The following is a 56,851-nucleotide window of genomic DNA, read 5'->3' on the forward strand; positions in this document are numbered from 1 at the left end:
AAATATCGTAACGGGTTTTTTGATTTATTTTTAGAAAAAGTTACGGTAATCTTCCTTTTCCGGAGAGTGATATATATTGACAATGCTCATATATTAAAATTAATATGGCTTGGCTTTTTATCTATTTTAGGTTAAAAAGTGAGTTTAGCGGCAAAACAATATTTGTCCAGTTAAACGTTACTGTAACTTACTTAGGTAAGCGCCTGGGCTTGCCTTCATACAACTCGAATTATTATGGCTATAAATAGATTGATTCACGCGATCAATTTAAACCTGCGTCGGTGAAAATATTACCTGTGTGAAGAAAAGACGTTGAAAGCGGTGAAGGGGGCTGGCGGGAGTGTTCCCGCCAGCGGTTTGATGGCTGTGATTACTGCTTCGGTTCGGCAACCACTTTGCTACCGATACCGCGGTTGTTGTATTCCCACATGCGGTTGAAGTTGGTGTCGTTCAGGTTGCGCTGGATTTCACCTTTGTCATCTTCTGCACCGGTATTACCGGCAAAAGGACGCTTCGAGATAACGCTGTCAGCCCATGGTTTTGCCATGTTAAAGCCTTCGTTGATCACGCTGTCGCGGATAACGACCTGACCGTTAGTGTTTGAATCGACATCCAGCGAGCGGCCCAACTGCGCCACGCCATCACCACTCGCCGTGAAGCGGCTATTTGTGGCGAGGAAGCCGTAGTAGATGTTTGACAGCGTCGCTGGTGCAAACACATAGGCTTCCTGCTGAGTACGGGAGTTCACAACGCGGAAATCGGTGTTATCGAACACCACGGCGCCGCGACCGGAAACAATATCCACATCGCCTTCAATGTAGCTGTTGGTTACCAAAGTACGCGGTTGACGATCGTTTTCCAGACGGTTTTGTACGCCGCTGTTAGTCACGAAAAACGTATTCTGGCGACCGAGGATGTTGACCTTATTGATCTGCACTTTATCGCCATCGGTACGTAGCGCAACGGCCGGGTGATTACCCGCATCAACGCTGTCACCCAGATTGTTTTCGATGGTCAGGTTCTGCAATTGCAGACCGTTATTTTGCGACCAGACGACGGCAGAACACATCACGCCAATATTTGTGCCGCGCTTGTTCTGGCAATTATCAAACATATACCACGCCGGTTTACCCGGCATGTATTTACCGCCCGGGTTCACCGTACGACGCCAGTCTGCGGTGCTCATGTCACCATCAATAGCCTGGCCAATTTTCACATCCAGCGGTTTTTCGCCCATGCCGTACAGCGTCAGACTTCCCGTTGCTGCCGGGATATATACCGTGCCCTGATACTCGCCCGGCATAATCGCGATGTACTGACGTTTGTTAGTACGCTTGATGATTGCTGCATCAACCGCAGCCTGAATGCTGGTATGGGTGACGCCCTGAGTCCCAGCCGGGCCAACCACGAAGTCAGGCTGTGCAGGCAGAGAAATAGCAGAAGGGCTCCACGGCGCGGTGTTTGGCGTCAGCGCGGAAAAATAGTGCGCAGCAACGAAGTTTTTCGCTTCATTGGCCGACAAGATCGGGCGCGAAGAGGTACCTGGCGCGGTCTGATCGGAAGGAATTTGATCGGGCGGCGTAGAGCTACAGGCGGTCAGCGTCACGCCAAAAGCCATTGCCAGCGCCAGACGGGAAACTGATGATATGTTCACAGGTTGCTCCGGGCTTTGAAAGTTATCCATTGAAGCCTGCTTTTTTATACTAAGTTGAGCGAAACGGGAAGGTTAAAAGGTAAAAAGTTGTTTTTATCGCCGCAATGCCCGGCGCGGAGAGTCCTTATATCACAAATACATAACAATTACGGTCCTTCAGGTTGACAACATCCGTATAATCAAAAATAAATGTCTATACAACCTATGACAAGTGGTGAGTCGAATGCAGCAATTCTTCCCTGATGATGTTATCTGGCGCAATGTTCGTCTGGCGACCATGGATCCCGAACGTAACACCCCGTATGGGCTGGTGGAGGGTCATGCGCTGATCGTCCGCGAGGGGAAGATTCGCGATATCGTCCCGGAGTCATCGCTCTATCTCACACATGACAATACCTTTGATATGCAGGGCAGGCTAATTACACCTGGCCTGATTGACTGTCATACGCATCTGGTCTTTGGTGGAAACCGCGCAGGTGAATGGGAGCAGCGGCTAAACGGTGTCTCCTACCAGCAGATAAGCGCCCAGGGCGGGGGTATCAATGCCACGGTATCAGCGACCCGCAGCGCCAGTGATGAACAACTCTTACATCTAGCGCATCAGCGTATGGAACAGCTGATCAAAGAAGGCGTTACGTTGCTGGAAATAAAATCCGGTTACGGCCTGGATTTGCAGACAGAAGAGAAAATATTGCGCGTGGCAGCGGCGCTGGCGGCGGAGAATATCATTGAAATAAGCCCCACGCTGTTGGCTGCCCATGCGACTCCATCAGAATATCGGGATGATCCTGACGGCTATATTACGCTGGTGTGCGAGACCATTTTGCCGCAGCTGTGGGAACAAGGGCTGTTCGAGACCGTCGATCTGTTTTGTGAAAGCGTGGGTTTTTCGTTGGCGCAGAGCGAGCGGGTGTTTCAGGCCGCGCAGGCGTTGGGCATCCCGATTAAAGGCCATGTTGAACAGCTGTCATTGCTGGGTGGCGCACAGCTGGTAAGCCGCTACCACGGGTTATCCGCCGATCATATTGAATATCTCGATGAAGCGGGAGTAGCGGCGATGAGCCAAAGCGGTACGGTCGGCGTACTGCTGCCCGGCGCATTCTATTTCCTTAAAGAGCAACAGCGTCCGCCGGTGGCATTGCTGCGTCAGTATCAGGTACCGATGGCGGTGGCGACAGATTTTAACCCAGGTACCAGCCCGTTTATCAGCCTGCACTGGGCGATGAATATGGCCTGCGTTCAGTTTGGCTTAACGCCGGAAGAAGCATGGGCGGGCGTCACCCGACATGCGGCCCGGGCGCTGGGACGTCATGCCACTCATGGTCAATTGAAGGCCGGGTTTGTGGCCGATTTTGTGGTGTGGGATGCAACTCTCCCGGTCGAGATCCTGTATGAACCGGGGCGTAATCCGCTCTACCAACGCGTATTCAAAGGACAAATAGTATGACTCACTGGCAACCTGTTTCACCTGCGCTGTGGCAGGGACGTGATGACCGCGCCGAATCGCCGAATGCGCTGCGCCTGTTTCAGACGATCACGCTGAGCCCGACATTTAGCCCAGAAATGTATCGCGAGCAGATAGCGCTGCTTGGGTTTGCCTGCGACGAAGGCGTGAAACGTAATCAGGGCCGGACGGGAGCCGCCGGAGCGCCCGATGTGCTGCGCAAGGCGCTGGCGAATTTAGCCAGCCACGATGGGCATCATCGGCTGGTAGATCTGGGAAATATTGTGGCCCAGGCCCCCGACCTTGAGGGCGCGCAGCAGGCGCTACGCAATGCGGTGCAGCGCTGTCAGCAGGAGAATATGCGTACCTTTGTTCTGGGGGGAGGACACGAAACTGCATTTGCGCACGGCGCAGGCGTGCTGGATGCGTTCCCGCAGGCGAAAGTGGGGATCTTCAACTTCGATGCCCACCTCGATTTGCGCCATGCCGATCAGGCTACTTCCGGTACACCGTTTCGCCAACTGGCGCAGCTTTGCGATGAACAGCAGCGGGAATTTCACTATGCCTGTATCGGCGTCAGTCGGGCGGCAAACACCCTGGCACTATGGGATGAGGCGCAACGGCTCGGTGTGACCGTGGTGGAGGATCTGTTCTGTGCAACGGCGCAGGCGCAGTTAGCGCAGTTTGTCGCCAACCTGGATGTTATCTATCTGACTATCGATCTCGACGTGCTGCCGGTGTGGGAAATGCCCGGCGTGTCGGCACCCGCTGCGCTGGGCGTACCGTTGGCGACGCTGCTGAGTCTGATTGAACCCTTGTGTCGTAGCGGTAAACTGCAGGCGGTGGATATGGTTGAATTTAATCCACGCTTTGACGATGATGGCAGAGCGGCGCGCGTTGCGGCGCGATTAGGTTGGCAAATCGCGCACTGGTGGCACTGATATACCTGATGGCGTTGCGCTTATCAGGTTCGGGTAATGCCTGTAAACTGTACCCACTCACATTCTCAGCTTAAGGAAGGCTTACGCATGCTCCCATCCCGTTCTGCTCCGGCACCTTTTTACGAAAAGGTCAAACAGGAGATCAGCGAAAAGATTGCCAGCGGTATCTGGCAACCTCACGATCGCATTCCCTCTGAGGCGGAGCTGGTGGCGCAGTATGGTTTCAGCCGCATGACCATCAACCGGGCGCTGCGTGAGTTAACGGATGAAGGGTTACTGGTTCGTTTGCAGGGCGTAGGGACGTTTGTCGCCGAGCCGAAGGGCCAGTCTGCGCTGTTTGAAATTCGCAGCATCGCGGATGAAATCAACGCCCGTCAGCATCAGCACCGCTGCGAGGTGATCACGCTGGAACGAACCCAGGCAAGCGCGCAGCAGGCTTTGGTGTTAAACGTCAAAGAAGGCACCTCCATTTTTCACTCTGTCATGGTGCACTACGAGAACGAACTGCCGGTGCAGATTGAAGATCGCTGCGTGAATGCCGAAATTGTGCCAGCGTATCTGGCGCAGGATTACAGCCAGACTACGCCGCACGCTTATCTGTCGCTGATAGCCCCTTTAACGGAAGGCGAGCATATTGTTGAAGCGGTCCGCGCCAGTGCCGAAGAGTGCGCGCTGCTGAATATCAAAGAACACGATCCCTGCCTGCTGATCCGCCGTAAAACCTGGTCTGCGTCATCTATTGTCTCTCATGCCCGTTTGCTCTTCCCGGGTTCCCGCTATCGCCTGCAAGGGCGGTTTATGTCCTGAAAAGCGTGATTGCTGCCGCAGTATAATAAAATTGTATCTTTTTTGTTAAAAGCACGCTTGCGACAACTTGTATAGACAAGTATATGTTACTTATCTGTCCGATCGTTCGCGAGGAGTGCTCTACCATGTCTCATAGCAAGTACCGTCAGCAGGATATTCGTGCCCCACGCGGCACCACGTTAACGGCCAAAAGCTGGCTGACCGAAGCGCCGCTGCGCATGTTAATGAACAACCTGGATCCCGATGTGGCGGAAAATCCGCATGAGCTGGTGGTATACGGCGGGATTGGTCGCGCCGCGCGGGACTGGGAATGTTATGACGCCATCGTCAACGCGCTGACCGAACTGGAGACCGATGAGACCCTGCTGGTCCAGTCCGGTAAACCGGTTGGCGTTTTCAAAACCCATGACAATGCGCCGCGCGTACTGATTGCCAACTCTAACCTGGTGCCACATTGGGCTACCTGGGAACACTTCAACGAGCTGGACGCCAAAGGGCTGGCGATGTATGGCCAGATGACCGCCGGGAGCTGGATCTACATTGGCAGCCAGGGCATCGTGCAGGGGACTTATGAAACCTTCGTTGAGGCCGGGCGTCAGCATTATCAGGGTAACCTGAGCGGACGCTGGGTGCTGACCGCCGGGCTGGGCGGCATGGGTGGGGCGCAACCGTTAGCCGCAACGCTGGCAGGTGCTTGCTCGCTGAATATTGAGTGCCAGCAAAGCCGGATCGATTTCCGTCTGCGTACCCGCTACGTGGATGAGCAGGCGACATCGCTTGAAGACGCGCTGGCGCGTATCGAAAAGTACACCCGTGAGGGGAAAGCGGTCTCCATTGCGCTATGCGCTAACGCCGCCGACGTTGTGCCGGAACTGGTGAAGCGCGGTGTGCGCCCGGATATGGTCACTGACCAGACCAGCGCCCACGATCCGCTGCATGGTTATCTGCCGTCCGGCTGGAGCTGGGAAGCGTATCAGGCGAAAGCGGTGTCCGATCCGCAGGGCACGGTACAGGCGGCGAAACGCTCAATGGCAACGCACGTCGAGGCAATGCTGGCGTTCAGCAAAATGGGCGTGCCGACGTTTGATTACGGCAACAACATTCGCCAGATGGCCAAAGAGATGGGCGTGGAAAACGCCTTTGATTTCCCTGGTTTCGTCCCTGCTTATATTCGCCCTCTGTTCTGCCGCGGCATTGGCCCGTTCCGTTGGGTGGCGCTTTCCGGCGATCCGCAGGATATTTATAAAACGGATGCCAAAGTGAAAGAGATCGTGGCTGACGATAAACATCTGCACCACTGGCTGGATATGGCGCGTGAGCGGATTAACTTCCAGGGATTACCGGCGCGTATCTGCTGGGTCGGTCTGGAATGGCGTCAAAAACTGGGGCTGGCGTTTAATGAAATGGTGCGCAGCGGCGAAGTGTCTGCGCCGATTGTTATTGGCCGTGATCATCTGGATTCCGGCTCCGTCGCCAGCCCGAACCGCGAAACCGAAGCCATGCGCGACGGTTCTGATGCAGTATCCGACTGGCCGCTGCTGAACGCGCTGCTTAACACCGCCAGCGGTGCAACCTGGGTGTCACTGCATCACGGTGGCGGGGTAGGAATGGGCTTCTCCCAGCATGCCGGGATGGTGATTGTTTGCGATGGCACTGATGAAGCCGCAGCGCGTATCGCCCGGGTATTACATAACGATCCGGCTACCGGGGTGATGCGCCACGCCGACGCCGGGTATGACATTGCGGTGGATTGCGCCGTCGAAGAAGGGCTGAATTTGCCGATGGTCGCGGCGACGCAGGAGAAACGCTGATATGAACACCATGACATTAACGCCGGGTCATCTGAGCTTTGCGCAACTGCGCGACATCTGGCAGCAGCCGGTCAAACTGAGCCTGGATGCCGGGGCGATTGATGCGATCAACGCAAGCGTCGCCTGCGTCAATAATATTGTCGCTGAAGGCCGTACGGCGTATGGCATTAATACCGGCTTTGGCCTGCTGGCTCAGACCCGTATCGCCACGGAAGATTTGCAGAATTTACAGCGTTCGCTGGTGCTTTCCCATGCGGCAGGCGTTGGTGAGGCGCTCGATGACGCGATGGTACGCCTGATTATGGTGCTGAAAATCAACAGCCTGGCGCGGGGTTTTTCGGGTATTCGTCTCAGCGTGATTGAAGCGCTGATTGCGCTGGTGAATGCCGGGGTGTATCCGCTGATCCCGGCGAAAGGGTCAGTGGGCGCATCGGGTGACCTGGCACCGCTGGCGCATATGTCTCTGACGCTGCTGGGCGAAGGTAAAGCGCGCTGGCAGGGGGAATGGCTTCCGGCGACCGAAGCGCTGAAAAAGGCCGGGCTGGAGCCGATTACGCTGGAGGCGAAAGAAGGGCTGGCGCTGCTCAACGGTACTCAGGCTTCCACAGCCTTTGCGCTGCGCGGGTTAATTGAAGCCCAGGAGCTGTTCGCGTCTGCGACGGTGTGTGGGGCGCTGACCACCGAAGCCGTTTTGGGCTCTCGTCGTCCGTTTGATGCCCGTATTCATGCCGCACGAGGACAGCGTGGGCAGATTGATGCCGCAACGTTGTACCGCCACGTGTTGACCGACACCAGCGCGCTTTCTCAGTCGCATCATAACTGTGAAAAAGTGCAGGATCCGTATTCTTTGCGCTGTCAGCCGCAGGTGATGGGGGCGTGCCTGACGCAAATGCGTCAGGTAATGGAGGTCTTGCTGGTAGAAGCCAACGCGGTTTCCGACAACCCGCTGGTGTTTGCCGAAGAGGGCGATGTCATTTCCGGCGGCAACTTCCATGCTGAACCGGTGGCGATGGCGGCAGATAATCTGGCGCTGGCGATTGCGGAAATCGGGGCGTTATCAGAGCGACGCATTGCGCTGATGATGGACAAACATATGTCGCAGTTGCCGCCGTTCCTGGTGAAAAACGGCGGGGTGAACTCCGGCTTTATGATTGCTCAGGTAACCGCGGCCGCGCTGGCGAGCGAGAACAAAGCGCTGGCGCATCCGCACAGCGTGGACAGCCTGCCGACCTCCGCCAACCAGGAAGATCATGTGTCTATGGCACCGGCAGCGGGGCGCAGGTTGTGGGAGATGGCGGCGAATACGCGCGGCGTGATTGCCGTGGAGTGGCTGGCGGCGTGTCAGGGGATTGACCTGCGTGAAGGGTTAACCTCAAGCCCGCTGCTGGAGCAGGCGCGCCAGGCTCTGCGCGAGCAGGTTGCCCACTATACGCAGGATCGCTTTTTTGCTCCGGATATTGAGTGCGCAACCGAACTGTTAGCCCAGGGGACGTTGTTGAAATTGATGCCTGAATTTCTGTAGATAAGCCTTGTTTAGTAGGCCGGATGCGGCGAAGCCGACATCCGGCACAACACAGCTTAACTGAACATCGCCGTAATCGAGGCGCTGGCGAGCGAGTGGAAGTGAACGTTAAAGCCAACCATCGCGCCGCTGGCGTCCTCATCGACATCAATACGCTCCACATCCAATGCGTGAACCGTAAAGATATAGCGATGGGTTTCCCCCTTCGGCGGCGCAGCACCGCCATAACCTGCTTTCCCAAAATCCGTACGGGTCTGAATCACCCCATCCGGCAGCGCAACCAGCCCGGAGCCGAAGCCTTGCGTGAGTACGCGGGTATCTGCTGGCAGATTTACCACCACCCAGTGCCACCAGCCGGAGCCGGTTGGTGCATCAGGATCGTAGCAGGTCACGACAAAGCTTTTGGTCCCTGCGGGCACGTCATCCCACGCCAGATGCGGGGAAATATTATCCCCGTCATATCCCATGCCGTTAAAGACGTGGCGATGCGCAAGCTTTTCGCCATCGCGCAGATCGTTACTGATTAGTTTCATGCTGACTCCTCTCGTTAGCCAAAAAGTGTAGCCAGGAACCGTAGAGCTTACCGCTGATTAATCGCTAAAAAATGTTGCACTGCGCACAGCCTCGTTTACGGCCTGGGTCAGACGACGCAACTGATCGGGCTGAATAATGTACGGCGGCATCAGATAGATCAGTTTGCCAAACGGTCGTACCCACACGCCCTGTTCAACAAAGAACTTCTGTAACGCCGCCATATTCACCGGATGCGTGGTTTCGATCACACCGATGGCGCCGAGTACGCGCACGTCGGCTACCCAACTGGAGTCTGCCGCCGGGGCGAGTTCTGTTCGCAGTTGCGCTTCAATAGCCGCTACCTGTGAGCGCCACTCGCCGGTTTCGAGTAACGACAGGCTGGCGGAGGCGACGGCGCAGGCCAGCGGATTACCCATAAAGGTTGGACCGTGCATGAAGCATCCGGCTTCACCGTTGCTGATGGTTTCCGCGACCTGACGCGTGGTCAGGGTGGCGGAAAGTGTCATGGTTCCGCCGGTTAACGCTTTGCCGAGGCACAAAATGTCCGGAGTTATGTTGGCGTGTTCACAGGCAAAAAGCTTGCCTGTACGACCAAATCCGGTGGCGATTTCATCGGCAATCAGCAGGATCCCTTCACGGTCGCACATCTTACGGATGCGTTTTAACCATTCGGGATGATACATGCGCATGCCGCCAGCGCCCTGCACAATCGGCTCAAGGATCACCGCCGCAATCTCGTGGCGATGCGCGGCCATCAGGCGGGCAAAAGGCACCATATCCAGTTCGTCCCACTCGCCGTCCATGCGGCTTTGCGGGGCGGGCGCAAACAGGTTCTCCGGCAGATAACCCTTCCACAGACTGTGCATCGAGTTGTCGGGATCGCAGACCGACATCGCGCCGAAGGTATCGCCGTGATAACCGTTTCGAAATGTCAGGAAACGCTGACGGGATTCGCCTTTGGCTTGCCAGTATTGCAGCGCCATTTTCATTGCTACTTCTACGGCGACCGAACCTGAATCCGCGAGAAAAACGCACTCCAGCGCCTCTGGCGTCATCGCCACCAACTGGCGGCACAGCGCAATGGCCGGGGCATGGGTAATGCCGCCAAACATCACATGTGACATGGCATCAATCTGCGTTTTCATCGCGGCGTTCAGCTGTGGGTGATTGTAACCGTGGATCGCCGCCCACCAGGATGACATGCCGTCTATCAGCCTCTCACCGCTGGCTAAAATCAGTTCGCAACCTTCGGCACGCGCCACCGGATAAACCGGTAACGGGGAGGTCATGGAGGTGTAAGGGTGCCAGATATGGCGTTGGTCAAACGCAAGATCGTCCGTTGTCATAATCGACTTGTAAACCAAATTAAAAAGATTTAGGTTTACGAGTCTACACCAAACTCATAACGAAACGTATACCAATATGGCTCATTCTTCTCGCTGGACAATGTCGCAAGTCACCGAATTATTTGAAAAACCGCTGTTGGATCTGCTGTTTGAAGCGCAGCAGGTTCACCGTCAGCACTTTGATCCGCGGCAGGTTCAGGTCAGTACGCTGCTGTCGATTAAGACCGGTGCCTGCCCGGAAGACTGCAAATACTGCCCGCAAAGCTCCCGCTATAAAACCGGTCTGGAAACGGAACGTTTGATGGAGGTTGAACAGGTACTGGACTCTGCGCGTAAAGCGAAACAGGCCGGTTCAACGCGGTTTTGCATGGGCGCGGCGTGGAAGAATCCACACGAACGCGACATGCCTTACCTGGAACAGATGGTTCAGGGCGTAAAAGAACTGGGGCTGGAAGCGTGTATGACGCTGGGTACGCTGAACGAAAATCAGGCCCAGCGGCTGGCTAATGCGGGTCTGGACTACTACAACCATAACCTCGACACCTCGCCGGAATTCTACGGCAATATCATCACAACCCGTTCGTACCAGGAGCGCCTGGATACGCTGGATAAAGTGCGTGAGGCGGGCATTAAAGTTTGCTCCGGTGGGATTGTGGGACTGGGGGAAACGGTGACCGACCGCGCGGGTCTGTTGCTGCAATTAGCGAATCTGCCAACGCCGCCAGAAAGCGTGCCGATCAACATGCTGGTGAAAGTGAAAGGCACGCCGCTTGCCGATAACGACGATGTGGATGCCTTTGATTTTATTCGTACTATCGCCGTGGCGCGGATCATGATGCCGACTTCATATGTCCGTCTTTCAGCTGGACGCGAGCAGATGAACGAACAAACCCAGGCGATGTGCTTTATGGCCGGGGCTAACTCGATTTTCTACGGCTGCAAACTGCTGACCACGCCGAACCCGAACGAAGATAAGGATTTGCTGTTGTTTCGCAAGCTGGGTCTCAATCCGCAGCAAACGGCGGTGCTGGCGGGTGATAACGAACAGCAGCAACGCCTGGAGCAGGCGCTGCGTACCCCGGATACCGACGAATACTACAACGCGGCAACCGTATGACCTGGCAGCAAAAAATAGACGATGCGTTAACGGCGCGTCGTCGTGCTGATGCGCTGCGTCGGCGCTATGCGGTGACGCAGGGCGCCGGTCGCTGGCTGCAGGCCGACGGTCGCCAGTACCTGAACTTTTCCAGCAACGACTACCTTGGCTTAAGCCACCATCCGCATATTATCTGCGCGTGGCAGCAAGGCGCTGAGCGTTTTGGCGTCGGCAGCGGCGGCTCGGGTCATGTCAGCGGTTATTCCGTTGCTCATCAGGCGCTGGAAGATGAGCTGGCGCAATGGCTCGGCTATTCACGGGCGCTGTTGTTTATCTCCGGTTTTGCCGCTAATCAGGCGGTCATTGCCGCGCTGATGGGCAAAGAGGACCGGATTGTTGCTGACCGGCTCAGCCATGCCTCACTGCTGGAAGCTGCCAGCCTTAGCCCTGCCGTGCTACGTCGCTTTACCCATAACGATCCGCAACATCTGGAACGTCTGCTGACCACCCCCTGTCCGGGGCAACAACTCGTGGTCACTGAAGGGGTGTTCAGCATGGATGGCGATAGCGCACCGCTGGCGGAAATTCACGCGGTGGCAGAGCGGCATGGCGCGTGGTTGCTGGTGGATGATGCGCACGGGATTGGCGTCAGCGGTGAGGAAGGGCGCGGTTCGTGCTCCCGACAGCAGGTGAAACCCGAGCTGTTAGTGGTGACGTTTGGCAAAGGGTTTGGCGTCAGCGGTGCGGCAATCTTGTGCTCAGACAGCGTGGCCGATTATCTGCTGCAGTTTGCCCGTCATCTGATCTACAGCACCAGTATGCCTCCGGCGCAGGCCCAGGCCTTGCGCGCCGCGCTGGAGGTGATCCGCAGCCGCGAAGGCGATGAGCGCAGAGAAAAATTGGCGATGCTGATCCAGCGTTTTCGCGCTGGGGTGAATACGCCGGACTTAACGCTGGCGCAGTCAGACAGCGCCATTCAGCCACTGATCGTGGGCGACAATCATAAAGCCTTGCAGCTGGCGGCGGCATTACGTCAACAGGGATGCTGGGTGACGGCTATTCGCCCACCGACGGTGCCGGTTGGTACGGCCAGGCTGCGGCTTACGCTGACCCAGGCGCATGAAGTCCAGGATATCGATCGCTTACTGGAGGTGCTGCATGGCGCAGGTCAATAAGCAGGCGATTGCTGCCGCGTTTGGCCGCGCGGCTACTCACTATGAGCAACACGCGGAACTCCAGCGTCAGAGCGCCGATGCGTTACTGGCGCGACTCGATGGTCGGGCATTCTCTCAGGTTTTAGATGCGGGCTGCGGGCCTGGGCGTATGAGCCGTTACTGGCGGGAGCAGGGGAGCGAGGTCTGCGCGCTGGATCTGTCGGCGCAAATGCTGACTGAAGCGCAGCGTCACGATGTCGCCCACCGCTATCTGTTGGCGGATATTGAAGCCATTCCGCAGGCTGCTGCTACTTTCGACCTGGCCTGGAGCAATCTGGCCGTACAGTGGTGCAGTGACCTGCGCGGCGCGTTACGTGAGCTTTACCGGGTGGTGCGTCCTGGCGGGACGGTGGCGTTTAGTACCCTGGCGCAGGGGTCAATGCCGGAACTTCGTCAGGCGTGGCGAGCGGTTGATGAGCGAGAGCACGCCAATCGTTTTTTGCCCGTGGAGCAACTGGAAAACGCCCTGCATGGGTGGGACGTTGAATACCAGTCTCATGCTGTCACGCTGTGGTTTGACGATGCGCTGAGCGCCATGCGCTCGCTGAAGGGCATTGGCGCGACGCATTTGCATGATGGCCGCGAGCCGCGCGTTCTCACCCGCTCGCAGCTGCGCCAGCTACAGCTAGCCTGGCCCTGCCAGCAGGGGAAATATCCGCTGACCTATCATCTATTTTTGGGAGTGATTCAACGTGACTAACACTTTTTTTGTCACCGGGACGGATACCGAAGTGGGGAAAACTATCGCCAGCTGCGCGTTGCTGCAGGCGGCGGGGCAGAGGGGATTGCGAACCGTCGGCTATAAGCCAGTGGCGTCGGGCAGTGAAATGACGGTTGAAGGTCTGCGTAATAGCGATGCCCTGGCATTACAGCGCAACAGCGTTGTGATGGTGGACTATGCGGCTATCAACCCCTATACCTTCGCGGAACCTACCTCACCGCATATCATCAGCGCGGACGAAGGTCGCCCTATTCAGGCCTCTGTAATGTCTGCGGGTTTACGCGCGCTGGAACAACAGGCTGACTGGGTGCTGGTGGAAGGTGCTGGAGGATGGTTTACGCCGCTTTCGCCAACGCTGAGTTTTGCTGATTGGGTGAAAACAGAGCAACTGCCGGTTATTCTGGTGGTTGGCGTTAAGCTCGGCTGCATCAACCACGCTGTGCTGACCGCCCAGGCGGTGCAGCAGGCCGGACTGACGCTTGCCGGATGGGTCGCCAATGATGTGACGCCACCTGGCAAGCGTCATGCTGAATATATGGCAACGCTCAGGCGTGTGCTTGCGGCTCCGCTGCTGGGGGAAATTCCCTGGCTGGTAGAAGAGCCGGAGCGGGCATCGACAGGACGTTATATCGATCTTAGCGTTTTGTCTGTGGCGTCACCCAGTCGTTGATTAGCGGGTTGCTGAGCTGTGTGATTTGCCCCTGAGCCACGTTGCGCCCACGGTGTAACAGGCAGTAGCAGTCAGCGACCCGACGAATAAACGGCAGGCTCTGCTCCGCGAGCATTATGGCGATGCCGAGCTCCTGGCTTAACCTTACAACCAGGTTCCCCAGTTTGTGGATATATGCCTGGCCACTTCCCCGCGTGGGCTCATCGAGGATCAGCAGGCGCGGGCGTGTGACCAGCGCGCTGGCGAGCGCAAGCTGGTGCTGATCATCTTCCGATAATGCCGCCCCTTTGGCCTGACGCAGTACGAACAACTGTGGAAACAGGCGGTAAATATCACTGCTGTTCATCGTTTCGCTTTCCTCAACCGCCTGGCGCGCAATATGCAGATTTTCCTCTACCGTCAATTGCGAAAAAATCCGTCTCTCTTGTGAAACGTAGTTAATGCCCAGCGCGATGCGATTTGCCGCCGGAATGGGACTCAGGTCGCGCGGCGGCGCGCCAGCCTGATGCCAGAACATGGTGCCGCTTTCGATCGGTAAATTGCCGATAATGCAATTGGTCAGCGTAGTCTTTCCCATCCCTGGAAGCCCCAGCACACCGGTACATTTACCGGGCAGCAGGTCGAGATCCACATCCCATAGGGAGTGTTGATTACCGTAATAATGATTCACTGCGCGAAGACTCAACATAGATTCCTCCAGCATGATGCTATCCGCCCCACGTACAGGTCGTCGGAAGAAAATTGCAATTCTCTTGCCAGAAGAGGGATTAGGGTCAAAAAACAGCAGGAGAGTGTACCGCGCAGGCGGTAACGTCTGGCTGGCCGGAGGGCTGGCGTTGTTTTGTGCACATTGCCAGTGCCTGGCGGTGTCGTAATGGTGCAGGCAAGAAAATGATGAAAATGCGAGCAAGATCCCGGCCATTCCGGGCCGCTTCGTTAGCTGATAAATATCAAAAAATAGCGATAAATTTTTTTTATCCCTTCGGAAAAGGGAGTGAGGACGTTTTTGCCAGGCTACAGTCCATACGGGCTGGAGGCAGTTATCCACTATTCCTGTGGATAACCTTGTGTATTAGAGTTAGAAAACACAATGTAAGCGAGAGAAGACGCGGCCTGCGACTAAATTGATGCGAAAGACGGCTCGGGATAATAGTCATTAAATTACAGAATGTTAGATAAAATCAATGGCTGTCGCAGAAGTGTCATGCGTTGCCACAAAACTTTCATCGGGCAGCTTGACAAATGTTAAAAAAGTCATTGCTTTGGGGATAACACGTTTTTGCTGGTGTTTTATCTTGTCTGAGGCCAAATTTTAGCCTGCGGTCACGGTCATTCTGATGGCGTATCAGAAATATTCTGGTGCGTTACTGTTTTTTCATCCAGTATATTTTACTGGCAAAATATACCACTGCGAGTAAAATTACACACCTGCCCGCCCATTGCTTCAGGTAGCTGCTCATGAGTAAACCGTTCAAACTAAATTCCGCTTTTAAACCCTCTGGCGATCAGCCTGAGGCTATTCGCCGTCTGGAAGAAGGGCTGGAGGATGGTCTGGCGCATCAGACGCTGCTGGGGGTGACGGGCTCGGGGAAGACATTCACCATCGCTAACGTAATTGCGGACTTGCAGCGGCCTACCATGGTGCTGGCTCCCAATAAGACGCTGGCCGCGCAGTTGTACGGTGAGATGAAAGAGTTCTTCCCGGATAACGCGGTGGAGTATTTCGTCTCCTACTACGACTATTATCAACCGGAAGCCTACGTACCAAGTTCTGACACCTTCATCGAGAAGGATGCCTCGGTTAACGAACATATTGAGCAAATGCGTCTGTCAGCGACCAAAGCGCTGCTGGAACGTCGGGATGTCGTTGTCGTCGCGTCAGTTTCCGCTATCTATGGTTTGGGCGATCCGGATCTGTATCTGAAAATGATGCTGCACCTGACGGTGGGGATGATTATCGACCAGCGTGCGATCCTGCGCCGCCTGGCGGAACTGCAATATACCCGCAACGATCAGGCATTTCAGCGCGGAACCTTCCGCGTGCGTGGTGAAGTGATCGACATTTTCCCGGCTGAATCCGACGATATCGCGCTGCGCGTGGAACTGTTTGATGAAGAGGTCGAACGTTTATCGCTGTTTGACCCGCTTACCGGGCAGGTTGAATCCACGATTTCGCGCTACACCATCTATCCTAAAACGCACTACGTGACGCCGCGCGAACGTATTGTGCAGGCGATGGAAGAAATCAAAGTTGAGCTGGCAGAGCGGCGTAAGGTCCTGCTGGCAAATAACAAACTGCTGGAAGAACAGCGGCTAAGTCAGCGTACGCAGTTCGATCTGGAAATGATGAACGAGCTGGGTTACTGCTCGGGGATTGAAAACTACTCCCGCTATCTGTCCGGGCGTGGCCCCGGCGAGCCGCCGCCGACTCTGTTTGATTACCTGCCTGCCGACGGCCTGCTGGTGGTGGATGAATCCCACGTCACTATCCCGCAAATTGGCGGTATGTATCGTGGTGACCGGGCGCGTAAAGAGACTCTGGTCGAATACGGATTCCGTCTGCCGTCGGCTCTGGATAACCGTCCGCTTAAATTTGAAGAGTTTGAAGCGCTGGCCCCGCAGACCATCTACGTCTCAGCGACGCCGGGCAACTATGAACTGGAGAAATCCGGTGATGACGTCGTCGATCAGGTAGTACGACCGACCGGCCTGCTGGATCCGATCATTGAGGTACGCCCGGTGGCGACGCAGGTTGACGATCTGCTGTCTGAGATCCGCATCCGTGCGGCGATTAACGAACGTGTGCTGGTCACTACGCTCACGAAACGGATGGCAGAGGATCTCACCGAATACCTCGAAGAGCACGGTGAGCGGGTGCGCTATCTGCACTCAGACATCGATACCGTGGAACGTATGGAAATCATTCGTGACCTGCGTCTGGGCGAGTTTGACGTGTTGGTGGGTATCAACTTGTTACGTGAGGGTCTGGACATGCCTGAGGTCTCACTGGTGGCGATTCTGGACGCAGACAAAGAAGGGTTCCTGCGTTCTGAACGTTCGCTTATTCAGACCATCGGCCGTGCGGCGCGTAATATCAACGGGAAGGCTATTCTCTACGGCGACAAAATTACCGCCTCAATGGCTAAGGCGATAGGTGAAACTGAACGCCGTCGTGAGAAACAGCAGCTCTACAACGAAGAACACGGTATTACGCCGCAGGGGCTGAACAAGAAAGTGGTCGATATTCTGGCGCTGGGTCAGAATATTGCGAAGACTAAGGCGAAAGGCAAAGGGAAGTCACGCGCAGGCGCGAAGTCTGAAATTGTCGAACTGGATATGACGCCAAAAGCGCTGCAGCAGAAGATTCATGAGCTGGAAGGGCAGATGATGCAGCATGCGCAGAATCTTGAATTTGAAGAGGCTGCGACAATCCGCGACCAGTTGCATCAGCTGCGCGAGTTGTTTATCGCGGCATCGTAAGATTGTTTCCACTTTCCAATTCGCCATCGCGTAAATGCCATGGCGATTGGAAAAATACAGAATGTATTATCATTTATAATTATATTATTCGTTTTTCTATTGCCATTTATTATTCTTAAAATTAATGCACTCACTCTAATTGATTCTTTGCTGAATTGATTTTTGTTTTTCAGCTTTGTGAATCTCATCGTTTTATTCTTTACATTTCTGACGATTCTTTCAGCATTTTGGCAGCAAGCAAAAGGCTGTCATTGTTCCTTTTTTTTATAATTGTCCTGTTATAGAAATTTCCCTGACGAAAATATAAAGGAAAATTATGAAAGAGATAATATGCAATTACGCTGAGAATGATTATGCCGTTCAGGACGCCATGATATGTTCTGGAGTTGGTGAACAACACCAGAAAAATTTTGGTGCAGTCAGCCCTCCGCTAGTAAAAACCAGTCTGTTTGTGCAGCAGAGCTATCAGCAATACTGTGATGATATGCAGCACGAAGCTGAACGTTACATCTATTCCCGGGGGCTTAACCCAACAACGGAACTGTTAGAGCATAAACTGGCAGCGTTGGAGCGTGGCGCGGCCTGCAAAGTTTTTGGATCGGGCATGGGCGCGATAAGCGCAACATTGTTTGGCCTGCTGAAAAGTGGTGACCATATTATTCTGGTGAATAATGTTTATGGTCCAACAGTTGTGCTGGTGAAGCAAATGCAACAACGCTTTGGTATTGACTATGACATTGTTCTCAGTGGCGATGTCGAGGATATTCGGCAGAAAATAAAGCCGAATACTCGCATGATATACACGGAATCCCCAGGAACAATGACCATGCGAGTTGTGGATCTGCAGATGATAGCAGAGTTGGCGAAAGAGAATAATATTATTACTGCCATTGATAATACATGGGCTACGCCACTCTTCCAAAAGCCATTGACTCTTGGTTTCGATTTAGTGCTCCACTCTTGTACTAAATATATCGGCGGTCACAGTGATTTAACGGCGGGTGCTGTGGTAGGCGCAAAAGTCTATCTTGATATTATTCGTGATTTTTCACATCAGCTTCTTGGCGCAGTGCTGGCCCCGGATAGTGCATGGCTAGTGATTCGCGGTTTACGAACGTTGCCGCTGCGCATGAGACAACATCAGAATAATACCTATGCAATTCTTACTTTTCTCAATAGCAGAGCAGAGGTTGAGAATATCTGTCACCCTCTTATGGCTGATGCAAAACAACGTGAAATTGTTTCACAACAAATGTTTGGTACTTCTGGTCTCATTAGTTTTGAACTTAAAGATGGCAGTTTTGAAAAAGTTAAAGCCATTATTGATAGTTGTAGAATTTTCAAACCGGGATGCAGTTGGGGGGGATATGAAAGCCTGATTATTTCTCCAAATCGCGGTTATAACCAGGATGTAATATGCAAAGATGGGATGGCGCCTGGTTTAATTAGGATTTCAATTGGACAGGAATCTCCAGAGATGTTAATTGCGGACTTAGAGAATGCGTTTTATTCTATAAAAACATATTAATAGCGGGAAAATAACATGGTAAGCACAAATAAGCAACCGAGCTTTTATGCAGCATTGATGTTATTAGTGGCTATTTTCCTGGTTTTCTTTATAGGTATTGGGGTTTTAAATTACCCAGTTGAATTTATCTTAATTGTTATTACGATTATTACAGGTTTTTTTGCCAGATACTATGGCGCGGGCTGGAAGGAAATTCTCCAGACTTTTATAGAAAAAATAAAAGATGCCGTCCCTGCAATGTTAATTCTACTGTCGATCGGTATGTTGATTGGATGCTGGATGGTTAGTGGTACTATTCCGTTAATGGTCTATTATGGCCTGGAAATTATCAACCCAGCTTACTTATATCTTACAGCTTTTTTAGTGACGGTTTGCATCTCGACATTTACAGGCACTTCATGGGGTTCCGCAGGAACAATTGGTGTGGCGTTGGTTGCCGTTGCCGCGGCGATGAATGTGTCATTGCCGATTACTGCTGGAGCCGTTATCTCCGGTGCCTATTTTGGTGATAAATTATCTCCTTTATCAGATACCACAAACATGGCCGCGTTAGCTGCGGGGGCTGAGCTTTATCAAAGTATTAGAAATATGTTGTATACATCGGTTCCTGCTTTTTTGTTTGCCTGCCTGGGGTTTTATATCGCGGGGTTAGATTTAAATGTGGTAAATTCAATCCAACTAGATACTATCCCGGTCATGAAAAAAACGCTAAACTCATTATTCTGGCTTAACCCTTTATTAATATTACCGACATTGCTGGTCTTTATTGGTGTGATAAAAAAATGGGATACCATTATTGTTTTGATCGCATCTTCTTTTTTTGCTCTGGCAATATGCGCAATTTTTCAGCCGTTTACCATGATGGACCTCGTTCAAGCATCGATTAATGGCTTTAATACCAATATGATCAGCAATTTTTCAGATGTCGCGATGAATGAATCTACGACTAAAAATATTAATATATTGCTTAATCGTGGCGGTATGTATTCAATGGTTAGCCCAATTGTGGTTATGCTTTGTGCATTTATGTTCGCTTCGGCACTTGATGTTTCTGGTGGCCTTAATGTACTGCTTGGGCGACTGGTTCAGAAATTAAAAACGGTGACCAGTACTCTGTTGGCGACAATGTTCACAAGTTCTTTATTAGTTGCCTGCACTGGCAATGCAGTCATCAGTTTCTTTCTGGTGAAGAATATTTATGATCCTTGTTTTAAAAACAAAAAATTGCATATGGTTAATATGTCCCGATCAATGGAGTCTGGAGCCACGCTACTTGAAGGACTTTTCCCTTGGACAATATCTGGTATGTTCATGGCGAAGACGCTGGGGGTAGCGACGCTGGATTATGCACCCTGGGTTTTGTTCAATTTAAGTTGCCTGGTTATGGCCGTATTCTTTGCCATTCTTGCCCGGTGGTCTAATTTTGGCACAAGATACGAAGAGCCAATATCCGCCGAGCATGTACCTGTGCTGAGAGGTTAATGCAGTAAGCTACAAGTACAATCCTCATTGCGATGAGGATTGTATGCTAATCACGCGCTTGGTATCACCCCAGAGCCTGTACCGCTTTCTCCAGCGCGTAATGCAATAGCTGGCGGTCATGGCGGTAGGGAATGTCGCTGGCTTCCAGCACTTCCTGAATAACAACGCGGTCGGTAACGGTGGATACATCCACTTTCGGGCCCACAACCACCGCATCAATCACTTTCCTGCCAACGTACTGTTCAATGATTGCCAGCTTATCGTTAAGCGTCAGGCTGGCTGCTGGCAGGCTTAACTCACGACCCAGATTGCCGATGTAGACCATCGGGGCAGGTGTGCGACGTAATGCCTGCGCCAATTCGTCGAGTAGCAGGAGCGGCATCAGGCTGGTGTAAAAACTGCCGGGTCCGATCAAAATCAAATCCGCTTCGGCGATAGCTTCAACTGCCTCCCGCGTGGTGGGGACTTTTGGCGACAGCATCAGTTCCTGCGGCGGGATGGTGAGCTGATCGATATTCACTTCGCCATAGACTTCATGTCCCTGATCGTCGATAGCCATCAGATCCACCGGCAGCTCCGACATCGGAATTAAATGCGCGTCAACTTTCAGCAGACTACGAATTAAATTGATGGCTTCCAGAGGCCGCACACTGAGGTGATCGAGCGCCTTTAACATCAGATTTCCGAGGTTATGCCCGGAAAGCTCACCATTACCGCCAAAACGATACTCAAACATGGCGGATGCAACGCTGGGTTGAGTAATTAACTGGTTCAGACAGTTACGCATGTCTCCCCAGGCAATGCCTCCTTCAGAGCGACGAATACGACCTGTCGACCCGCCGTTATCGGTCGTGGTGACGATCCCTGTCAGGCGTGAACCTAAAGGGGAAAGAGAGGAGAGAACGCGTCCCAGTCCATGCCCTCCGCCGAGAGCGACAACGCGGTCCAGATCTGCCAGCGTGCGAGTGCGCATATATTTTCCTGATATCAATTGATCGGCGCTACAGTAACGTAAATAGTGTGTTTTCAGCAATTATCCAGGCGGAATCTGGCGTAATTTTTTTCTGCGATCTACTCCTTTCTGACGAGATTCACCTGCCGGCAAGATGATGTATATCAATGCAAAACTGTGGTTTTTGCTTATTCTGTAGCGAAATTGCACGATCATGTCGCTATGTATGTGTTTATACAACGAAAGTGTACATGGCAAAAGCGTCATTTACACGCTAGTATCGGCATAACCACAATGTACTCTGAATAATTTGAGTTGCAGGAAGGCAGTGAGCGAGAAAATCCCCCGTAAGCGGACATAAGTACGTGACTGGGGGGAACGAGCAAAGCCCACGCTTCTGCAATTTGAAGTATGACGAGAATAAACACTCTAGCCTCTGCACCTGGGTCAAATGATACGGTGCTTTGGCCGTGACAATACTTGAATAAGTTTGTCACCAGGGCGTAGGAAGAAATGACTACGTCTCCCGTATTTGGAAAGGTGTACATGGGCTCTCAACTTACCGATGCTTTCGCACGTAAGTTTTACTACTTACGTTTGTCGATTACCGATGTGTGTAACTTTCGTTGCACCTACTGCCTGCCGGATGGCTATAAGCCCGGCGGTGTCACCAATAACGGCTTTTTGACCGTTGATGAAATTCGCCGCGTTACGCGCGCGTTCGCCAGTCTGGGAACGGAAAAAGTGCGTCTGACAGGGGGCGAACCTTCATTGCGTCGCGACTTTACCGACATTATCGCCGCCGTGCGCGAAAACGATGCCATCCGTCAGATTGCGGTGACCACTAATGGTTATCGTCTGGCGCGTGATGCCGCTGCCTGGCGCGATGCCGGACTGACCGCACTTAACGTCAGCGTCGACAGCCTCGATGCCCGTCAGTTTCACGCCATTACCGGGCAGGACAAATTTCAGCAGGTGATGGCAGGCATTGACGCCGCCTTCGATGCGGGTTTTGAAAAAGTGAAAGTCAATACCGTGCTGATGCGCGACGTAAACCATCATCAACTGGACACCTTCCTGGCGTGGGTTCAGCCCCGTCCTATCCAACTACGCTTTATTGAACTGATGGAAACGGGTGAGGGCAGTTCTCTCTTCCGTAAACACCATATCTCAGGCCAGGTCCTGCGCGATGAGCTGCTGCGTCGCGGCTGGATCCACCAGATCCGACAGCGCAGCGACGGCCCGGCTCAGGTTTTCTGTCATCCTGACTATGCTGGTGAAATTGGTCTGATCATGCCTTATGAGAAAGACTTCTGCGCCACCTGCAACCGTCTGCGCGTTTCCTCTGTCGGCAAACTGCATCTGTGTTTATTTGGTGAAGGCGGTGTAAGCCTGCGTGATTTGCTGGAAGACGACGCTCAGCAGTCGGCGCTGGAAGAACGCATTTCAGCCGCGCTGCTGGAGAAAAAGCAGACTCATTTCCTGCATCAGAACAATACCGGTATTACGCAAAACTTATCTTACATTGGCGGCTGATCGCTAAAAGGAGTTTTTCATGAGTCAGGTAAGCGCTGAATTTATCCCGACACGCATTGCTATTCTTACTGTTTCCAACCGTCGCGGCGAAGAAGATGACTCCTCCGGCCATTATCTGCGTGACTCGGCGCAAGAGGCGGGGCATCAGATTGTCGACAAGGCGATCGTCAAAGAGAACCGCTACGCCATTCGCGCCCAGGTTTCTGCATGGATTGCCAGTGAGGATGTGCAGGTTGTGCTCATTACAGGCGGCACGGGCTTAACCGAAGGGGACCAGGCGCCAGAAGCGCTGCAACCGCTGTTTGACAGAGAAGTCGAAGGGTTTGGTGAAGTATTCCGTATGCTGTCGTTTGAAGAGATTGGCACCGCGACGCTGCAATCCCGGGCGATTGCCGGAGTGGCCAACAAAACGCTGATTTTCGCCATGCCGGGGTCGACTAAAGCGTGTCGTACCGCATGGGAAAATATCATTGCGCCGCAGCTCGATGCCCGTACGCGTCCGTGTAATTTCCACCCACATTTGAAGAAATAAGTATGTCGCAACTGACTCATATTAACGCCGCTGGCGAAGCGCATATGGTGGATGTCTCCGCCAAAGCGGAAACCGTACGCGAGGCGCGTGCAGAAGCATTCGTGACCATGCGTAGCGAAACGCTGGCGATGATTATCGACGGCAGCCACCATAAGGGCGACGTTTTCGCCACGGCGCGTATTGCCGGTATTCAGGCCGCCAAACGGACCTGGGATCTTATCCCACTGTGCCATCCGCTGATGTTGAGCAAGGTTGAAGTTAATCTGCACGCCGAGCCGGAACACAACCGCGTACGCATTGAAACGCTGTGTCGCCTGACCGGGAAAACCGGCGTCGAAATGGAAGCGTTAACGGCGGCCTCCGTGGCAGCGTTGACCATCTACGATATGTGCAAAGCGGTGCAAAAGGATATGGTGATTGGTCCGGTGCGTCTGCTGGCTAAAAGCGGCGGTAAATCGGGAGATTTTAAGGTGGATGCGCATGATTAAGGTTCTTTTCTTTGCTCAGGTACGGGAATTGGTGAACACGGATGCGATAGAGGTCGCCGCTGAGTTTGCAACGGTTGAAGCGCTGCGCCGGAGTCTTGCGGCAAAAAGCGATCGCTGGGCGTTGGCGCTGGAAGACGGCAAGCTGCTGGCCGCGGTAAATCAGACGCTGGTCAGTTTTGACCATCCCCTTAATGCGGGTGACGAAGTGGCTTTCTTCCCACCGGTAACCGGAGGCTAAGATGGCTGAAACGCGAATTGTTGTTGGTCATGCGCCGTTCAGCGTCGGGGATGAGTATCCCTGGCTGGCCGAACGCGATGAAGACGGCGCGGTGGTCACTTTCACCGGTAAAGTCCGCAATCACAATCTCGGCGATAGCGTGCAGGCATTAACGCTGGAACACTATCCGGGAATGACCGAAAAAGCGCTGGCGGAGATTGTCGACGAAGCGCGTGTGCGCTGGCCGCTGGGACGAGTAACGGTCATTCATCGCATTGGCGAACTGTGGCCGGGTGACGAAATCGTTTTTGTTGGCGTGACCAGTGCGCATCGCAGCAGCGCGTTTGATGCCGGGCAGTTCATTATGGATTATCTGAAAACCCGCGCACCGTTCTGGAAGCGCGAGGCCACGCCAGAAGGTGAGCGCTGGGTTGATGCCCGCGACAGCGATAAGCTAGCAGCAAAACGCTGGTAGAGTACAATTGGTGTAGGCTCATACTGATTCAGGAGATTGTCATGGACCGATTCCCACGATCCGATTCTATTGTACAGGCCCGTTCCGGCCTGCAAACGTATATGGCGCAGGTGTACGGCTGGATGACCTGCGGATTGTTGCTGACGGCGTTTATCGCCTGGTATGCAGCAAATACGCCCGCGGTGATGATGTTTGTCTTCTCCAGCAAAATCACCTTCTTTGGACTGATCATCGCCCAGCTAGCGCTGGTGTTCGTCCTGTCCGGCATGGTGCAAAGGCTCAGCGCGGGAATGGCGACCACGCTGTTTATGCTCTATTCGGCATTAACCGGGCTGACGCTATCAAGCATTTTTATCGTCTATACCTACTCGTCTATCGCCAGCACCTTCGTGGTCACCGGCGGGATGTTCGGGATCATGAGTTTGTACGGCTACACCACCAAACGCGATCTCAGCGGTTTCGGCAATATGCTGTTTATGGCGCTGATCGGTATTGTGCTGGCCTCGCTGGTTAACTTCTGGTTGAAGAGCGAAGCGCTGATGTGGGCGGTGACCTATATTGGGGTGATTGTGTTTGTCGGCCTGACCGCTTATGACACGCAGAAGCTGAAAAACATCGGTGAGCAGATCGACCTGCGTGACAGCTCCAATTTGCGTAAATACGCAATTCTTGGGGCCTTAACGCTGTATCTGGACTTCATCAACCTGTTCCTGATGCTGCTGCGTATCTTCGGCAATCGTCGTTAATTTTCTGTTGCCGGATGGCGTAAGCCGCCATCCGGTGAATCATTTCGCCATCGCCTTCTCGTTTTTTACCCGCAACTTTTTCGCCCGACTCTCCAGCAGCAAATAGCACATCAGCGCCAGCAACAGCGGAATAAAATAGTACAGCACGCGATACGCGAGCAGGGCGGCAATGATTGTTCCCTGAGAGGTGTTCTCTCCTGCCAGCAGCGCCATAAAGACCGCCTCCAGCACGCCAATCCCCGCCGGAATATGCACGATAACACCGGCAATACTGCTCACCAGCAGCACGCCCAGCACGAAGAAATAGTTGATATTCTGACCCAGCAACAGCCAGATAATCGCCCCCATTACCATCCAGTTAGTACCGGATATCGCCATTTGCGCGAGGGCAAATCTCCAGGAGGGCAGTACCAGTTTTTGGCCCTTGATGGTGATGTGGCGATGTTTAGCGAAAGCGCAAAACCACAGATAAACAACAATCATCAGCAGCAGCGCAATGCCTAAGAGGCGTAGCGTACCTTCATCGATATACCAGTGCGCGGGCAGTTCAACGACGCCGAAGGTGAAAATAAAACCGCCCAGCAGAATATAGCCCAGCCAGTTGGTGGTAATGCTCAGTGAAAAAATTCGCGTAATTGTGCTCCCCGGTAATCCGAGACGCGAGTAGAGACGATAACGCATCCCAATACCGCCCACCCATGTGCTTAACGTCAGGTTGAAGGCGTAACAGATAAACGACACCAGCATGACCTGGCGTTTTGCCAGCTTGTGCCCGCAGTAGTAGCGCCCGAGCAAGTCATAGCAGCCGTAAAGTAAATAACTGACGATCACCAGCCCTACGGCGCTGAGCAGGGCGATCCGATTGTAATCGCGAATTACCGTCCATACTTCCTGCCAGTTGACCTTACTGGCATAAACGACCAGCAATACGATGACTGCAATAAAAAATAGCCATGTGAGGATCTTTTTCGCTAAGCGCCAGCGTCGGTGGTTTTTTGGCATCAGGTTTCCCCTCCTGCATCCTCAGTTGGAATACGATCCTGGGTTTCCAGAGTTGGCTGTGCGGGTGGTTCTACCTCGGCCAGATGCGGGGTATGCGCCGGTAGCCAGCCGACCAGCGCCGGGAAGTGGCGTAAAAAGTGGAAGGCCAACACGCTTTTGGTCAGGTTCCACCAGGTGCGTTTTGGCAGCATTGATTCATCAACTCGCTTGCAGTCCTGCGCAATAATGGGGGTCAGGTTGTCACGCAGGGTCTGGTTAAACGTGCGGTCATGAATAATAAGATTCGCCTCCAGATTGAGCGACAGACTGAGCGGGTCGAGATTGCTGGAACCTACCGTCGCCCAATGATCGTCCATCAGCGCGACTTTACCATGCAGGGGCTTACGCCGGTATTCATAGACATGGACGCCGCCTTTAACCAGATAGTTATACAGCAGGCGGGCACCCACTTTCACAATCGGCATATCCGGTTCACCCTGGACGATGAGTTTTACCCGAACACCGCGTCGCGCAGCTTTTCGTAGGGCATGCAGCAGGCGATAACCCGGAAAGAAATAGGCATTGGCAATGATTACTTCCCGCCGGGCCTGGGTCAGCATTTTCAAATAGTGGCGTTCAATATCATCGCGATGCTCTTCGTTATCGCGCCAGACAAACAGCGCCTGCGCTTCGCCAGGCCGATGATTTTCAATTGCCCGGTGATGACGTCGCCACCAGCGTCGTACGGCGCTCTGTCCCGGTAAGTTATCCAGCACGAATTTCAGGATGTCGGCCACGACAGGACCTTCCACGCGAACGGCATAATCCTGCTTGGCCTCGGGACCGTAATCAGACATGTGTTCAGCGGAATAATTAATACCGCCGACAAAGGCAACACGATCATCAATGACCACAATTTTGCGATGCATACGGCGAAAGAGATTGGTGCGCATACCGAACAAACGCGGGCGCGGATCGTAGTAGCGGAAAATAACGCCAGCTACGGTCAACTCTTCGACAAAACTGTCGCTAAGATCCGGCGAACCGTAACCGTCCAGCAGCACCTCTGCTTTGATTCCGCGCTGGGCGGCGCCGAGCAAGGCGGCATGCAGCTGTTTTCCGACCGCATCTTCAAACCAAATAAAGGTCTCAAGGATAATTTTTTGCTGTGCCTGTTCAATGGCGTCAAAGACGGCGGGATAGTATTGATCGCCGTTTTCCAGCAGTTGAATTTGATTGCCTTCACGCCAGCCATTTTTCATAAATGAATCTCCGCACTCAGGGGGGCATGATCGGACAAATGTCGCCAGTGACGCAGCGCCAGCGTCGTTGGAGTACTGGCATTCGCGTTTTTCACGTAGATCCTGTCCAGACGCAGCAGGGGAAAATGCACCGGAAACGTCCGCGCCGGGCGACCGTGGGCGCGGGTAAAAATCTCGTCAAGGCCGGCCCTGGCTTTCAACGGGTGATTGGCCGTTTGCCGCCAGTCGTTAAAATCTCCGGCGATCACCACGGGCTCCGCGTCGGGCAGGGCATTGACCCAGTCAGCCAGCATAGCGAGCTGGGCCTGACGGTGTGCTTCACGCAAACCGAGATGCACGCACATGACATGAATTGGGTGCGAGAGCATTGGCGGCACGATGCGGCAGTAGAGGACCCCGCGCTTTTCACTCGCGCCGACGGACACATCGCGATTTTCATAATGTTCAATAGGATAACGCGACAGCACCGCGTTACCGTGATGCCCTTGCGGGTACACGGCGTTACGCCCGTAGGCGAAGTCGCTCCACATGGTGTCCGCCAGAAATTCGTAGTGGGTGGTATCCGGCCAGTTCTCAATCTGCAGCGAGTGAGCATCGTGCGCGCCCATAACTTCCTGTAGGCACACAATGTCTGCACCGACCGTTCTGACAGCCTCCCGTAGTTCAGGCAAAATAAAACGCCGGTTGAAGGCGGTGAACCCTTTGTGAGTATTAATGGTGAGCACATTGAATGAAAATTGAACTCCCGATCCGCTCATGAGCCTCCCGTTGGCGTCACTTCCTAAATAAAATAGTGTAGTCGTCGTCACAAAAAGATGCGGTGTTGCGGAATTTTCCGTAAAGTCCGGTACTCTGAATAATTAGTTGAAAATCCTTCAGGAGAAAAGCCATGAGGTGGCAACAACGTGTTCGTGTCGCAACGGGTCTAAGTTGCTGGCAGATTGTGTTGCATTTACTGGTAGTGGCGTTGCTGGTAATGGGCTGGATGAGCGGTACGCTGGTGCGCGTCGGCCTGGGATTATGCGTCGTTTACGGCGTAACGGTTTTATTAATGCTGGCCTTGCAACGTCACCATGAACAGCGCTGGCGCGACGTAGCTGATGTGCTGGAAGAGCTGACTACCACGTGGTATTTCGGTGCCGCGATGATCGTACTGTGGTTGCTGTCGCGCGTGCTGCAAAACAACGTCTTGCTGGCCCTGGCGGGGCTGGTGATCCTTGCCGGACCCGCCGTGGTTTCGCTGTTGGCAAAAGACAAAAAGCTACATCACCTTGCGTCTAAACATCGCATACGCCGCTGAGCCGGTCGTGGCCGCTATCACCAACAGCGGCCACAAACTTCCCCACACAATCTGCAGACTCGCATCCTTCAGGTAAATCTGTTTCGTGATGTCCGTAAAATGGCGGATTGGGTTTATCCACGTCAGATTCTGTAGCCAGACCGGCATATTTTCGACCGGCGAGACGTAGCCTGAAAGTAAAATCGCCGGCATCATAAACACAAACACGCCGATAAATGCCTGCTGCTGGGTGGCACACAGTGATGAAATCAGCAGACCAAAGCCGACCAGCGACAGCCCGTAAATCACCATCGTGAAATAGAACAGCGCCAGTGAACCGGCAAACGGGATGTGATAAGCCCAGATGCCGATCGCCAGCACAATGGTGGCCTGAAACGTTGCCACAATTAACGCGGGCACCGCTTTACCGATGAATATCTGCCAGGTGGTAAGCGGGGAGACAAGCAGCTGATCCAGCGTGCCTTGCTCGCGCTCGCGGGCAACCGAGAGCGAAGTGACGATCATGACGCCGATGGTGGTGATCATGGCGATCAGCGACGGAACCACAAACCATTTGTAATCCAGATTCGGGTTATACCAGTTACGCACCACCAGCTCGCTGTTGTTCGGTTTCGGCTTGCCGTCCATCAGCTCCTGCTGATACTCCTTAACGATTTGTTGCAGGTAATTCGCGGCAATTTGCGCACTGTTAGAGTTACGCCCGTCGAGAATAATCTGCATGGGAGCCTGCTGGAAGGTATCCAGATTACGCGAAAAGTTGGCCGGGAAGCGCACCAGCAACAGGGCTTTTTGCGTGTCGATGGTGGGCTGGATCTCCTGCGGGCTTTTCAGCAGCAGAACGTGCGTAAAGGCGCTGGCGCGAGCGAAGCGCTGGGTTAGCTCCACCGAATGTTTACCGTTGTCTTCGTTATAGATAGCGATAGTGGCGTTGGTGACTTCCAGCGTGGCCGCGAACGGGAACAGAATAACCTGAATCAGCACCGGTAAAATCAGAATGGCTCGCGTCTGCGGTTCACGTAACAGCGATTGCAGCTCTTTACGAATTAATGTCCATAAGCGATGAAACATGCCCGTCCCCTTAATCCAGCCGACGTTTGGTTTTAAGCCACGTCAGGCCAATAAACATCACCGCCGAAGCGATTAAAAACAGCACGTTGATAATCAGCACCACCGGAATATTTCCCGCCAGAAACAGGCTTTGTAGGGTGCTGACGAAATAACGAGCCGGAATAATATAGGTTACTGCCCGGATAATCGCCGGCATGCTGTCTATCTGGAAGATAAAACCCGACAGCATAATCGAGGGCAGGAAGGCGGCGTTTAGCGCGACCTGCGCGGCGTTAAACTGATTGCGGGTGATGGTGGAGATAAGCAACCCCATGCCGAGCGTGCTGAGCAGAAACAGACTGGTAATGAAAAACAGGATCAGCAACGAACCGCGATAGGGCACGCCGAGAATAAACACCGACACCAGCATACACAGCAGCATCGCCAGCATGCCCAGAAAGTAATAGGGGATCAGTTTGCACAGCAGCAGTTCGACGCGGGTGACTTCGGTAGACAACAGCGCTTCCATGGTTCCGCGCTCCCATTCGCGCGCCACCACTAATGAGGTGAGGATAGCGCCAATAACCGTCATGATGATGGTTACCGCCCCGGGAATAATAAAATGTTGGCTGATGGCCGCCGGGTTAAACCAGTAGCGTGTCTGCACGTCGATCAAAGGTTCAAATGATTCTCCGCGATCTTCCGCCCGCTGTTGTTGCCAAATCTGCCAGATGCCTTCGACATAACCCTGTACAAAGTTAGCGGTATTCGGTTCACTGCCGTCGGTGATCACCTGGATCGGCGCCACGTCGTTGGGTCGCGCCATCTGCTGGGCGAAATCCACCGGGATCACCACCAGCCCGCGAATGCGCCCGGCCTGCATTTTCTCAATCAATTCCTGACGGTTATCGCTGATGGTGGCGTCAATATACGGTGAACCGGTCATGGTATGGGTAAAATCCAGCGCCTCTTCGCTTTGCTGTTCGAGCAGAATCCCTACCCGTAGCTTGCTGGAGTCGAGGTTGATCCCGTAGCCGAAGATAAACAGCAGCAGCAGCGGGATCACCACTGCAATCAGCCAACTGCTGGGATCGCGGACGATCTGGCGCGTCTCTTTCACGCACAGCGCGCGTACGCGACGCCAGGAGAGAACGGAGTTACTCATGCGTATGCTCCTTATCCCAGTCATTGATTAGCGTGATAAAGGCCTGTTCCATGGTCGGGTCTGGCGTCTCACTGTCAGCAGCCTGAGCTTTCAGGTCGTCCGGCGTACCGCTGGCAATCAGTTTGCCGCGATACACCAGCCCGATGCGATCGCAGTATTCTGCCTCATCCATAAAGTGGGTGGTCACCATCACCGTGACGCCTTTTTCCACCATACTGTTGATATGTAACCAGAACTCCCGACGGGTGAGGGGATCGACCCCGGAAGTGGGTTCATCGAGGAACAGAATGTCGGGTTCATGCATCAGCGAACAGGCCAGCGCCAGACGCTGTTTAAAACCCAGCGGCAGTTCGTCGGTGGCGTGGGAGGCGATACTCTTCAGGCCGAATGCCTCGCTCATCCGCTCGATTTTCTCCTTCTGCGCCCGACCGCGCAGGCCGTAGACGCCGGAGAAAAAGCGCAGATTCTGTTCAACCGTCAGGTTGCCATACAGGGAGAATTTCTGCGCCATATAGCCCAGATGCTGGCGCGCTTTACCGGAGCTGACCTTCAGGTCCATGTCCAGCACCAGCGCTTTACCCGAGGTGGGGACCAGCAGGCCGCACATCATTTTAAAGGTAGTGGATTTGCCCGCGCCGTTGGGCCCTAACAAACCAAAAATCTCGCCGCGCTGCACGGCAAAGTCTACGTGGTCGGTAGCGGCAAAATCGCCAAATTTTTTGGTCAGCGCTTTGGCTTCGATCACCGTTTCACCTGGCGTGCCTTCCACGGTATGCAGGATAGCGCCCAGCGGTGACTCCGATGTTCCGGCCCCGCCGAGTAAATCGATAAAGGCATCCTCGAAGCGGGGGGCGGTTTCGTTGATGGTTATCTCCGGCATGCCGTCAGCGTTTTGAATCTGCTGGGCCGTCGCTTCTTTTTTCAGGATTAAGCGGACGGATTTCCCCTGAATCATCCCGTCGCTAACCTGCGGCAGTTTTAACGTGCGTTGCAGCAGTCGGCGGTTATTTTCCTGCGAACTGCTCATCAGGAAGCTGCGACCCGACATGGTTTGCGTAAGCTGAGTGGGATCGCCCTGATACAGCAATTCACCTTCGTTCATCAGCAGCACATCACGGCATTGTTCAGCTTCATCCAGATACGAAGTGCTCCAGAGGATCAGCATGCCGTCCCCGGCCAGTTCATGAACCATTTGCCACAGTTCGCGACGGGAAATAGGGTCGACGCCCACGCCAGGCTCATCCAGCAGTAACACGCTGGGTTCACCGACCAGCGTACAGGCAAGTCCGAGCTTCTGTTTCATGCCGCCGGAAAGCTTGCCGGCCAGTCGTCCGGTAAACGGCCCCAGCGAGGTAAATTCCAGTAACCGGGCAAAGGTTTTTTCTCGCGCGTCACCGGTAACGCTACGTAAATCTGCATAGAGATTGAGGTTCTCCATGACGGTCAAATCTTCATACAGACCAAATTTCTGCGGCATGTAACCCAGTACCGCATGCAGCGCGCTGTCGTCTTTGATGGGATCAAAACCAATTACCGTTGCGCTACCGGCGTCGGGTTTCAACAGCCCTGCCAGCATTCGCATCAGCGTGGTTTTGCCAGCACCATCCGGCCCGACCAGCCCGGTCACGTAGCCCGCATGAACGGTACAGTCGAGCGGGGCGACGGCCGGTTTATCCATTCCGGCAAAGTTTTTCGTCAGTCCATTCAGCGTAATGACGGCGTCATTCATGCCGTGCCTCATCGCTGAACTTTATCGTTACCGGCATTCCCTGGCGCAGCGCATCGTCCGCGTCGGTCACCACAATACGCAGGCGATAAACCAGGTCGGTGCGCAGGTCAGGGGTCTCGACTGTTTTTGGGGTAAACTCGGCGGTGGGCGACACGAAGCCGATTTTACCGTGATACGGTTTGTCCGGACGGCCATCGGTGTAAAGCAGGATTTCGCGTCCTGGCTGCGCCTGGCTCAGATTTCGTTCGTCAACGTAGGCGCGAACCCATACCGGACGCGTGAGTGACAGCGTCAGTACCGTGCCCCCTTCGTTCAGCATGCTGCCGGGTTCGACCGCACGGGTGAGTAACGTGCCGTCAGACGGCGAGGTCAGCGTGGTGTCATGCAAATTAAGCTCTGCCTGGGCCAGCTCGGCCTGAGCTTGTTCGAGCGTGGCTTTCGCCTGCTCGATGTCCTGCACACGATTACCGCTGCGGTATTGGCTGAGTTTATCCTGTGCGGATTTCAGAGAGGCCAGCGCCTGATCGCGTGATGAACGGGCGTTTTCCAGATCGTTGGCGGAGATAGTGCGGCTTTTCCACAATCCCACCTGCCGATTGTAAAAGTTTTGCGCGTAATCATAGGCTGCCTGCGCCTGTTTGACTGCCGCTGCGGTTTGCGCGATCTCTTCTTCACGATACCCTGCCAGCATCAGATCGTATTGCGCCTGCGCGGCGGCAACATTCGCTTTTGCCTGCATTAATGCGTTTTCGTACGGTGCACGGTCCAGTTCGCCCAGCACCTGACCGGCGGTAATGGCATCGCCTTCGTCAACCGCCAGCGAGGCCAGCCTGCCGCCGACGCGAAAACTCAGGTTGACGCTACGGATATCGACATTGCCGTACAGCGTCAGACCGTTATCTTGCCGACTTTGATACCACCACGTTCCACCGGCGATCACGGCAACGAGGGCCGCGATGACCAGCCCGAGAACGACAGGTTTTTTCATGACTCCAGTCTCCTTTGCGTTAAACCTTGCAGAATAAGATCGATGTGACAGGTGATCGTTTGGTCAATCAGCGCGGTTTTATCCTCATCAAATTGTGACCAGCCCGTACGCAACAGAATGGTTTCTTTCCCCAGACGAAAGGCCAGTACCTCGCCGAGTAGGGCGTGGGTGTGCAGGATCATTTGGGTATCGTTGGCATCGCCGCCGGTATAGGCAGCAATCAGGCGCGTCAGGTGAGTATGTAGCGGATTGATAACCTGGTCGTGCACCAGTTGATAAGCCGCGGTGGGGGAAAGCTGTTCGCGCGAAATAAATTTGCTCAGGTTAACGGTATCGTCCTGGGTTAACAGCATGATCATATTTTTGCAGGCGCGGAGGATCAGTTCGCGCATCGCGCCACGATCTGGTTCCGGCTGAGCAAACAGACGCTCGGCTTCTTCAGCGTGCGGGCGAAACTGTGAGCCGATAAAATCCGCAATCCACTGGGCGCAGGCGAGATATAAATCCTCTTTTGAGCCAAAATAGTAGGTGATGGCAGCAATATTTTGCCCGGCCTGCGCAGCGATATCGCGCGTTGTGGCGTGCAGACCATACTCGCCAAACTGCGCCAGCGCGGCGGCAATGAGCTGATTTTTCGCCTGTTCACCTTTGGTTGTCATGGTGGGTGTATTCATAGCACGACTCAGATCTTAATCAATCGATTGATTAAGATTATGACTGATGTGTAACCTTGTCCAGTCCGGACCGTTATTTTTCAGCGCAGGGATAATTTATGCGGCACATCACAAAAACTGCTACACTCCGCCCCTTCATGACATTGTGGTTTTTGTCATCTTTATTATATGTATCTCCCTGAAAACGACACCGGTAACGGTCAGGGTGGTTCGGAGTTGTTATGTCTTTTGATTCCCTTGGTTTAAACCCTGAAATTTTACGTGCCGTTGCCGAGCAGGGTTACCGTGAACCTACCCCTATTCAGCAGCAGGCGATCCCTGCCGTGCTGGAAGGCCGCGATCTGATGGCCAGCGCCCAGACCGGTACGGGGAAAACGGCAGGTTTTACCCTGCCGCTGTTGCAGCACCTGATTACCCATCAGCCGCATGGCAAAAGCCGTCGTCCGGTGCGTGCGCTGATCCTCACGCCAACCCGCGAACTGGCGGCCCAGATTGGCGAAAACGTACGTGATTACAGTAAGTATCTGAATATTCGCTCGCTGGTGGTCTTCGGCGGCGTGAGCATTAACCCACAGATGATGAAGCTGCGCGGCGGTGTGGATGTGCTGATCGCCACGCCTGGTCGTTTGCTCGATCTGGAACACCAGAATGCGGTGAAACTGGATCAGGTTGAGATTCTGGTACTGGATGAAGCTGACCGCATGCTGGATATGGGCTTTATTCATGATATCCGTCGCGTTCTGGCGAAACTGCCGGCAAAACGCCAGAACCTGCTGTTCTCAGCAACGTTCTCTGATGATATTAAGTCGCTGGCCGAAAAGCTGCTGCACAATCCGCTGGAAATCGAAGTGGCGCGCCGTAATACCGCGTCAGAGCAGGTGACTCAGCACGTTCATTTTGTTGATAAAAAGCGTAAACGTGAACTGTTGTCGCAGATGATCGGTCAGGGCAACTGGCAGCAGGTGCTGGTGTTTACCCGTACCAAACATGGTGCAAACCATCTGGCGGAACAGCTGAATAAAGACGGCATTCGCAGCGCGGCGATCCACGGTAATAAATCTCAGGGGGCGCGTACGCGTGCGCTGGCTGATTTTAAATCCGGTGATATTCGTGTGCTGGTGGCGACCGATATTGCCGCGCGCGGTCTGGATATTGAAGAGCTGCCGCACGTGGTGAACTACGAGCTGCCAAACGTCCCGGAAGATTACGTGCACCGTATTGGTCGTACCGGTCGTGCGGCCGCTACCGGCGAAGCGTTGTCTCTGGTGTGCGTCGATGAACACAAGCTGCTGCGTGACATCGAGAAGCTGCTGAAAAAAGAGATCCCGCGAATTGCGATGCCAGGCTACGAGCCAGACCCGTCCATCAAAGCCGAGCCGATCCAGAATGGTCGCCAGCAGCGTGGCGGCGGTGGTCGTGGTCAGGGTGGAGCAGGGCGTGGTCAGCAGCCGCGTCGTCAGGATGGCGGTGCGCCAAAAGCGAAACCGCGTAGCGGCGAAGGCAAACCGGCGGGCGATAAGCCTCGTCCACCGCGCCGTCCGCGCAAACCGTCTACAGCGCAGTAATTGCGAGCCCGGCCGAAAGGTCGGGCTTTTCTTTTTGCGACACGTATCAGAAAGTGCCACAATAGTGGCTGTTTATACAGTATTTCAGGTTTTCTCATGGCACTAACGGCTGCGCTAAAAGCGCAAATTGCCGCCTGGTATAAGGCGCTTCAGGAACAGATCCCCGACTTTATTCCCCGTGCGCCGCAGCGGCAGATGATTGCTGACGTCGCGAAAACGCTCACTGGGGAAGAAGGGCGGCATCTGGCAATTGAAGCGCCGACCGGGGTGGGGAAAACGCTGTCGTACCTGATTCCCGGTATTGCCATAGCGCGTGAAGAACAAAAAACGCTGGTGGTCAGTACCGCCAACGTTGCTTTACAGGATCAGATCTACAGCAAAGATTTACCGCTGCTGCGCAAAATTATCCCCGATCTGCGTTTTACCGCCGCGTTTGGTCGCGGGCGTTATGTCTGCCCGCGTAATTTAGCGGCGCTGGCCAGTAGCGAACCCAATCAGCAGGATCTGTTGGCCTTTCTCGATGATGACCTGACGCCCAACAACCAGGAAGAACAAAAGCGCTGCGCCAGGCTAAAAGGCGATCTCGACAGCTACAAGTGGGACGGGCTGCGCGATCACACGGATATCGCTATCGACGACGGACTCTGGCAGCGCCTGAGCACTGATAAAGCCAGCTGTTTGAATCGTAACTGTCACTACTATCGTGAATGCCCCTTTTTTGTCGCCCGCCGTGAGATTCAGGAAGCCGAAGTGGTGGTGGCTAACCACGCGCTGGTGATGGCGGCCATGGAAAGCGAAGCTGTTTTGCCGGAGCCGAAGAACCTTCTGCTGGTTCTTGATGAAGGTCACCATTTGCCGGACGTCGCGCGTGATGCGCTGGAGATGAGCGCAGAAATCAGCGCCCCCTGGTATCGGCTGCAGTTGGATCTGTTTTGCAAATTAGTAGCCACCTGCCTGGAACAGTTTCGCCCAAAAACCACGCCGCCGCTGGCGAATGCCGAGCGTCTGAGCGGTCACTGTGAGGAACTGTATGAGCTGATTTCATCGCTCAATAACATTCTTAATTTGTACATGCCTGCGACCCAGGAGGCGGAACACCGTTTCGCGATGGGCGAACTGCCTGCGGAAGTGATGGAGATTTGTCAGCGTCTGGCGAAGCTAACAGAAATGCTGCGCGGTCTGGCGGAACTGTTCCTCAACGATCTCAGCGAAAAAACCGGCACCCACGATATTGTGCGTCTGCATCGGGTTATTTTGCAGATGAATCGGGCGTTGGGCATGTTTGAGGCGCAAAGCAAACTGTGGCGGCTGGCTTCGCTCGCGCAGTCGTCAGGCGCGCCGGTGAGTAAATGGGCGACGCGCGAAGTGCGTGACGGGCAGATCCACGTCTGGTTCCACTGTGTGGGGATCCGTGTGAGCGATCAGCTTGAACGACTGCTGTGGCGCAGCGTACCGCATATTATCGTGACTTCCGCCACGCTGCGTTCGCTCAACAGCTTCTCGCGTTTGCAGGAGATGAGCGGGCTGAAAGAAAAAGCAGGGGACCGGTTTATCGCGCTGGATTCACCGTTTAATCACGTTGAGCAAGGCAAAATCGTCATTCCGCAGATGCGCTACGAACCGTCAATTGATAACGAAGAGCAGCATATCGCGGAAATGGCCGCCTATTTCCGCGAACAGCTGGAAAGTAAAAAGCATCAGGGCATGCTAGTACTCTTTGCCAGCGGTCGGGCAATGCAGCGTTTTCTTGAGCACGTTACCGATCTGCGTCTGCTGTTGCTGGTACAGGGCGACCAGCCGCGCTATCGACTGGTGGAGCTGCACCGCAAGCGGGTGACCAACGGCGAGCGTAGCGTACTGATTGGGCTGCAATCTTTTGCCGAAGGTCTGGATTTGAAAGGCGACTTGCTGACCCAGGTGCATATTCACAAAATTGCTTTTCCGCCTATCGACAGCCCGGTGGTGATCACCGAGGGCGAGTGGCTGAAAAGCCTGAACCGCTACCCCTTTGAGGTGCAGAGCTTGCCCGCGGCGTCATTCAATTTGATCCAGCAGGTTGGGCGACTCATTCGTAGCCACGGCTGCTGGGGAGAAGTGGTTATTTATGACAAGCGTTTATTGACCAAAAGCTATGGCAAGCGTTTACTGAACGCATTACCCATATTTCCGATAGAGCAACCTGCTGTGCCAGACGTTATAGTAAAACCAAAAGAAAAAGCGAAACCCACGCGTCGCCGTCGGCGTTAACGATGCGAGCAACAGGCAAGGAGTTATCGATGGATTACCGCAAAATCATCAAAGAGATTGGGCGAGGAAAAAATCACGCGCGTGACCTGGATAAGGATACTGCTCGCGGACTGTATACCCATATGATGAACGGTGAGGTACCCGATCTTGAGATGGGCGGTGTACTGATTGCGCTGCGTATTAAAGGCGAAGGCGAAGCGGAGATGCTGGGCTTTTACGAAGCGATGCAGAACCACACCATTCGCCTGACTCCGCCAGTGGCCAAACCCATGCCGATTGTCATTCCCAGCTACAATGGCGCGCGCAAGCAGGCAAATTTGACTCCGCTGCTGGCGATTTTACTGCATAAACTTGGCTTCCCGGTGGTGGTGCACGGTGTCAGCGAGGATCCAACCCGCGTGCTGACTGAAACCATTTTCGAACTGATGGGGATTGCGCCGACGCTGCATGCCGGGCAGGCGCAGGCAAAGCTGGATGGTCATGAGCCGGTGTTTATCCCGGTGAGTGCGCTGTGTCCTCCGCTGGAAAAACAGCTGGCGATGCGCTGGCGAATGGGCGTGCGTAACAGTGCGCATACGCTGGCTAAATTAGCCACGCCGTTTGCCGAAGATGCCGCGCTGCGTCTTTCCAGCGTTTCTCACCCGGAATACGTATCGCGCGTGGCGAAATTTTTCGGCGATATCGGTGGGCGTGCCCTGTTGATGCACGGTACCGAGGGTGAAGTGTACGCCAACCCGCAGCGCTGCCCGCAGATAAGCCTGATAGATTCGTCCGGCGTGCGAGTGCTACAGGACCGGCAGAGCGAGATGCCCGATGAGCCGGTCCCACTGCCGGTGGCTAAAGACCCGGAAACTACCGCGCGCTGGATTGAGCGTTGTCTGGCGGGCAGTGAGCCGGTTCCGGCATCGCTGAAAATCCAGATGGCCTGCTGTCTGGTAGCAACCGGTGAATCCGCGACGCTGGCTGAAGGACTTGGCCGCGTCGAGCAAAGCTTCTGATTTTTCTTTCTCCCGACGGGTCATTTGCCAGGCCCGTCGGTTCACGCTTTCCGGCAACGTGAAATTTCTGCACGTTTATTGATCTCCTGAGCGCTGTGGCGCAGCATAGTTTGTTGAAAAATAAGAAACACAATCAACACGCGACACAACAGGAGATAACAATGAACAGTGGACATCGCTTCCATGTGCCAACGCTGCACGCCTTTATCCAGGCCGTTTTTCACCAGATGGGAAGCAATGAGCTGGAGGCGCGGCTGGTAGCAGATCATCTGATAGCCTCTAACCTCGCCGGCCACGACTCCCACGGTATCGGCATGATCCCAAGCTATATTCGCTCATTTTCGCAGGGACACCTGCAGATCAACCGCCATGCCAAAGTGGTCAACGATGCGGGAGCGGTGATTACGCTTGACGGCGACTGCGCATTTGGTCAGGTGGCGGCCCACGAGGCAATTACGCTTGGGATCGAAAAAGCGCGCCAGTACGGTATCGCTGCCGTGGCATTACATAATTCGCACCATATTGGACGCATTGGCTACTGGGCGGAGCAATGTGCGGCGGCGGGTTTTGTTTCGGTGCACTTTGTGAATGTGGTAGGGATCCCGATGGTCGCACCGTTTCATGGCCGCGATAGTCGATTTGGCACCAACCCCTTCTGTGTGGTGTTCCCGCGTAAAAATACGTTCCCGTTGTTGCTGGACTATGCAACCAGCGCCATCGCGTTTGGCAAAACTCGTGTGGCATGGCACAAGGGCGAGACGGTGGCTCCGGGATGCCTGATTGATGCTAATGGGGTACCCACAACCGATCCTGCCGTAATGCAGGTCTCTCCACTGGGGTCGTTGCTGACCTTCGCCCAACACAAAGGTTATGCGCTGGCGGCAATGTGCGAAATTATGGGGGGAGCGCTTTCTGGTGGTAAAACCACACATGAAGAGAGCCTGCAGACCAGCGCGGATGCCATCATTAACTGTATGACGACCATCATTATGAATCCGGAACTGTTTGGCGCGCCGGACTGCGACAACCAGGTCGCGGCCTTTGCTAAGTGGGTGAAAGCGTCCCCCCATGCTGAAGATGCCCCGATCCTGTTGCCAGGGGAGTGGGAGGTGAATACTCGTGAAGAACGGCTGGAGCAAGGTATTCCGCTGGATGCCGGAAGCTGGCAGGCGATTTGCGAGGCGGCGTTGCAAATAGGGATGCCAGACGCCGTGTTGCAGGAATTCCGTCAACGACTGGAACACTAAGCAAAAAAAAGCCCGTCCAGTGGCGGACGGGCAAACAAAGGGTAACAAACAGGGTCAATGAGGGTTGGAGCATTGGGTCGTACAGGTAATCTTTCGGTTATTTATAGATAACCGCGGTGCCGCTCATTTTGTCTTTGCCGATAGCGGAAGTGATGCTGTAACCCGTTGCGCCAGCAGCGGTCGCTTTTTCAGCCAGTTTTGCTTCCAGGCCGTCCAGCGTGGTGGCGCCGTCAGCAGATACCACACCAATTTTGTTCATGTTTTGCGCCTGAGTAGAGGAAACTGGCTCGGCAGCAAAAACGCCAAATGACAGGGTAGACAGAGCGATGGCGGCAACAGCAAATTTGATATTTTTCATGATTAATTTCTCGCAGGTTTGTTCTGTTAGTCAGTGTTCTTTAAGAAGACGTTGTTTCGTCGATGTGAGAAGTATCACGTTTTTTTATGCGAGATAAAATCGAATAGAATTGACGACATCAATCAAAAAAATTGAATGACAAATAACTTATTGAATATTAATAAATTCGAAAGAGGGATTTACAGTTCTTGTCATTGCGCTTTACAGAGAAACCGACAACGGCACATTTTGCTACACAGAGTGCAAAAAAGCGTGCTCGTAAAGGAAATCGTATGCGCTGAAACTTTCGGTAAAGATAAGTCAACGTAGCTGGCTGTCTTTCGAACCTCTGCGATTATATCCTGAAAATGCTGCGCTATGTGAATCTTTATCCTGCTGGCATGTGATGCACAAGCGTACGCCGGGCACGGCCTCCCGTCTGGCCTGAGGGATTGGATTGCCACATTCTTCGCATTCATACAGACTTTCCCCCGTCGGTAACTCACCGCGGGCGCGGGCAACAGCATCTTCAATAGTATTGTTGATCTGTTCGTTAACAGCGTCGTCATTTGCCCATCCGGATGCCATACCTACCTCCTGCTGATGTCTACAGAATAAGTATAGCGAATGTGATGGCTGAAAAACGACCACGCGTCAGCGGTATCAGATTTCAGACCATTCGCGCAGCAGGTTATGGTAGAGATTGAGAAGCGACAGGATCTCGCTACTCTCCCCATGACGTGTCTTCAGGGACTGGATGTTTTTATCCAGCTCAAAAAGCATGGCGCGATTTTTATCGTCCCGGATCATCGACTGGATCCATATAAAGGATGCCACCCGAACCCCACGGGTCACCGGCGTAACGCAGTGCAGGCTGCTGGAAGGGTAAAGTACCAGATCGCCTGCCGGAAGTTTTACCGCATGCTGGCCGTAGGTGTCATTGACCAGCAGCTCTCCTCCCTCATAATCGTCAGGATTACTCAGGAATAAGGTGGCGGAAAGATCTGTGCGCATCCAGCCGTTTTGCGGATGACTACGCACCGCGCCGTCAACGTGAAAACCGTAGGTCTCGTTGTGCTGGTAGCGATTGAACAGCGGTGTGGAGAGCGTTTTCGGTAATGCAGCGGCGAAGAATAACGCGCTGTTGTTCACCGCGTTTTGTACCGCCTGTTGTAAAACGCCGTAACGTTCACTTTGCGTATTCACCTGCTGGTTGTTTTTAACCTGCGCGCCCTGAGCGCCGGTGGTTGCGCGGCCATCAACCCAGTCGGCAGCGTCCAGCTGTTCGCGAAACCAGGCGACATCCTGCGCCGACAGAATGCCGGGAATGTGATACATCATCAGTGTTTCTCCTGAAAGTGGGGCTTACGCCCCACGTAAAAGATCAGAAATGCATATTTGCCGTGAGCAGGAAGGTTCTTGGCTCACCCGGATGGTAACGGTATCCGCTCTTGTTAATGGAGGATACATAATCGGTGTCGAACAGGTTATAGACGTTCAACTGGAAATCGAGATTGCGATTCACGCGATAACCCAGTTTCGCGTCGGCGACCCAGTAACCTTCGGTGTAGGATGGCGTACCCATGGCCCCGTCGGAACCGCGATGCATACTGCCCACGTAGCGAGCGCCCGCGCCAACAGAGATATCATCGGTAGCCTGATACTGGTTCCACAGCGTGAACGCATGTTCTGGCGTGTACGGCAGGGATGAAGAACCATCCTGAGCAACGTTTTTGCCGCTGTGGATCGTCGCGCGCTGCTGGGTGTAACCCCCAATAACCTGCCATGCGGGAGTGATGTTCCCTGCTACCGAGAGTTCGTAACCTTCAACGCGCTTCTCCCCGTACTGGGAATATGTGCCGTCGTCGTTCTGCTCAACTTCGTTCTCAATATCCGTACGGAAAATCGCGGCAGTTAACAGCAGGCGCTTATCCAGCACCTCCCATTTGGTGCCGATCTCGCTGGTTTTCGCTTTCTGCGGTTTGAAATCGGTACGGTTCGCACTGTTACCGCTTCCGCCCTGAGCGAGGGCAAAGTTGCTGCCGCCCGGCGGTTGCTGAGAAACGGCGTAGTTAATGTAAACGTTACCGTTATCGGTCAGATGATACAGCGCGCCCGCTTTCCAGTTCACCAGATTGCCTGATTTGGCAGTATCCACGGTGGTGACCGGAGAACCTTTCGCCACGCCTGTCGGACACGCGACCGCGCCGCGACCAGAAGCGCCGCAAGCGGTGGCGCTGTCATATTCCGTGCGGTAATTGTCGAGGCGAATACCACCGTTTAGTTCAAACTCACGGGTAATCTGTAGCGTATCAAAGGCGTATACACCGAAGGTATCGGTTTGCCCGTTAGCATTAGCGCCGTTACGAGACAATCCGCCGATATTCACATTGCTGTCGGGATGATAGATATTTACCGACGGCGGGGTGATCGGGTTTACACCATAGTTGGTTTGCGTTTCACGCGTTAGCTCCACGCCGGTGCTGATGTCGTGACCGATGGCTCCCGTGTAAAATTTTGAGGTCAGGTTGGTCTGGTTGGTCAGGATCTTATTGCTGACATCTTTGGTATTTGCCAGGCGTGACCAGGTCCAGGTGTCGACGCTGCTGGAGGGTTGAGTGATGTTAGTCGCGCCGCCCATCACCGCCGTCATCAGATAATCCTGCTTAATGCGTGACCAGCGGGTGGTGTTGCGAATAGTGGTGCTGTCGTTCAGGTCATGTTCAAAACGCATCGTTGCGGTATCGGTCGTTGAATCGTCGTAATCCGAGTTGGTACCGTAGAAGTTATGCGTATCCACTTTTCCTGACTGATTCAGTGCAGCAGTCCCCGCGGAAGGCGCGGAATATCCCGGCAGACCGATGGTGGGGACACCACCATCCGGGGTGTTGTGCTGGGTGACATGCAGATAGTTCAGATACAGTCGGTTCTCAGTGCCTAAGCCAAAGGCGAGAGAGGGGGCCACACCATAACGTTCATTCTTAACGTTATCGCGACCGGCATCATGCGTTTTTTCACCCATCAGGTTTAACCGTGCAGCGGTGGTCTCACCGATGACCTGGTTTATGTCCAGCGTACCACGGCGGAACCAGGCGCTACCGACGCTGGCCGAGGCATCGATCCCTGAGTCGGTGCGCGGCTGTTTGCTGATCATATTGATGGAGCCCGTTGGCGCGCTACGGCCATAGTCGGTGCCGGAGGGGCCTTTGATCACTTCAACCTGTTCGGTATTGAAAGTGTCGCGCGTAACGCTGCCAATATCACGGATACCGTCGATATAAATACTGTTCGAGGTATCCGCACCACGCATGTAAACCGCGTCACCGGTGGTGGAGTTACCGTTCTCACCGGCGAAAAACGCGCCAACGCCCGGTACGTTTTTCAGCGCATCGGTCAGATTGGTTGCACCTTGATCCTTAATCACCTGCTCAGAAATCACTGTCATGGTGCGGGTTGTATCCGCTACCGGGCGGGAGAACTTAGGGTCGGCAGACTGCGTTGGGGCGTATAACGAAGGTTTGGCCGCTTCAACAACCAGCGTATCTTCTTGTTTTTTATCTTGATCGCCCGCGGCGACAGCCTGAGCTACCGGACACAGGCCAATACACAGACCGGCAAAAAAAGTCAGTGAATGAAAACTACTGGCAGGCAAATTGCGATTTTTATCCATGTTAGTGAGTGACTTATTATTTTTTGAGTAGACGGTTTCACTCGCGCGAAGGGACATCTCTGTGGATGTTATACCCTGCAGGCCTCGCGGGAGTGAATATGTAATTGATAATGATTTTGATAAGCATTACTAATCAGTGCGACGTTTTAGCATTCATTAATTCAAAAATAAATACATTTATTTACATTGGATTCAAAATTGCTACACGATGATTACAATTTGAGCGGTGAACGACGTGAACAGCAGGTAGCAAACTGCATTCGGGGTGAATGCAGTTGGGCTAAGGTGAGGGACTACTTATAGATAGTTGCGCTGCCGTACATCTGGTTTTTACCGCCCGCAGAATTGACGACAAAGCCTTTTGCGCCTTGCTCTTTCGCTTTCTCTGCCAGCTTGTCTTCGAGATCGCTCAGGTTAGAAGCTCCGGTAGCGAAAACAGTGCCGGAAGCTTGTAGCTGGCCGGTTTGAGGGCTGGTGTAGGGCTGTGCAGCAAAGGACGCAAATGTCATGCCGGTCAGTACGGTAGCGGCAAGGAATGTGAGGCATTTCTTCATGGTGATATCCTCTGAGAAACAACAGGTCGTGCCTGATAAGTTTAGGCCGTCAGCGGATGACATTTACCGCAAAAAACTGGTGATGAGATGTCTGTTTTTTGAACAATCAGCAAGCCATCAAATAGGTATAAAAAAAGCAAATTTCCTTGCTGTGTGTTTACCGCGTGGCGTTATGCGGGTATCTTACGCCGCTGTTAAAAGGAGAATGCTATGCCCCCCCAGAAACCGGGATTACACCCACGCAACCGCCACAATGGCCGTTATGATCTTGCGACTTTATGCCAGGTTACACCCGAGTTGACGCAATTTCTCACCCTCACGCCTGGCGGCGAGCAGAGTGTTGATTTCGCTAATCCGCAGGCAGTGAAGGCGCTCAATAAAGCACTGCTGGCGCATTTTTATGCGGTGAAAAACTGGGATATTCCAGACGGTTTTCTGTGCCCGCCGGTTCCTGGTCGCGCTGACTACATTCACCATCTGGCCGACCTGTTAGGTGAAACCAGCGGAACCATTCCGGCAAATGCGAGCGTGCTGGACGTGGGAGTTGGGGCAAACTGTATTTATCCGCTGATCGGCGTGCATGAATACGGCTGGCGATTCACCGGCAGTGAGACCAGTAGCGAAGCGTTTAACAGCGCTCAGGCGATCGTAAACGCCAATCCGGGGTTAACCCGTGCTATTCGTCTGCGTCGCCAGAAAGATTCTACGGCAATCTTCAACGGTATCATTCACAAGAATGAGCAATATGAAGCCACATTGTGTAACCCGCCATTCCATGATTCTGCGGCTTCAGCCCGCGCCGGAAGCGAGCGCAAACGTCGTAATCTGGGGCAGGATAAAGATGATGCGCTGAACTTTGGCGGGCAGCAGCAGGAGCTGTGGTGTGAAGGCGGTGAAGTGGCGTTCATCAAAAAAATGATCGCCGAAAGCCAGGCCTTTGGCCGTCAGGTGATGTGGTTCACCACGCTGGTTTCGCGCGGTGAGAATTTGCCTCCGCTGTACCACGCGTTAACGGATGCGGGCGCGGTGAAAGTGGTTAAGAAAGAGATGGCCCAGGGGCAAAAGCAGAGTCGCTTTATTGCCTGGACCTTTATGGATAACGATCAGCGTCGCCGTTTTATGGCGCGTAAACGCTAAAGCGTTGGCTCGGTTGGCGGCAGCGGTTCGCTTGCTGCCGACGCAGGGCCATTCACCGGTGCAGGCAAAACCTGATACGTCTGTACCGGCGTGCGTACGTTGGCCAGATCGAAGTATTTCTTCACCTGGCTGTCTAGCGCGAAACGTACCGTCCACTGTTTCAGCGGTAATGTGGTAAATGAGACCCGTAGCGTGAAGGCCGTATTGGTTAACCCCACAATCCCGGCAAACGACGGTTCGCCAATAATCAGCCCGCGAATATCGTCCTGTTCCATCACTGCAGCCACAGCGTCTTTCAACGCCTGATTCGCTTTATCCGCATCCTCATGGCGGTCTACGTCGTAATTGGCGACGACCGATCCAATCCCGCGCACAAAGTTGGCGAAGGTCGTTATCGATGACCAGGGAATGATATGGTACGCCCCGGTGTCCTGACGGACGCCCACAGAGCGGATGGACATCCGTTCAACCGTACCGGTGAGTGGACCGATGGTCACCAGGTCGCCGGTGTTCATGCCATTTTCGAACTGAATAAAGATCCCGGTAATAATATCTTTTACCAGCGTTTGCGAGCCGAAAGAGATAGCCAGCCCCAGCGCCCCGGCCCCGGCCAGTAAGGGCGCGATATTGACGCCAATTTCGGATAGCACAATCATGATGGTGATCGTGCTGATGATCACCGCCAGCGCGTTGCGAAACAGCGTCAGCAGGGTGCGGGTACGGGCGCTGGGGAGCGGGCGGCCGTGAATATCGGAAGCCAGACGATTTTCAATCAGGCTGGCAAGGATCGTCCAGCCGATGGCGGAGAAGAATAAAATCAGCGCGATACGGATCAGAATATCCACCGTTTTTTCTCCTGCGCCGTAATGCAGCCAGTTCCAGAAGTCGAATAATCCCCAGGCATTCAGTAGCAGCATTACCGCGACGCACACCGTCAGGATCCTGGCCACGCTTAACGCCGTCGATAGCCAGCCATTCAACCGTTTTTGTAATTCCGGATAGCTGCGCTGGGTGTGTGGCGAAAGGGTAATGGTCTTGGCTATCCAGCGGGAAAGCATACCGGAAACAAAAGCGGCGATTCCAATGATCACCAGGCTACGCAGCGTAGCGCCCATCATGAATTTCAGGCTGTTGCCAGGATCAAACAGCGAGAAGAAAAACAGCACAATGAAGTAGGCGCTGGCCAGCCAATGCCATACCAGCGCAAAGGCGCGGATAAACAGGCTGAAAAACGCTAACGATCTTTCCGCCAGATTCAGCAAATGCTGCGTTATCTCTTTCTTGTTTCTGAAAATCAGGTACAGCGCCCATAGCGTGATACACAGCATGATGATGACGTTTGCCATCGCGCCGACCTGCACGTTGACCTGATTCGAGATAATGGGAACGGCAACGATAAGTCCGTATCCAATCAGGCTGCTCAATGAACTTAAACGGCGATTCCAGTAGCGCGCACCGGCATCCTGAATGTTAAACGGGCGCAGTTCGGCCACCGTAGGGCAAAATATCAGGCGCAGAATGGCTTTGAAGAACTCAATCAACGCAAAGGCATTGAGAAACAGGCTTTGCTGAAAGGCGATAGTGCGGCTACCGGCGTTCATTCTGTCGCTCAGAATCTGCCCGACAAACAAAGTCAGCGCCAGCAGAAGCAAATCGATAATGAATGCGCCGATGATCATCGTCGGAAGCTGGAGCCAGTTGCTGCGTTCGCGGTTTTTCCGTCGTGCCCATTGCCCCATTTTGCGATACAGCGGCAGCGCGCACAGGCGAAGCAGCCAGAAAAAACCGAACACTGACGCCGCCAGCATTAAAAAATGGGTCAGGGCATTGGTGAACGTTTGCGGGTTAAAGGTCTTGTGTGGTGCATCGGTAATATTGCGGTAAAGCTGAGCAAAGCGGCTGGAGAGCGCCTCACCGTAGTGGCGGGTGACATCCGTGACGTTTTCCAGCACCGTTTTTTCTTCCGTTAACGTGGGCGGAACAATGGTTGGCACCGGCTCGGCAGGGGGCGCTGTCGCCACTTTGCGTAACTGACCGATCAGTTCCTGGCGCGAGGCGTCATTTTCCAGCACATCAGCCAGTGCGCCGTAGGCCGCTTTCTTCTGTTCAACATCCGGCTCTTTCGCCGGCGCGGTTTGCGCGTTGGTTGACGTTGGCGTAGTGACGCCAGGTATCGTCACCGCCTGAGTCGGGAGACTCACCAGACAAACAAAGATGAACAGGATCCAGCGCATGACTCCTCCCATGAGAAAATAAATTCAAAAGGATAAGTATAGATGTCAGGGCGGGGGAGAAATGAAATGAGAGGATTCTGGTGAAAAACCTCCCTTCAGGCGAAGGGAGGGAGAGCTATCAGGAAACGTGCTGCAAGAATTCCTGTAAACGTTGGCTGGGCGGATTTTCAATCAGGGCCTGCGGATTACCGTCTTCGGCAATACGTCCCTTATCGATGAAAATCAGGCGTGAAGCCACTTTTTCGGCAAAGCCGATTTCGTGGGTCACAATGACCATGGTCATCCCTTCCTCCGCCAGATCCTGCATAACTTTCAGAACTTCGTGGCGCAGTTCCGGGTCCAGCGCTGAGGTTGGCTCATCAAACAGCATCATTTTCGGCTTCACCGCCAGCGCACGGGCGATCGCCACACGCTGCTGTTGACCGCCAGACAGTTCAGAAGGGTAGTGATGCGCACGCTCGGCCAGACCTACTTTCGCCAGCAGTTCTTTAGCCAGTTTCTCGGCCTGTTCTTTATTCGCACCGCGTACGCGCTGCGGTCCGAACATGACGTTTTCCAGCGCCGTCAGATGCGGGAACAGGTAGAACTGCTGAAACACCATCCCGGCTTCCTGGCGGATTAACCGCTCGTCTACCTTTGGATCGTTTACCTTCAGACCATCGACGATCAGATCGCCAGAGGTTATCTCTTCCAGTTTGTTAATGCAGCGCAGCAGGGTTGATTTGCCGGACCCGGATGGTCCGATAATTACCACCACTTCGCCCTGCTGAATGTTCAGGTCAATATTGTGCAGCACCTGGGTTGGGCCAAAGTGCTTAGAAACGTTTTTAAATTCAATCACAGGATTTTCATCCTTCTTTCCAGACGACGCAGAATGAAGCTCAGCACCAGCGTAATGATCAGATAGAACACCGCAACGGCGCTCCAGATTTCCAGTGCGCGGAAGTTACCGGCAATGATTTCCTGGCCCTGACGGGTCAGTTCAGCGACGCCAATGACAATAAACAGCGAGGTATCTTTAATGCTGATGATCCACTGGTTGCCCAGCGGTGGCAGCATACGACGCAGCGCGAGAGGTAAAATAACGTGGCGGATAGTCTCTGTACGTGAAAGCCCAAGCGCCAGTCCGGCTTCGCTGAATCCTTTATGGATTGAGAGCACCGCGCCGCGGGTGATTTCCGCAATATAGGCGCCGGAGTTGATCATGATGGTGACAACAGCGGCGCTAAAGGGATCAATGCGTAAATCGTTAAATGCCATTGGCAGGGCAAAGTAAATAAACATCACCTGCACAACGATTGGCGTACCGCGAATGACTTCGATAAACACCAGCGCTACGTGGTTGGCTATCCAACCGCCGAAAGTACGCGCAAACCCTGCTGCAAGCCCGATTATCAGACCGCCTGCCAGACCGAGGACCGAGATCCACAGGGTCATTTTGGCGCCTTCAATCAAAAGCGGGATGGCGGGCCAGATGGCACTCCAGTCAAACTGCATATTTCGTTCCTGTTACCGTGGTGAGAAAAGTAATGAGCCATAACGCGATGACTCAAAATTGCAGGCCCGGCGGCGCTGGCGCTACCGGGCGTTACAGAACGTTCTTGTTATTTAGGTTCGGTACCGAACCATTTTTTGTAGATTTCGTTGTATGTGCCGTTCTCTTTCAGCGTTTTCAGCGCGCCGTTCACTTTCTCACGCAGTTCATCGCTGCCTTTCGGGAAGGCGATACCGTACTGCTGGGCTTCCAGGGATTCGCCTACAGCTTTGAACTGACCGTTGCCAGCGGTTTTGATGAAGTAAAGAATGTTTGGCGTGTCGTGCAGCACGGCGTCTGCGCGGTTGGTGCCCAGTTCCATATATGCGTTATCGATATTCGGGAATTGGCGCAGATCTTTGGTTTTGATGTTAGCTTTCGCGTAATCAACGGAACCCGTGCCGCTCTTCACAGCGACGACTTTACCATCCAGATCTTTCACGCTTTTCACGTCGTTATTATTCGCTTTGACCATCACTAACAGACCGCTTTTGTAGTAGCCGTCAGAGAAGTCGATCGCTTTTTTACGCTCATCAGTGATGGTGATACCCGCCAGCGCCAGGTCGATATTCTTGGTTTGCAGAGCCGGGATGATGCCGCTGAAATCCATTGGTTTCAGTTCATAATCCAGCTTCAGTTCTTTGGCCACGGCAGCCCACAGATCCACATCAAAACCAACGTATTTGTCACCCTGTTTGAATTCGAACGGTACAAATGCGGTGTCGGTTGCGACAACCAGTTTCTTATCTGCGGCATGGGAGGACACCGCAAAAGCCAGGGTAAGTGCAGCCAGTGAGACTTTTAATACAGACTTCATAGGATTTCCTTTTTTATCCACGGGGCGATCCCCTGCGAGAACATATGGCTTAATGAAAAAATCGTGCCAGTTTTGCAACTCATTGTTTTAACAAGAGGGTGTCTCGTTTCTCTGCACAATAAGTAGGGCAAAGTGGGTAATCTGCACTGTTTTGGGGCACTCATTTGGTGCGTACCTGACACAGTGCAAACGGTATGACTATTTAGCGTAAAAATTGTTGATAAAACAATCTTTCGTTAACGATTGTGTGAAGTGATTATTACAAATAATTTACTTTGGGGTGACGATCGATCAATGTCATGCACCATAGATGTGCAAAACCCCCGCCAGGGCGAGGGTTATATAGGTAATTCTTATGTCTGCTGTTATTCAATGTTGGCTTCGATAAACCACAGGAATTTGTCGAGGTCGCGTGAAGCGGCGGTGAAGATATCTGCTGTATCTTCGTCTTTTGCTTCGCTAATGGCTTTACGGACGCTGTTAGCGACGACGGCATAACGATCGGCCAGCTCTTTTAAGTGGTCCTGTACGCTATGGATATCCAGCGGATAGCTTTTCAGAGGCGTTTTGCTATTAATAACCTGGGTGGTACCCAATGCCACACCGCCTAACTGTACGGCGCGCTCAGCCATGGTGTCGAGGTGATCGGTCAGGGCAGTACGGAAGCCATCGAGCATTTCATGCACAGCAATGAAGTTCGCGCCGCGCATGTTCCAGTGAGCCTGTTTGGTGATCAAAGACAGGTCGATGAACTGGATCACTTGTTGATTCAGCAGCTCTACGGTCGCTTTCTTTTCGCTATCTGTTACATCGTTGCGGGTATAAAGGAGGGCAGATGCTTTTGTTTTTACCAGTTTTGCGGTACTCATATTTTCATATCCTCTTGATAATTATGTCCCAGCTCTTCAACGGGAATAAGTATAGCGTGAATTTTGGATTTATTTTTCTGGTGTTACCTATCACTTTAATAGCGAAGAGAGGGGTGGATATGACATAACCAATAAAATCATATAGATATAATGGCTATTAATGGAGGTGTGTTATTTTTATGTTAATGTAAAAATTTCAAGAAATATGTAGATGAGAAAATTATATTTATTAGAATAATTATCACGTAGATTTACAATTGGATATTCTGCATGATTATGCAAACCATGCAGAATATTAAGTGGTTAATTCACGTCAACTTGCTTAATTTGTGGTTCTTTGCGAATAGTGAGCGTCGAACCCATTGATGCGACAATAATGGCGCCCAGAGCGAGCGTTTGGACAAGCGTCAGCGTTTCACCGAGGAAGATCATTCCTGAAACCGCAGCCAGTGCGGGTTCCATACTCATCAGAGTACCAAAAGTGCGTGTTGGCAGCCGCGTCAACGCAATCATCTCCAGCGAGTAGGGAAGCGCAGTGGAGAGGACCGCAATGGCCAGGCCTAACGGCAGAATGGACCAGTGCCACAAGGCATCCCCAGCCTGGAGCGCGCCGATGGGTACAAAAATCAGCGCCGCAATTAATGACCCTACCGCAACGGTCGCCGGACCATGTTCCGCGCCGGCACGCTGCCCGGTAAGAATATAGATTGCCCAGCAGGCGCCAGCGCCCAGCGCCAGCGCAGCACCGGTTAAATCCACGTGAGAAACGTCCTGACCTAACGGCAGCAGGAACCAAAGCCCGAGTACAGCCAGTGCAACCCAAATGAAATCCACCGGACGTCGGGATGAAAACAGCGCTACCGCGAGCGGGCCGGTGAATTCCAGCGCTACGGCAATTCCCAGCGGGACGGTCTGGATTGACAGGTAGAAGAGATAGTTCATCCCACCCAGAGACAGACCATAAAACAGCAGCGGCAGGCGTTGTTCTTTGGCGAATCGCAAACGCCAGGGTTTAAAGAAGGCAATAAGGATGAGGGTGCCCAGCGCAAGGCGCAATGCGGTAACGCCCGGCGCACCGACGAGTGGGAATAGCGATTTTGCCAGAGATGCTCCGCTTTGAATGGAGGACATAGCAATAAGCAAAACCAAAATAGGCAACCAGACTGGCGCTTTACGTGACGACCCCGGCATCCTTTCTCCTGTCAAATGATAATTACACGCCTTCATCTGCGCGACGTTGCAAACTTGCTACGACACGGATGACGTGATGTATAGAAAAGTAAAACAGCGAGTGTAATGGAAATACGCACCGCTGGTTGAGTATTCGTTGAAAAAAAAATTGCTCAGTTCCGTACAATGGCATGAAAGTGATGGATTAATAATCTGTGTGATTAGGAATATTCTGGATGAATGTGCCATATTGTGCGCGCAATAATGGCATTTTAGGTTAGAAAAGTGATGTTAATTGAAAGAGATAGCGGGTTTCTGAAACGTTCTGTTACATGAAAGACCCCGTTAGACATCGCGAATCGCAAAGAGTTTCCCATCAATTTTTGGTATATTTAAAACTTAGGATTTACTTGAAGCACATTTGAGGTGGTTATGAAAAAAATTGCATGTCTTTCAGCACTGGCCGCTGTTCTGGCTTTCTCCGCAGGTACTGCTGTAGCTGCGACTTCTACCGTTACCGGTGGTTACGCTCAGAGCGATGCTCAGGGCGCAGCGAACAAAATGAACGGTTTTAACCTGAAGTATCGCTACGAGCAGGACAGCAACCCGCTGGGTGTTATCGGTTCCTTCACTTACACTGAAAAAGATCGTACCGATGCGTCTGGCGACTACAACAAAACCCAGTACTACGGCATCACTGCTGGCCCGGCTTACCGTCTGAATGACTGGGCAAGCATCTACGGTGTAGTGGGTGTTGGCTACGGTAAATTCCAGAACGCAGCATCCCCGGCTGATAACCACACCACCAGTGACTACGGTTTCTCTTACGGTGCTGGTCTGCAGTTCAACCCGATCGAAAACGTTGCTCTGGACTTCTCCTACGAGCAGAGCCGTATTCGTAGCGTTGACGTTGGCACCTGGATCGCTGGCGTGGGTTACCGCTTCTAATCACTTCGGTGATACAAAAAATCCGCCTCTCGGGGCGGATTTTTTTTGTGCGCAACTCAGAGATTAACGAGATTTGGTCTCAAAGATGTCGGTACCCAGATGGTTGTAGTCCACCTTCTGCAATTTGAAGTTGGTGATGTACACCGGGCCAGCCTTTTTCTCAGAAATAAAGCGGTAGCTGTTGGTGATTTCCTTCGCGCTTATCCCCGTCCACTGCGAGAAAAAGCTGAGGAAATCATTGGCGGAGCGACGGGCTTTAATCACCCGGTGCGCTTTATCATCGCTCGACAGCACCATAAATGGTACCTGGAAATTCTGCTGGAACTGATCGTCATGCGCCAGGTACTGCACCTCTTTCCCCCGCTCTTTAAACGCGAGGCCATGATCGGAGAAATAGACCATCGAGAAGCTGTTACCGCTGTTACGTAACTGATCGTAAAGCTGGCGCAGCAGGTCATCCGTCTGCGTCATGGTGTACAGATAGCAAGATGTCTCTTTTGACTGGACGAAAGTCTCGTATTTACCCTGCGTACGGTCGCAGGCCTGCGGATGCGAGCCCATTAAATGCAGCACGATAAGCTGTGGCTGAGTGCGCTCGGTTGCCAGCACCTGGGCGGTCATCTTCAACAACGCTTCGTCACGGGTATTTTTATCCGCTTCGAAATCACCGCTTTTGAGGAACTGAACTTCATCAGCTCGCTTCGCAATGCTGGCGATGGCCGTATCGTATTCACCAATCTGTCCCTGATTGGAGAACCACCACGTCTGGAATCCCGCGCGGTTGGCCAGAGTGACAAAGTTATCCTGGAACTGGGGTTTATCGTCGACCACCCGATTTAGCGTCAGGCCGAGTGATTTTTGTGTCGAACCGCTTGCCGCGATGTAATCCGCGAAGATGTAGCCGTTAACGGAACTGGCAAACGGGGTGTTATCCCAGTGGCCGCCAAAAGCGCCTAACGCATCGCGGCGGGCGCTTTCGCCGATGACCACCACGTAGGTATGATACTTCGGCTTCACGGCGGTTACCGTCCAGCTGTCTTTCACGCTCGCCAGCTTCGCCATACGCTCTTGTTCGTCGAGCACTTCGTTGTTATTAACGATAACGTCCTTGGCAAAGCGGAAAACCGGATAGCCGGTGTCTTTCAGCTTGAACACGCCGCCCCAGGCCAGGTTTTGCACCGGGGTAACAAAGAACGCGACAACGCAGAACAGCAAACAAATGCTGTCGAACTTATTCCAGCTACGCTGCTGCACCTCTTTTTTACGGCGTACGGCGATAACACCGAGGGCGAAAATAAACACCCCAACCAGATAACTGTACCAGGGGAAGATGGTGAGGATTTCAGTAGACTCTTCCATATTGGTTGAGTGCAGCGCCAGCAAGGTATTGAAGTTCGGCGAACCGTAAGCCTGGCCAAACGGGAAGTACATTGCCGCTACCAGCGAGCAAATGCCAATCAGCACTTTCTGCGCACGCGGCGCGCTGCGCCACAGCAGCATCAATATACAGGTGAAAGCAACGCTATAGAGCAGGCTAAGCGGATAGCCCAGCGCAAGGTTGATCAGCAGAGACTGTAAGAAATAGAGGCCAGTCCACGGACTAATCGCCCGGCTACGAGCAATGATCGAATCTTTGAGGGTTAAATTCATATGCCACTGTTACAAAAACGCCATGTGCTTACCCTGGCGCTAAGGGTCATTGCCTGCCTGAGAGAGCGAGAAGGGGGATAGGGTCCGCATCCGCGAGCCGCAATATATGCAGGGCTGCGAAAAGATAGAGTGTGTGCAAGAGAAGGTCAACTACTACTAAGAAATTGTTTTGCGAGGGGCGTGGCAAAACTGACAAAAAGAAGGGTTATTGGCACGAAAACGATCACCGTATCCGAGTTACGGCAGGAAAATGAAGCGGCGTACCGCGACGCCGCATTATTTATCTGCAGGCTTATCCTGCTCTGGTTTGCTGATAATCATGTCGCACAGCATAGAGATCAGCATTAACCGTACTTTAAAGGGAGAGTGGCTAAACACGCGTATACACCTCTTAAATTCATTCATATAAACCTCCTGACTTCACGATCCCATCAGTCCTTGAGGGATGTCTTTATTATATACAGATATAGCACAGGCTATATTATATAGCTATTGCTAAAACGTTAATTTTTTGTGCCCACGCAACTCTGGTTTACAATGAGCGTTCTCTAATCAGATGCCGTTAACGCGTCACAGTAACGAGGAAGCAGAATGAGTCGTCGCGCAGGTATGCCAACAACAAAAAAAGTGACGCAATTGGTGAATGTCGAAGAACACGTTGAAGGATTTCGTCAGGTCCGGGAGGCACATCGCCGTGAGCTGATTGATGACTACGTAGAGCTGATTTCCGATCTCATTATTGAGGTGGGTGAAGCGCGCCAGGTAGATATGGCAGCACGGCTTGGGGTTTCCCAGCCGACGGTTGCTAAAATGCTTAAGCGTCTTGCTTCAGTTGGGTTGATTGAAATGATCCCCTGGCGGGGCGTGTTTTTAACCGCAGAAGGTGAGCGACTGGCTCAGGAGAGTCGGGAGCGTCACCAGATTGTGGAGAATTTCCTGCTGATGTTAGGTATCAGCCCGGAAATTGCCCGTCGCGACGCGGAGGGAATGGAGCATCACGTCAGTAAGGAAACGCTGGAGGCTTTTAGCCGGTTTACGCAACAGCAAGGCACAGGCTCTGAATGAGTTTTCCTTTACTACGCGCCTTACAGCGCGATCGCTTTTTTCAGCTGTTAATCATCGTCGGGGTTGTACTGAGCCTGTTCGTGCCGTTTACGCCAAGGTCGTGGCCGGGGGCGATAGACTGGCACACGATCATTACGCTTAGCGGCCTGATGTTACTGACCAAAGGCGTGGAGCTAAGCGGTTACTTCGATGTGTTAGGGCGCAAGATGACCCGGCGCTTTAACACCGAACGTCAATTGGCGATATTTATGGTGCTGGCGGCGGCGCTGCTGTCGACGTTTCTGACCAACGATGTTGCGCTGTTTATTGTTGTTCCGCTGACGATCACCCTGAAAAAATTGTGCGCCATTCCTGTAAATCGCCTGATTATCTTTGAGGCGCTGGCGGTAAACGCCGGTTCGTTGCTCACGCCAATAGGTAATCCGCAAAACATTCTGATGTGGGGACGCTCCGGCTTATCGTTTACC

At 53.3% G+C, this 56,851-nt stretch carries 53 protein-coding genes and 1 riboswitch (1 of these 54 cut by a window edge); of the genes, 27 read left to right on the forward strand and 26 right to left on the reverse strand.

All coding sequences use genetic code 11. From position 1 onward, the window contains the following. Positions 1-370: 370 nt before the first annotated feature. A complete protein-coding gene (locus tag KQJ19_RS06635) occupies positions 371-1,654 on the reverse strand; it encodes a putative acyl-CoA thioester hydrolase (protein WP_047502440.1) in 1,284 nt (427 codons plus the stop codon). Between the two features lie 223 nt (positions 1,655-1,877). Between KQJ19_RS06635 and hutI the strand changes: the two genes are divergently transcribed. The 5 genes from hutI to hutH all read left to right on the forward strand — a co-directional run bounded on the left by hutI (position 1,878) and on the right by hutH (position 8,179). Beyond that, positions 1,878-3,101 (forward strand): imidazolonepropionase, encoded by a 1,224-nt coding sequence (gene hutI / locus KQJ19_RS06640; protein WP_216403457.1) that lies wholly within the window; start codon positions 1,878-1,880, stop codon positions 3,099-3,101. Then, positions 3,098-4,039: a formimidoylglutamase gene (gene hutG, locus KQJ19_RS06645; protein ID WP_216403458.1), complete on the forward strand. Its 942-nt coding sequence runs from the start codon at positions 3,098-3,100 to the stop codon at positions 4,037-4,039. The genes hutI and hutG overlap by 4 nt, the downstream gene beginning before the upstream one ends. Positions 4,040-4,126: 87 nt before the next feature. Beyond that, positions 4,127-4,846, forward strand: a complete 720-nt coding sequence (locus tag KQJ19_RS06650; protein ID WP_016152334.1) for a histidine utilization repressor — start codon at positions 4,127-4,129, stop codon at positions 4,844-4,846. 125 nt (positions 4,847-4,971) lie between these two features. Then, positions 4,972-6,657: a urocanate hydratase gene (gene hutU / locus KQJ19_RS06655; protein ID WP_216403459.1), complete on the forward strand. Its 1,686-nt coding sequence runs from the start codon at positions 4,972-4,974 to the stop codon at positions 6,655-6,657. Between the two features lies 1 nt (position 6,658). Beyond that, on the forward strand, positions 6,659-8,179 hold the full coding sequence (hutH, locus tag KQJ19_RS06660; protein ID WP_049282678.1) for a histidine ammonia-lyase: 1,521 nt from the start codon (positions 6,659-6,661) through the stop codon (positions 8,177-8,179). A gap of 56 nt (positions 8,180-8,235) precedes the next feature. Here the strand turns inward: hutH and KQJ19_RS06665 are convergent, their stop codons facing one another. Together KQJ19_RS06665 and bioA are read right to left on the reverse strand one after the other, a co-directional pair. Further along, positions 8,236-8,712 (reverse strand): kinase inhibitor, encoded by a 477-nt coding sequence (locus tag KQJ19_RS06665; RefSeq protein WP_016156043.1) that lies wholly within the window; start codon positions 8,710-8,712, stop codon positions 8,236-8,238. A 57-nt stretch (positions 8,713-8,769) separates the two neighbouring features. Beyond that, complete coding sequence (gene bioA, locus KQJ19_RS06670) at positions 8,770-10,059, reverse strand: adenosylmethionine--8-amino-7-oxononanoate transaminase (RefSeq protein WP_046274629.1); 1,290 nt, start codon at positions 10,057-10,059, stop codon at positions 8,770-8,772. Between the two features lie 76 nt (positions 10,060-10,135). On the opposite strand from bioA, the gene bioB reads away from it, so the two are divergent. Genes bioB through bioD form a run of 4 tightly spaced genes read left to right on the forward strand, consistent with a single transcriptional unit; the run spans position 10,136 to position 13,760 of the window. After that, positions 10,136-11,176 (forward strand): biotin synthase BioB, encoded by a 1,041-nt coding sequence (gene bioB / locus KQJ19_RS06675; protein ID WP_029139462.1) that lies wholly within the window; start codon positions 10,136-10,138, stop codon positions 11,174-11,176. Then, positions 11,173-12,330 (forward strand): 8-amino-7-oxononanoate synthase, encoded by a 1,158-nt coding sequence (gene bioF, locus KQJ19_RS06680; RefSeq protein WP_200079514.1) that lies wholly within the window; start codon positions 11,173-11,175, stop codon positions 12,328-12,330. The genes bioB and bioF overlap by 4 nt, the downstream gene beginning before the upstream one ends. Then, positions 12,314-13,069 carry a malonyl-ACP O-methyltransferase BioC gene (bioC, locus tag KQJ19_RS06685; protein ID WP_016156049.1) on the forward strand — a complete coding sequence of 252 codons (756 nt, stop codon included), beginning with the start codon at positions 12,314-12,316 and terminating at the stop codon, positions 13,067-13,069. Before bioF ends, bioC begins: the two co-directional genes overlap by 17 nt. Continuing rightward, positions 13,062-13,760 (forward strand): dethiobiotin synthase, encoded by a 699-nt coding sequence (gene bioD / locus KQJ19_RS06690; protein ID WP_216403460.1) that lies wholly within the window; start codon positions 13,062-13,064, stop codon positions 13,758-13,760. Before bioC ends, bioD begins: the two co-directional genes overlap by 8 nt. Here bioD and KQJ19_RS06695 read toward each other — a convergent pair. Next, positions 13,726-14,448, reverse strand: coding sequence for an ATP-binding cassette domain-containing protein (locus tag KQJ19_RS06695; protein WP_049282683.1), 723 nt, complete (start codon positions 14,446-14,448; stop codon positions 13,726-13,728). The genes bioD and KQJ19_RS06695 overlap by 35 nt on opposite strands. Positions 14,449-15,218: 770 nt before the next feature. Here KQJ19_RS06695 and uvrB point away from each other — a divergent pair. The 3 genes from uvrB to nhaC all read left to right on the forward strand — a co-directional run bounded on the left by uvrB (position 15,219) and on the right by nhaC (position 20,250). After that, positions 15,219-17,240, forward strand: coding sequence for an excinuclease ABC subunit UvrB (gene uvrB / locus KQJ19_RS06700; RefSeq protein WP_016152344.1), 2,022 nt, complete (start codon positions 15,219-15,221; stop codon positions 17,238-17,240). Between the two features lie 316 nt (positions 17,241-17,556). Then, positions 17,557-18,768: an aminotransferase class I/II-fold pyridoxal phosphate-dependent enzyme gene (locus KQJ19_RS06705; RefSeq protein ID WP_216403461.1), complete on the forward strand. Its 1,212-nt coding sequence runs from the start codon at positions 17,557-17,559 to the stop codon at positions 18,766-18,768. 15 nt (positions 18,769-18,783) lie between these two features. Beyond that, positions 18,784-20,250 carry a Na+/H+ antiporter NhaC gene (gene nhaC / locus KQJ19_RS06710; RefSeq protein ID WP_216403462.1) on the forward strand — a complete coding sequence of 489 codons (1,467 nt, stop codon included), beginning with the start codon at positions 18,784-18,786 and terminating at the stop codon, positions 20,248-20,250. A 64-nt stretch (positions 20,251-20,314) separates the two neighbouring features. Here nhaC and yvcK read toward each other — a convergent pair whose 3' ends face one another. Next, a complete protein-coding gene (gene yvcK / locus KQJ19_RS06715) occupies positions 20,315-21,223 on the reverse strand; it encodes a uridine diphosphate-N-acetylglucosamine-binding protein YvcK (protein WP_016152345.1) in 909 nt (302 codons plus the stop codon). A 392-nt stretch (positions 21,224-21,615) separates the two neighbouring features. Continuing rightward, a riboswitch (molybdenum cofactor riboswitch) is annotated at positions 21,616-21,761 on the forward strand. On the opposite strand from yvcK, the gene moaA reads away from it, so the two are divergent. The 6 genes from moaA (at position 21,749) to KQJ19_RS06745 (ending at position 25,196) form a co-directional block, all read left to right on the forward strand. Beyond that, on the forward strand, positions 21,749-22,738 hold the full coding sequence (gene moaA, locus KQJ19_RS06720) for a GTP 3',8-cyclase MoaA (protein ID WP_065554855.1): 990 nt from the start codon (positions 21,749-21,751) through the stop codon (positions 22,736-22,738). Its footprint overlaps the riboswitch before it by 13 nt. A 19-nt stretch (positions 22,739-22,757) precedes the next feature. Beyond that, a complete protein-coding gene (moaB, locus tag KQJ19_RS06725) occupies positions 22,758-23,270 on the forward strand; it encodes a molybdenum cofactor biosynthesis protein B (RefSeq protein WP_216403463.1) in 513 nt (170 codons plus the stop codon). Between the two features lie 2 nt (positions 23,271-23,272). Next, complete coding sequence (gene moaC / locus KQJ19_RS06730; protein WP_003035188.1) at positions 23,273-23,758, forward strand: cyclic pyranopterin monophosphate synthase MoaC; 486 nt, start codon at positions 23,273-23,275, stop codon at positions 23,756-23,758. Next, positions 23,751-23,996 (forward strand): molybdopterin synthase sulfur carrier subunit, encoded by a 246-nt coding sequence (moaD, locus tag KQJ19_RS06735; RefSeq protein WP_016152348.1) that lies wholly within the window; start codon positions 23,751-23,753, stop codon positions 23,994-23,996. The genes moaC and moaD overlap by 8 nt, the downstream gene beginning before the upstream one ends. 1 nt (position 23,997) lies before the next feature. After that, the gene (gene moaE / locus KQJ19_RS06740) at positions 23,998-24,450 is read left to right on the forward strand and encodes a molybdopterin synthase catalytic subunit MoaE (RefSeq protein ID WP_216403464.1); all 453 of its coding nucleotides are present in this window, start codon (positions 23,998-24,000) and stop codon (positions 24,448-24,450) included. Positions 24,451-24,491: 41 nt separating this feature from the next. Beyond that, a complete protein-coding gene (locus KQJ19_RS06745; protein ID WP_003831536.1) occupies positions 24,492-25,196 on the forward strand; it encodes a Bax inhibitor-1/YccA family protein in 705 nt (234 codons plus the stop codon). Positions 25,197-25,235: 39 nt separating this feature from the next. Here KQJ19_RS06745 and KQJ19_RS06750 read toward each other — a convergent pair whose 3' ends face one another. The 3 genes from KQJ19_RS06750 to KQJ19_RS06760 are packed head-to-tail and all read right to left on the reverse strand — an operon-like array spanning position 25,236 to position 28,197. Next, on the reverse strand, positions 25,236-26,198 hold the full coding sequence (locus KQJ19_RS06750) for a YbhN family protein (protein ID WP_216403465.1): 963 nt from the start codon (positions 26,196-26,198) through the stop codon (positions 25,236-25,238). After that, the gene (gene clsB, locus KQJ19_RS06755) at positions 26,198-27,439 is read right to left on the reverse strand and encodes a cardiolipin synthase ClsB (protein ID WP_216403466.1); all 1,242 of its coding nucleotides are present in this window, start codon (positions 27,437-27,439) and stop codon (positions 26,198-26,200) included. The genes KQJ19_RS06750 and clsB overlap by 1 nt, the downstream gene beginning before the upstream one ends. Beyond that, positions 27,436-28,197 carry an endonuclease/exonuclease/phosphatase family protein gene (locus KQJ19_RS06760; RefSeq protein ID WP_049282686.1) on the reverse strand — a complete coding sequence of 254 codons (762 nt, stop codon included), beginning with the start codon at positions 28,195-28,197 and terminating at the stop codon, positions 27,436-27,438. The genes clsB and KQJ19_RS06760 overlap by 4 nt, the downstream gene beginning before the upstream one ends. A gap of 131 nt (positions 28,198-28,328) precedes the next feature. Between KQJ19_RS06760 and KQJ19_RS06765 the strand changes: the two genes are divergently transcribed. Then, positions 28,329-28,739: a YbhQ family protein gene (locus KQJ19_RS06765; RefSeq protein WP_016152353.1), complete on the forward strand. Its 411-nt coding sequence runs from the start codon at positions 28,329-28,331 to the stop codon at positions 28,737-28,739. Here KQJ19_RS06765 and KQJ19_RS06770 read toward each other — a convergent pair. The 5 genes from KQJ19_RS06770 to cecR are packed head-to-tail and all read right to left on the reverse strand — an operon-like array spanning position 28,701 to position 34,342. Beyond that, on the reverse strand, positions 28,701-29,807 hold the full coding sequence (locus KQJ19_RS06770; RefSeq protein ID WP_016152354.1) for an ABC transporter permease: 1,107 nt from the start codon (positions 29,805-29,807) through the stop codon (positions 28,701-28,703). The two genes, KQJ19_RS06765 and KQJ19_RS06770, sit on opposite strands and share 39 nt — an antisense overlap. Before the next feature lie 10 nt (positions 29,808-29,817). Further along, positions 29,818-30,951 carry an ABC transporter permease gene (locus tag KQJ19_RS06775; protein WP_016156059.1) on the reverse strand — a complete coding sequence of 378 codons (1,134 nt, stop codon included), beginning with the start codon at positions 30,949-30,951 and terminating at the stop codon, positions 29,818-29,820. Then, positions 30,944-32,680: an ATP-binding cassette domain-containing protein gene (locus KQJ19_RS06780; protein ID WP_200046435.1), complete on the reverse strand. Its 1,737-nt coding sequence runs from the start codon at positions 32,678-32,680 to the stop codon at positions 30,944-30,946. Before KQJ19_RS06780 ends, KQJ19_RS06775 begins: the two co-directional genes overlap by 8 nt. Then, positions 32,673-33,668, reverse strand: coding sequence for a secretion protein HlyD (gene hlyD / locus KQJ19_RS06785; protein ID WP_016156061.1), 996 nt, complete (start codon positions 33,666-33,668; stop codon positions 32,673-32,675). Before hlyD ends, KQJ19_RS06780 begins: the two co-directional genes overlap by 8 nt. Further along, a complete protein-coding gene (cecR, locus tag KQJ19_RS06790; RefSeq protein WP_216403467.1) occupies positions 33,665-34,342 on the reverse strand; it encodes a transcriptional regulator CecR in 678 nt (225 codons plus the stop codon). The genes hlyD and cecR overlap by 4 nt, the downstream gene beginning before the upstream one ends. A 221-nt stretch (positions 34,343-34,563) precedes the next feature. On the opposite strand from cecR, the gene rhlE reads away from it, so the two are divergent. The 4 genes from rhlE (at position 34,564) to KQJ19_RS06810 (ending at position 40,399) form a co-directional block, all read left to right on the forward strand. Beyond that, positions 34,564-35,907, forward strand: a complete 1,344-nt coding sequence (gene rhlE, locus KQJ19_RS06795; RefSeq protein ID WP_049282687.1) for an ATP-dependent RNA helicase RhlE — start codon at positions 34,564-34,566, stop codon at positions 35,905-35,907. A 96-nt stretch (positions 35,908-36,003) separates the two neighbouring features. Next, complete coding sequence (gene dinG, locus KQJ19_RS06800; protein ID WP_141875010.1) at positions 36,004-38,154, forward strand: ATP-dependent DNA helicase DinG; 2,151 nt, start codon at positions 36,004-36,006, stop codon at positions 38,152-38,154. Positions 38,155-38,183: 29 nt separating this feature from the next. Then, positions 38,184-39,152 carry a DNA-binding protein YbiB gene (gene ybiB, locus KQJ19_RS06805; protein ID WP_016156063.1) on the forward strand — a complete coding sequence of 323 codons (969 nt, stop codon included), beginning with the start codon at positions 38,184-38,186 and terminating at the stop codon, positions 39,150-39,152. Between the two features lie 161 nt (positions 39,153-39,313). Next, a complete protein-coding gene (locus KQJ19_RS06810) occupies positions 39,314-40,399 on the forward strand; it encodes a malate/lactate/ureidoglycolate dehydrogenase (protein WP_216403468.1) in 1,086 nt (361 codons plus the stop codon). 97 nt (positions 40,400-40,496) lie between these two features. Here KQJ19_RS06810 and ybiJ read toward each other — a convergent pair whose 3' ends face one another. From ybiJ to mcbA, 5 genes are all read right to left on the reverse strand, one after another. Continuing rightward, entirely contained in the window at positions 40,497-40,757 is a 261-nt protein-coding gene (gene ybiJ / locus KQJ19_RS06815) for a DUF1471 family protein YbiJ (RefSeq protein WP_016152363.1), read from the reverse strand. Between the two features lie 300 nt (positions 40,758-41,057). Next, positions 41,058-41,324, reverse strand: coding sequence for a DksA/TraR family C4-type zinc finger protein (locus KQJ19_RS06820; RefSeq protein WP_003035233.1), 267 nt, complete (start codon positions 41,322-41,324; stop codon positions 41,058-41,060). A 75-nt stretch (positions 41,325-41,399) separates the two neighbouring features. Beyond that, a complete protein-coding gene (gene ybiX, locus KQJ19_RS06825) occupies positions 41,400-42,077 on the reverse strand; it encodes a PKHD-type hydroxylase YbiX (protein WP_216403469.1) in 678 nt (225 codons plus the stop codon). A gap of 43 nt (positions 42,078-42,120) precedes the next feature. Further along, positions 42,121-44,406, reverse strand: a complete 2,286-nt coding sequence (locus KQJ19_RS06830; protein WP_216403470.1) for a catecholate siderophore receptor Fiu — start codon at positions 44,404-44,406, stop codon at positions 42,121-42,123. Positions 44,407-44,699: 293 nt separating this feature from the next. Beyond that, a complete protein-coding gene (mcbA, locus tag KQJ19_RS06835) occupies positions 44,700-44,960 on the reverse strand; it encodes a DUF1471 family periplasmic protein McbA (protein WP_016152367.1) in 261 nt (86 codons plus the stop codon). Between the two features lie 210 nt (positions 44,961-45,170). Here mcbA and rlmF point away from each other — a divergent pair, with 210 nt between their 5' ends. Further along, positions 45,171-46,097, forward strand: coding sequence for a 23S rRNA (adenine(1618)-N(6))-methyltransferase RlmF (gene rlmF / locus KQJ19_RS06840; protein WP_216403471.1), 927 nt, complete (start codon positions 45,171-45,173; stop codon positions 46,095-46,097). Here the strand turns inward: rlmF and ybiO are convergent. The 6 genes from ybiO to rhtA form a co-directional block, all read right to left on the reverse strand. Next, positions 46,094-48,331 carry a mechanosensitive channel protein gene (ybiO, locus tag KQJ19_RS06845; RefSeq protein ID WP_216403472.1) on the reverse strand — a complete coding sequence of 746 codons (2,238 nt, stop codon included), beginning with the start codon at positions 48,329-48,331 and terminating at the stop codon, positions 46,094-46,096. The two genes, rlmF and ybiO, sit on opposite strands and share 4 nt — an antisense overlap. A 118-nt stretch (positions 48,332-48,449) precedes the next feature. Beyond that, positions 48,450-49,172, reverse strand: coding sequence for a glutamine ABC transporter ATP-binding protein GlnQ (glnQ, locus tag KQJ19_RS06850; protein WP_003035246.1), 723 nt, complete (start codon positions 49,170-49,172; stop codon positions 48,450-48,452). Beyond that, on the reverse strand, positions 49,169-49,828 hold the full coding sequence (glnP, locus tag KQJ19_RS06855; protein ID WP_003035248.1) for a glutamine ABC transporter permease GlnP: 660 nt from the start codon (positions 49,826-49,828) through the stop codon (positions 49,169-49,171). The genes glnQ and glnP overlap by 4 nt, the downstream gene beginning before the upstream one ends. Positions 49,829-49,935: 107 nt before the next feature. Next, a complete protein-coding gene (gene glnH, locus KQJ19_RS06860; protein WP_016152370.1) occupies positions 49,936-50,682 on the reverse strand; it encodes a glutamine ABC transporter substrate-binding protein GlnH in 747 nt (248 codons plus the stop codon). A 365-nt stretch (positions 50,683-51,047) separates the two neighbouring features. Further along, on the reverse strand, positions 51,048-51,551 hold the full coding sequence (gene dps, locus KQJ19_RS06865) for a DNA starvation/stationary phase protection protein Dps (protein ID WP_006685362.1): 504 nt from the start codon (positions 51,549-51,551) through the stop codon (positions 51,048-51,050). Between the two features lie 303 nt (positions 51,552-51,854). After that, a complete protein-coding gene (gene rhtA / locus KQJ19_RS06870) occupies positions 51,855-52,742 on the reverse strand; it encodes a threonine/homoserine exporter RhtA (protein ID WP_016156069.1) in 888 nt (295 codons plus the stop codon). Positions 52,743-53,153: 411 nt separating this feature from the next. Here rhtA and ompX point away from each other — a divergent pair, with 411 nt between their 5' ends. Then, the gene (gene ompX / locus KQJ19_RS06875) at positions 53,154-53,669 is read left to right on the forward strand and encodes an outer membrane protein OmpX (protein ID WP_016152372.1); all 516 of its coding nucleotides are present in this window, start codon (positions 53,154-53,156) and stop codon (positions 53,667-53,669) included. 63 nt (positions 53,670-53,732) lie between these two features. Here ompX and KQJ19_RS06880 read toward each other — a convergent pair whose 3' ends face one another. Further along, on the reverse strand, positions 53,733-55,319 hold the full coding sequence (locus tag KQJ19_RS06880) for a phosphoethanolamine transferase (RefSeq protein WP_216403473.1): 1,587 nt from the start codon (positions 55,317-55,319) through the stop codon (positions 53,733-53,735). Positions 55,320-55,595: 276 nt separating this feature from the next. Beyond that, a complete protein-coding gene (mntS, locus tag KQJ19_RS06885) occupies positions 55,596-55,724 on the reverse strand; it encodes a manganase accumulation protein MntS (RefSeq protein WP_200107584.1) in 129 nt (42 codons plus the stop codon). 186 nt (positions 55,725-55,910) lie between these two features. Here mntS and mntR point away from each other — a divergent pair, with 186 nt between their 5' ends. Together mntR and KQJ19_RS06895 are read left to right on the forward strand one after the other, a co-directional pair. After that, a complete protein-coding gene (gene mntR / locus KQJ19_RS06890; RefSeq protein WP_003831586.1) occupies positions 55,911-56,384 on the forward strand; it encodes a manganese-binding transcriptional regulator MntR in 474 nt (157 codons plus the stop codon). Beyond that, positions 56,381-56,851 carry the start of an anion transporter gene (locus KQJ19_RS06895; protein ID WP_216403474.1) on the forward strand. It continues 639 nt past the right edge of the window, so only the first 471 of its 1,110 coding nucleotides appear in the window; it begins with the start codon at positions 56,381-56,383; its stop codon lies off the right edge, out of view. Before mntR ends, KQJ19_RS06895 begins: the two co-directional genes overlap by 4 nt.

Origin of the sequence: Citrobacter sp. S46_ASV_140 (assembly GCF_018919545.1) — a bacterium.
Lineage (GTDB): Bacteria > Pseudomonadota > Gammaproteobacteria > Enterobacterales > Enterobacteriaceae > Citrobacter > Citrobacter braakii.

What these genes read in the sequence shown, in the direction of transcription:
- hutI (WP_216403457.1), top strand. Translation starts at nt 1,878, where the DNA reads ATGCAGCAATTCTTCCCTGATGATGTTATCTGGCGCAATGTTCGTCTG.
- hutG (WP_216403458.1), top strand. Translation starts at nt 3,098, where the DNA reads ATGACTCACTGGCAACCTGTTTCACCTGCGCTGTGGCAGGGACGTGAT.
- KQJ19_RS06650 (WP_016152334.1), top strand. Translation starts at nt 4,127, where the DNA reads ATGCTCCCATCCCGTTCTGCTCCGGCACCTTTTTACGAAAAGGTCAAA.
- hutU (WP_216403459.1), top strand. Translation starts at nt 4,972, where the DNA reads ATGTCTCATAGCAAGTACCGTCAGCAGGATATTCGTGCCCCACGCGGC.
- hutH (WP_049282678.1), top strand. Translation starts at nt 6,659, where the DNA reads ATGAACACCATGACATTAACGCCGGGTCATCTGAGCTTTGCGCAACTG.
- KQJ19_RS06665 (WP_016156043.1), bottom strand. Translation starts at nt 8,712, where the DNA reads ATGAAACTAATCAGTAACGATCTGCGCGATGGCGAAAAGCTTGCGCAT.
- bioA (WP_046274629.1), bottom strand. Translation starts at nt 10,059, where the DNA reads ATGACAACGGACGATCTTGCGTTTGACCAACGCCATATCTGGCACCCT.
- bioB (WP_029139462.1), top strand. Translation starts at nt 10,136, where the DNA reads ATGGCTCATTCTTCTCGCTGGACAATGTCGCAAGTCACCGAATTATTT.
- bioF (WP_200079514.1), top strand. Translation starts at nt 11,173, where the DNA reads ATGACCTGGCAGCAAAAAATAGACGATGCGTTAACGGCGCGTCGTCGT.
- bioC (WP_016156049.1), top strand. Translation starts at nt 12,314, where the DNA reads ATGGCGCAGGTCAATAAGCAGGCGATTGCTGCCGCGTTTGGCCGCGCG.
- KQJ19_RS06695 (WP_049282683.1), bottom strand. Translation starts at nt 14,448, where the DNA reads ATGTTGAGTCTTCGCGCAGTGAATCATTATTACGGTAATCAACACTCC.
- uvrB (WP_016152344.1), top strand. Translation starts at nt 15,219, where the DNA reads ATGAGTAAACCGTTCAAACTAAATTCCGCTTTTAAACCCTCTGGCGAT.
- KQJ19_RS06705 (WP_216403461.1), top strand. Translation starts at nt 17,557, where the DNA reads ATGAAAGAGATAATATGCAATTACGCTGAGAATGATTATGCCGTTCAG.
- nhaC (WP_216403462.1), top strand. Translation starts at nt 18,784, where the DNA reads ATGGTAAGCACAAATAAGCAACCGAGCTTTTATGCAGCATTGATGTTA.
- yvcK (WP_016152345.1), bottom strand. Translation starts at nt 21,223, where the DNA reads ATGCGCACTCGCACGCTGGCAGATCTGGACCGCGTTGTCGCTCTCGGC.
- moaA (WP_065554855.1), top strand. Translation starts at nt 21,749, where the DNA reads ATGGGCTCTCAACTTACCGATGCTTTCGCACGTAAGTTTTACTACTTA.
- moaB (WP_216403463.1), top strand. Translation starts at nt 22,758, where the DNA reads ATGAGTCAGGTAAGCGCTGAATTTATCCCGACACGCATTGCTATTCTT.
- moaC (WP_003035188.1), top strand. Translation starts at nt 23,273, where the DNA reads ATGTCGCAACTGACTCATATTAACGCCGCTGGCGAAGCGCATATGGTG.
- moaD (WP_016152348.1), top strand. Translation starts at nt 23,751, where the DNA reads ATGATTAAGGTTCTTTTCTTTGCTCAGGTACGGGAATTGGTGAACACG.
- moaE (WP_216403464.1), top strand. Translation starts at nt 23,998, where the DNA reads ATGGCTGAAACGCGAATTGTTGTTGGTCATGCGCCGTTCAGCGTCGGG.
- KQJ19_RS06745 (WP_003831536.1), top strand. Translation starts at nt 24,492, where the DNA reads ATGGACCGATTCCCACGATCCGATTCTATTGTACAGGCCCGTTCCGGC.
- KQJ19_RS06750 (WP_216403465.1), bottom strand. Translation starts at nt 26,198, where the DNA reads ATGCCAAAAAACCACCGACGCTGGCGCTTAGCGAAAAAGATCCTCACA.
- clsB (WP_216403466.1), bottom strand. Translation starts at nt 27,439, where the DNA reads ATGAAAAATGGCTGGCGTGAAGGCAATCAAATTCAACTGCTGGAAAAC.
- KQJ19_RS06760 (WP_049282686.1), bottom strand. Translation starts at nt 28,197, where the DNA reads ATGAGCGGATCGGGAGTTCAATTTTCATTCAATGTGCTCACCATTAAT.
- KQJ19_RS06765 (WP_016152353.1), top strand. Translation starts at nt 28,329, where the DNA reads ATGAGGTGGCAACAACGTGTTCGTGTCGCAACGGGTCTAAGTTGCTGG.
- KQJ19_RS06770 (WP_016152354.1), bottom strand. Translation starts at nt 29,807, where the DNA reads ATGTTTCATCGCTTATGGACATTAATTCGTAAAGAGCTGCAATCGCTG.
- KQJ19_RS06775 (WP_016156059.1), bottom strand. Translation starts at nt 30,951, where the DNA reads ATGAGTAACTCCGTTCTCTCCTGGCGTCGCGTACGCGCGCTGTGCGTG.
- KQJ19_RS06780 (WP_200046435.1), bottom strand. Translation starts at nt 32,680, where the DNA reads ATGAATGACGCCGTCATTACGCTGAATGGACTGACGAAAAACTTTGCC.
- hlyD (WP_016156061.1), bottom strand. Translation starts at nt 33,668, where the DNA reads ATGAAAAAACCTGTCGTTCTCGGGCTGGTCATCGCGGCCCTCGTTGCC.
- cecR (WP_216403467.1), bottom strand. Translation starts at nt 34,342, where the DNA reads ATGAATACACCCACCATGACAACCAAAGGTGAACAGGCGAAAAATCAG.
- rhlE (WP_049282687.1), top strand. Translation starts at nt 34,564, where the DNA reads ATGTCTTTTGATTCCCTTGGTTTAAACCCTGAAATTTTACGTGCCGTT.
- dinG (WP_141875010.1), top strand. Translation starts at nt 36,004, where the DNA reads ATGGCACTAACGGCTGCGCTAAAAGCGCAAATTGCCGCCTGGTATAAG.
- ybiB (WP_016156063.1), top strand. Translation starts at nt 38,184, where the DNA reads ATGGATTACCGCAAAATCATCAAAGAGATTGGGCGAGGAAAAAATCAC.
- KQJ19_RS06810 (WP_216403468.1), top strand. Translation starts at nt 39,314, where the DNA reads ATGAACAGTGGACATCGCTTCCATGTGCCAACGCTGCACGCCTTTATC.
- ybiJ (WP_016152363.1), bottom strand. Translation starts at nt 40,757, where the DNA reads ATGAAAAATATCAAATTTGCTGTTGCCGCCATCGCTCTGTCTACCCTG.
- KQJ19_RS06820 (WP_003035233.1), bottom strand. Translation starts at nt 41,324, where the DNA reads ATGGCATCCGGATGGGCAAATGACGACGCTGTTAACGAACAGATCAAC.
- ybiX (WP_216403469.1), bottom strand. Translation starts at nt 42,077, where the DNA reads ATGATGTATCACATTCCCGGCATTCTGTCGGCGCAGGATGTCGCCTGG.
- KQJ19_RS06830 (WP_216403470.1), bottom strand. Translation starts at nt 44,406, where the DNA reads ATGGATAAAAATCGCAATTTGCCTGCCAGTAGTTTTCATTCACTGACT.
- mcbA (WP_016152367.1), bottom strand. Translation starts at nt 44,960, where the DNA reads ATGAAGAAATGCCTCACATTCCTTGCCGCTACCGTACTGACCGGCATG.
- rlmF (WP_216403471.1), top strand. Translation starts at nt 45,171, where the DNA reads ATGCCCCCCCAGAAACCGGGATTACACCCACGCAACCGCCACAATGGC.
- ybiO (WP_216403472.1), bottom strand. Translation starts at nt 48,331, where the DNA reads ATGCGCTGGATCCTGTTCATCTTTGTTTGTCTGGTGAGTCTCCCGACT.
- glnP (WP_003035248.1), bottom strand. Translation starts at nt 49,828, where the DNA reads ATGCAGTTTGACTGGAGTGCCATCTGGCCCGCCATCCCGCTTTTGATT.
- glnH (WP_016152370.1), bottom strand. Translation starts at nt 50,682, where the DNA reads ATGAAGTCTGTATTAAAAGTCTCACTGGCTGCACTTACCCTGGCTTTT.
- dps (WP_006685362.1), bottom strand. Translation starts at nt 51,551, where the DNA reads ATGAGTACCGCAAAACTGGTAAAAACAAAAGCATCTGCCCTCCTTTAT.
- rhtA (WP_016156069.1), bottom strand. Translation starts at nt 52,742, where the DNA reads ATGCCGGGGTCGTCACGTAAAGCGCCAGTCTGGTTGCCTATTTTGGTT.
- ompX (WP_016152372.1), top strand. Translation starts at nt 53,154, where the DNA reads ATGAAAAAAATTGCATGTCTTTCAGCACTGGCCGCTGTTCTGGCTTTC.
- KQJ19_RS06880 (WP_216403473.1), bottom strand. Translation starts at nt 55,319, where the DNA reads ATGAATTTAACCCTCAAAGATTCGATCATTGCTCGTAGCCGGGCGATT.
- mntS (WP_200107584.1), bottom strand. Translation starts at nt 55,724, where the DNA reads ATGAATGAATTTAAGAGGTGTATACGCGTGTTTAGCCACTCTCCCTTT.
- mntR (WP_003831586.1), top strand. Translation starts at nt 55,911, where the DNA reads ATGAGTCGTCGCGCAGGTATGCCAACAACAAAAAAAGTGACGCAATTG.